The sequence below is a fragment of the Metabacillus sp. 22489 genome, from assembly GCF_052044855.1.
Taxonomy (GTDB): Bacteria; Bacillota; Bacilli; order Bacillales; family Bacillaceae; genus Metabacillus; species Metabacillus niabensis.
On sequence record NZ_JBQENT010000044.1, the window covers coordinates 1 to 46,200 of the forward strand.

Below are 46,200 nucleotides of genomic sequence, written 5' to 3' on the forward strand. Positions count from 1 at the left end.
GGCGGAAGTTATAGATTATCAAACGCTTTATCACGTGCAAGATAAATTAAAACGATTGGGTGGCAAAACTCTGCAAAATTTCTTGCGCAACTATGCACTTTTTTCTTGCAAAATACAATAGTCTTCTGAAAAACTTTCAAAGTCACTTAAAAGATTTTCTTTACATTCATTTAAATACTCCATCATTTTATCTACTTTTGGGAGGTCTATTATAATTTGTTCCCAATCTGCTGAGAGTGAAATTAAACCACCTGCTTCTCTATTCCTCTCCATTTCTTCATACTCAAACTCTTCATATAACTCTCTCTCTCTTTCATGTTCTAACTCCTCTAACACACCTGCATGTTCGATTTCATCTCTAAAATCATCTAATAAAGTCTTAGTAAAATGTATTCTATAATTAAATTGATTAGTAAGCTCAGCTAAATCTAGACTTTCCTTTATATCCGAATGCAGTTCAGAGTTTTGTTGTTGCTCAGAGAAGTCTTTTGGGTTTCTAGCGATAAAAAATATTTGATCATCTTGAGTAAAATTAATACTATCATTTTCTTTAATATTTATTAATGTTTCTATTATTACTGCATCTGCAATAGAATCTTTTTTAGTATCGTTATAATGAAATGGTCTTTTCTTATGTAATTTTCTTATATTCGCTCTATGTAGTATGTTTGGTGTTTCTTCAAGAATTATTACATTCTCATGCTCAAATAGTTTATTAAAAAGTGCATGTGCATCAGAAATATATTGATTTTTCTTTTCTTCAAACAATGAATGTAAGTCTTTAATACCAGTTTTTACAGCTGGTATTAATGCTGTAAATGCTCTCATCTCCTCAACATTATTTATCCAATAAAGTCCCTCAACCCTTTTCTTGATATCTTTCAGTTCATTAAATATTTTTTCAATTTCTGTATCTAAATGTCGTTTTACCTCAGTTATAATAATAGATGGTACAAGTAATCTAATTTCTCCAAAATCTAATAATTTCTGCATTTGATTATAGGATTCAGACTTATGACCTTTATTCCTTGATACAACCATATCTAAATAAATATTAGTATCTAATGCTAAGTACTTCATATATTATTTTTCTCCTAATTTTTAGTTTTTGAGTTTAACCTTAGTGGCAAAACATATTATATTCAATATTTATAAGTAAAATTTTAACACAATTCGTATATATTTACACAAAGAGCGGAACTTAATTAAACTGCATCTTAATTTCTATAGTCCTTTCCAAGAATATGGAGAGGTGGGCATGAGATAGCCTGTTTTGGCTGAGTCAGAATCGTTTGATAAACATGGCTTTGCTTATAATCAGCAGGGAATTGACAGTAGTTTTGACCTTGTTTGATTTTTGGTATTTGCTAAATAAAAAAACAGGAACCTAAAATATAGGTTCCTGTATCAAAGTAAAAACATTAAATAATTTATGCGTTTTTATTCCACTCCGTTAAGAACTTCTTTTCAGTTTGGTATGCTTTAAATGCATCTTTAAATGTTGGGTATCTCTCTGTTAATGCGTTAATACCTGTAGCGAAAAAAAATAATGGTAGACGATTAAGTTGATGTAAAGAAATCTAGTGATTTTCATTCTTCTAAGAAAGCATGATAGGTGTTGATTTATAAAAAAATTTGTTTTGTTAATAAAGTTTATACAGAGAAATTTTTTAGAGTGATATCAAGTATCATACATTCTTAAAAATACATTTTTTAGTTTTTATTACAATTATTTTAAATAAGCAGTCAAATATATATGTTACAATAGGAAATAAATTACATGACAATATGGGAGGATATTATGGGGAAATATAAATTCATAAAAAAACTCTTATTTTTAATAATACAGGTATTTTTGTCCATCATTATAATCATCTCAATAAGTACTACCCTATTCTCCTAAAGGATATGAAACTTAATTTCATAGAGTATTTTAAAGCTAATCTAAATTTAATAAATAAATTAATTCATTTTGATAACAGTACCTACTGGGTAAATGGCGAATTGTTTCCGCAAATAATAAATAAAAGTTATGAAACTTTTAATGTATTTATTATCACTTTTTTCATATCAATAGTTATTTCAACAATTCTAACCTGCATAATTTTTACATTTTTTCAGAAAAACAGTAGTCTTATAGGGGAAATTTTAGATTATATAGATGCTATTCCAGATTTACTTATCATAAGTCTACTCCAGCTCTTTGTTATCACATTTTTTAAGAAAACAGGAATTTTATTAGCTAAGATAAGTGGCTTCGGGCATGAATCTAGTGTGTTATTACCAATAATTATTTTATCAGTACCTTCAATTACATATTTTACAAAGGTTTCCTTACTAAGTGTTAAAAATGAAGTAATCAAAAATTATATATTATTAGCCAAATCAAAAGGGCTATCTAACACTTTTATTTTTAGTAGACATATTTTTAGAAATATTTTATATGAATTATTTATTAATTCCAAGACTCTTATATGGTCAATGTTATCAACACTTGTAATAATAGAATATTTATTTCAAAATCAGGGGATCTTCCACTTTTTACTTAGTTATAGAGAACCAGAAGTCTTTGTATTAGTTATGTTGCTTATTTATCTTCCCTTTTTTGTTTGCTACAAAATAGCCTTATTATTTATTCCAAATAATTATGAAAAGGATGTTAAATAAATGCTGAAATATTTATATAGAGACAAAAAGTTCTTATTGAGTTCTTTCTTTATAGTTTCTTTATTGCTATTGAGTATAGGCAATTCAATAATTTTTGATGGGGAAATTAAGCAAACAAATATGAAATTCGATAGTAATGGCGATTTTATTTCCAGTCCCCCATTTCCTCCTTCCTTTGAACATCCATTAGGAACCGATATTCATGGTTATGATTTATTGAATATCATTATTGAAGGTTCAAAATATACAATTGGTTCTGCTTTAATAGTAACAATTCTAAGGATAGGCATAGCCTTTTTATTTTCATCGTTGTTATCAACCTATCTTTATAAATGGATTCCTTTATTAAGAACAATCACTGAACCTTTTACAATTATTCCTCAAATTTTAATAGCTTATTTCCTTTTAGTAAATGTCCTTATTATTCCTCCAGATGGAAAAGCAGAACCATTTATAATTAGGGCTTTATTTGAAACAATAGTATTAACTTTTATTGCTATACCTACATTAACATTACATATAACTTCCCTAATGAGAAGTTATTGGAATGAGGATTTTATAGAGACTTCAAAGGTATTAGGCGGTACAAAACTCCATATATTTTCAAGGCATATACTCCCTCGTTTTAGTGAACAAGGAATTCTTTTATTTTTACAGCAATTTATCCAAGTACTAACTATATTTGCTCATTTAGGGGTATTGAAAATATTTTTTGGAGGAACTTTTGTAGACTATAGCCAAGTTGATGCTCCAAAAACTCTTTCGTATGAATGGTCTGGATTAATAGGGAGTTATTATCCGTTATTAAAAACTAAACCTTGGATACCCCTTATTCCGATAATATTTTATACACTTACAGTAATTTCTCTTGTAGTAATAAAAAATTCAATTAGAGATGCTTTGCATAGTAAAGATAAAAATATTAAAGAGATTATTAATAGTTAAAAGGTGATTTTAAGTCATACTATTTATTAGTAATAATTTACTATTATTTAATTATATAAAATAGAATAAATTTACTTAATTTTAAAAAAATGTCAAAAATAGATAATTTTCTGAATAAATTATGTTACCATGAATATGTAATATTACAATAATATATGCGAAGGGAGAGAATTAATAATGGAATTTATCGCTTTAGGTCCATGTTATGAAGGTTGTCCGTGTGGTTATTTCCCTGTATGTGATGGTTCTGGTCCAGGACCAGGAAATTATTGCTATTGTGAACTACTTTCATAGTAGTAATTTTCGAAAGCTCTACAAGCCACTAGTTACTAGTGGCTTGTTTACTAAGAAGGTGTAAATATAATGATGATAAGTTTTGCCTTAAAAATTGCATGGAATCAAGCGAAGTCTTGGATAATAATAACTAGCTTAATACGACTAATTAGTGGAATACTACCTATCTTTACAGTAATAATTACTGAAAAATTAATAAGAGAGATTGTTCAATTCATTAATTTACCTAGTAAAGATATAACACCTATTCTTTATTTATTATTGATACAATTACTCCTTATGATTATTAAACCGACTTGTAATAATATTTTCAATTTAGTGAATATTAGAGCGGAAAAGGAAATTGACCATTATTTAGAAAATAAAATCTCTGAAAAAACCTCCTCCTCTCCAATTTTTTACTTTGATAATCCATCTTTTAATGACCATTTAGAAAGATTAAAATTTAAAAAGGGACAGAGATTATTAAGTCCATTATCTTCTTTATTTATGGTTATACAACATGCAATAACGTTAATTTCACTAATGATTTACTTGTGTAGCGTTCATTGGATTTTAGCATTATTAAGCATTCTCGTAACGGTTCCATATTTAGTATATGAAAAAAAGTTTGGTCTAAGTACGTTTGTTCTTTATAAAAATCAATCTCCTGAAACACGGATGACTAACTATTTAAGTTTGCTAATGTCTAATAAGCAAAGTGCAATGGAGCTTAAATTATTTAATTCCAGAGAATATATTTTAAATAAATGGTCGAAAGTATTTAAAAAATTAGCAAAACAAGAAATAAGTTTAGGACAAAAAAGAGAGCTAATGTATATTGGAATCTCCTCTTTATCTGCTACAGTCTATTTTATTTCATCTTTACTTGTTGTGTGGATATTAAAAACGGGGAAATCTGTTAGTGTAGGTAGCTTTGTGGCTGTCATGCAAGCTTTTCAAGAATCTCAAACAAATCTACAAGGACTTTCAAAAAACATTAGTCAAATATATAATGAGTCCCTTTACATATCAGATTTATATAATTTTTTAAACTTTGAAGACGATAAATATAATTATTCAAGTAAAAGGACTGAAGATTTTCCTCCCCTGATAAATAAGGGGATTGAAATAGAAAATTTAAATTTTACATACCCTTTTAACAATAATCAAATTTTAAAAAATATTAATTTAACTATAAAACCTAATGAGAAGATAGCAATAGTTGGAAGTAATGGTTCTGGCAAAACAACTCTTATTAAATGTCTGTTAGGTTTATATCCCACAAAAGATAATGAAATTAAAATCGAGGGATTATCACTCAATCGTATTAAGTTAGATTCTATATTTCAGGAAGTTACGACTATATTTCAAGATTTTATGAAATATAATCTTACTGTTAAAGAGAATATAGCATTCAGTGAAAATTTAGATAATGTGAATAACGAAAGGTTGACAAAAATTATTGAAGATAATAATTTAAATAAATTCATTGGGCAATTACCTAAAGGATTTAATACCATTTTAGGTAGAATGTTTAATAATGGTGAGGAACTTTCAGGAGGACAATGGCAAAAGATTGCTCTATCAAGAGCTTTATTTAAAGGAGGACAATTGTTTATTCTGGATGAACCGACTTCAGCATTAGATCCAAAGGCGGAAATAGAAATTTTTGAAAAATTCAATGATTTGGTTAACAATCAAACAGCCATTTTTATTTCTCATAGAATGGCTTCTGCAAAAATGGCTGATAAAATAGTGGTGATGAAAAAAGGTGAAATTGTTGAGATTGGTAACCACGAAGAGCTTATCTTAAAAAATGGTGAATATGCTGAAATGTATAACGCACAGGCAAAATGGTATAAAGAAACTAATTTATTGGAGGTAGGAAATTGATTGAAAGTATTTTTTCATTATTAAACATCAGCTTAGTTTTAATCTTCTTAACTTCATTGGTAGAAAAAATAATAAAATATAAGATAAGTTTAGAACATATTTCAGCTTATAAAATAATCCCTATGAGTTTTATAAAAAGCTTTTTTACATTGACTATGATAATTCATTTATTCATTTCTATAAGTTTAATTTTTAATATATATTTTGAAGTTGGAACTATATTAGCAATTTTTATTATAATTATTTATACAATTGCAATTGTAATAAACTTAATTAGGAAAGTAAAAATTGATTGTGGTTGTGTAGGGTTACTTGGTGACCACGAAATCTCTTGGAAACTAGTTTGGAGGAATTTATTTATAGTATTATTGATAGCAGTAAATTATATTGGTGAAAATTATTTAGATTACTCTTTTAATTTCTATAATATATTATTACTTTTAAATTTATATTTCTTGTATTTAATAATTATTCAATTAATTTCAATAAATAAATATAAGGAGGGATTGATTAAATGATACAAAATACACTACTAACTATTATAATAATTCAAACATTGTTACTCGGTTTAATGGTATTTATGCTTAAACAGTTCAGTGAAATTATAAAGAAGAATAAAAGTGCTATTAATCATCAAGGTACACAACAAGCTCCACTTCATACGCCATTAAAACAATTTCCTGAATTAAAATTAAACTCAATTAATTTGAATCAAGAGTTAGTTTCGATTGAAAAGAATGCTTTAGAAAATTACTTAATAATATTTATAAGTCCTGGTTGTTCAGCTTGTAAAGAGTTGATTATTAAATTATTGAATATACTCAAAGTAAATAACAAAAATAAAATTAAACCTATATTGATATCTATGCATAAGGAAAATGTTGAAGAATACATTAATTTAGTTGAAGAATTAAAGATTCCAATTGTTCACTCCGAAGAAATAGTGAGGAAGATTGGAGTTCGTGGCTTTCCAACTGTAATTTTCACTGGAAGTAATCTAGATGTAAAAGATGTATTTTTAGGAGCTAATGTGTTTAGACTTGAGAGTTTATTTAGTAAAGTAGCTTAAAGAAAGGATGGTTGTCATTAAAAGACTAATTAATATTATTGTTACGATTTTTTTACTAATAGGTATCAACTTTATTATTTCCCTTGTCTTTAATGCGGGCTTTTTTGATTATTCATTTTTAGTTGGAATATTAGCAATGGTTGTAATAAAATTTTTCAATTCTTCAGGTGGGTATACATCTAAACAAATTGATATGCAAATCCAAGGAACTACGGGAATAAGAGTTGATCAAAATGAGAACAAAAAATTTTATGCAGGGTCGGCTTTTTATACATCTTTAATCTATACAATTGTATCTATAATTATATTGGTAATAACTTATAAGGATTACTTGGATTTTTAACTAGTTACATTTTGTTATGATATTTACTCACTTTCTTTCAACAAATAAAACCATTTGATTTCTATTTTAAGACATCAAACGGTTTTATTTGTATTCTACGTATCCACCACTATACATTTTATACTAAACCCATATGTTTATATCTGGTTAGTAATAGATTTAAATCGATATCAGTCGATATTTGAAAAGATTTTTGATGATTCAGAAATAATAAAAGTAGTAAGTAGTACCGTCTTGTAAAAGCATTATTTATTTTAATAAAGTCCATATGATGTAATCTATTAATAGTTTTCTCATTTATTTAATAATCACTTTTTAACTACCTTTTACATCTAATCCCCCAATTGTTATATATCCTTCTTTCATAATTAATATTGGTTTATTAGTGTTCTAGAGTTGCGAAGAAAAAAGAAAAAACTCACTAATTTCTTAGTAAGTTTCTGTAACAGTTTTACAAGTTAAGATATTTGCTCTCCTAAATACTCTTCTAGATATTGATTTACCCTTTTTATCAATGCCTTTTCAGAAGAGTTAATGAGTAAACTATTAGAGTGGGAATCATAAAAAGAAGCTTAGAACCTTGGTTTAAAATGGTTCTAAGCGCTTGTTTTTGTATATTACAAACAATAACTTTATTCTTCAAGTCCAATTTCATAACAGTCTCCACTTGAAAGCTTCTTTTCCAATAAAACGCCTTCATATTGTTCTTTAATAAAATAATTTTGAAGATCAAATTCATCTTTAAGATATACGTCTATAATTCTTTGGAATAATGACTTTGCATAACCTTCTGCAAAATTTACTAAGTAAGGTATAAGGTTTTTTGCCACATAGCCATTATGAACAATTTGATTTCTCGACTTATATATATAATCAATTGTTAACTTAACTTCATCTTTTTTATTACGAAGCACCTGTAAAGCCTTTCTATTATCTTTATAAAAATCAAGAGTATCTTCAATAATGTCTCATCATTCCGAACAATTTTTCGGCAAATGAACAAGAAACGATAAAGGCCATTCTTACCCAAAAAGGGAAAAGAGTGGAGGATGCAGACTTTGTTCATTTTGAAATATGGAAACAGGATGGCTCGATTAAATATTCGATGGAAGAAGCGAAAGAACTAGGAAACGGTATTTATAGTATAAGCAAGGATTTTAATCATGACGGCCTCTATTTTGTCAAAGTACACGCAGGTCATAATGGCTCCATTATCATGCCTAAAAAGCAATTTGTCGTAGGAGAACTTTCGGAAAGTGAATTAGACTCCCTACAAAAAGGGACACAAAATGAAAATGAGGGTCATGAGCATCATCATTAAGAATAATAGTATTATCGTCTTGAATTTTAATAATCTAAGAATAGTCTTGCTTCAATGAGGGGCAAGGCTTTTCTTTTTATGCAGGTATTTAATTCATTAACTGTAAGCCCCCATTCAAACAACGCATATAAACACGCAGCACCTCCTGGTACGATACATGTATCAATCAAAGGAGGTGTTAGTATGCAACATAAAAAGTATTCACTGTATAAAAATGGAGTATACTTACATGATTTTGATACTATGACTGAATGCTCCAAATGGTTAGAGAATATTATAGGAGGCTCTTTGTATCAGGGCTTGAGCAGGATTAGAGATGGAAAATGGATACCTGATGAAAGGTCACAGCTTTTTGGATATGAGGTTAAAACTAATGACACTGAGGAGAGCTAATTAGGCTCTCCTTTTTCTGTAATAGGATGCTTTTCTAAAACTGACTCAGCTTATCCCTTAAATGAATAATTACATAGTAAATGTAAAAAATATATTTGTTAAAAATAACTAAGGAGATGATACAAATGGCATTAATACCTTATGATCCATTTAGACAATTAACTAACATTAGGAGAGATTTTGACAGATTATTCAATGATTTCCCTTTTCATTTAGACAATGAAATGAATCAATTGGGGAATATAAGAGTGGATGTTCATGAAACAGATAAAGAGGTAGTAGCAACTTGTGACATTCCAGGCTTACAGAGTAAAGAAGATGTAAACATTGATATTGAAAATAATGTATTGAGAATTAGTGGCTCAATTAACAGAACTAATGAGATTAAAGAAGAGAATATGCATAGGAGAGAAAGATACACAGGTAGCTTTCACAGAGCTATTACACTACCAACTCCTGTTTCTGAGGAAGGTATAAAGGCTTCTTATAAGAATGGTGTACTAGAAGTTATCATGCCTAAACAAACTCAAACAAATAAAAAGAGAATTGATGTGGATTTCCATTAAAAATGAGCAGTTTGCTACCTGTTATGAAAGAGTTTGGCAGGGATTACTTGCAGGAAATTGCTGAGGAACAACCTGACCTAGTTGATTTGCTAATTTTAAGCTGCCATTTACCTCAGGCAAAGAAAAAAATTATTTTAAATGAGCTGACTAATAATATTAAAAATTCCTACCAGCATTACTTCCTTTGAGGTAATGCTTTTCTTTTGTAAGCCCGAACTATAAAAAATAAGCATACCTTAACCGTACGCATCATAAATCACCGTATATCATGATTTTTTTAATCAGATATACGGTGATTTCATTTTATCTGCCACATTCTGCTTGGATCATTTTTGACCAAGGCATATATTGATTTAAAATTTCCGAATGTGGATAGATATCAAGATTCGGAAAATCCGTCAGTAACTTCAAGAGATAACGATAGAAATCCACTCCGTTTGCTTTTGCCGTTTCTGCGATACTTAAACAGATGGCGTTGGCTTTTGCACCAGCTTCACTGACGGAAAAGAGCCAGTTTTTTCTTTTATGTGTTTAAGTCCTAAAAGGAAAAACTGGATTTTTGCAAACACTCCGAAAGGAGCGAAGGCTAGTGCTGTGACTTATAGTATTGTAGAAACAGCCAAAGAAAATGGGCTTAATCCTTATCAATACTTGATGTACATTTTCGAGAAGCTTCCCAATGTAGATGCGAGTAATGAGAACGCCATTGATCGGATTTTTAAAGCCTGATTTTCTACTTCTGTCAAAAATGTCTCGTCATATTCAAATTCCTGTACCTCCGATAAATATCTTATATTTTTTGCTGCTTCAATTCCTCGCCTACGCAAGGCTTTCGATTTTACCAAATCACAATAATAAATGGTATTCGCTGTAGTTGGTACTGAGCCAGCTAATTGAGTAAGATAGGTTACGCCGCCCACATCCTCCAGTATCCCTTTTTGATTTAGTTGTTCGGAAACAGTGACCACATCAATATCTTTATAGCCACCCTTTATACTCTTTAATTCTGGTTTTAATTCTTCCTCTGGAATAAGTAATGATAAGGTTTTGAATAGTTTGTCATCACCTTTGTTGCTTAACTCTGCTGCTAATTTATTTACATACCAATTAGGTGCTCCTGTCGCAATTAATCATATCGGCACATGTTTCAACAGATTTTTCAAAGCGATAAATAAATACAACTTCAATATATCTTTGTCCATCTTTCGAGTGCGGCTTAATGACTTCTAATTTTTGAAATAGGCCCGAGATTTACTGGTGTTCCATACAATTATAAATTGTTATACACAACTTCCAGTAGCTTGATAATATTGTCTTGACGTTGAAACAGTTCGTCCTGACGTTGAAATAGTTTGTCAAGAGTTTTCGTTATACTTTGAATGGCATTACCTGTGCCATAAAGTTTATTCTTGAACTCTACAAGCCCTTGCTTTATCTTTTCAATTTTATTGTCAATTACATCGGCGTATGCGAGCCATAGTATAAATTCGTACATAAAAGGATTAGATTAGTCATTCCTAGGTCCAGTTTAAAAAATTGGGTATTGCTAGGCCTAGTTTCGTATTGCAAAAAATGTGCTATTGCCGTTTATTATTTTCAGGATAGTATTTAACAACAAGAGTCAAATTGAACAGTTGTTTTTCAGTCTTTTTTCATATCGAGAAACATATACTCAGTAAGAATGACTTTAGAATAGGAGGATCTAAATGACAAACAACAACCTGTTAAGCTTTTATGATCCATATGTTTATCAGACATTAACAACCATTGTTGGTAAAATTGTTACTGTTCAAACCATAAGAGGTAGCGTTCGTGGCTCCTTGAAAAATGTATTGCCAGATCACATTGTTGTCGAATCTAACGGAACTCCCTTTTTTATTCGTACCCAGCAAATTATTTGGGTTTTTCCTGGTTAACAAAAAGGAAGTGGAGGGGAAATAATGTTTAAAAGAATAAATAAATTGGCAATTGAACTTCCTATACCCGCACACGGCGATATGAATGCTGCAGCAGCAGTACAAGAACTCTTGGGTGGCAAGTTTGGGGAGATGTCTACCTTAAATAACTATATGTTTCAGTCTTTTAACTTCAGAAATAAAAAAAAGCTAAAACCATTCTATGAGTTAGTGGCAAGCATTACAGCAGAAGAATTTGGTCATGTAGAACTTGTTTCTAATACGATTAATTTGTTATCGGTAGGTAATACTTTTCCAGGGAATCCGGATATCACTCCACTTCAAAATGGGAAGGATGCGAGAAACACCCACCATTTTATTTCTACAGCTCAAACGGCTATACCAGGTGATTCAATGGGAAGACCTTGGACTGGTGATAATGTTTTTAATAGTGGAAATCTGGTTTTAGATTTAACACATAACTTTTTTCTAGAGATTGGTGCACGTACACATAAAATGAGAGTTTATGAGATGACTGATAACCCAGTTGCTAGAACCATGATTGGGTATTTACTTGTTCGTGGAGGAACACATATCCTCGCCTATGCGAAAGCAATCGAAATTGCTACAGGGGTAGACTTGACGAAAATGCTTCCAGTTCCAAATCTTGATAACTCAAAATTTGATTATGCCAGACCGTTCATAGAAAAAGGCTTAAGCAATGTGCTATTCACATGGAGCGAAACAGAATACAGGGATATCGGAATGATTTGGAAAGGAACAAATCCGGAAAATGGGCAACCGCTTGAAGTGAAAATTGGTACTCCTGAAGGCGGACCAATTCCAAACTTAGAGGAGTTACCTGAAGAATTTGCTCCTGGTATTACTAGGGACGATTATGAATTAATCAAAAAACGTCTAATGGAAAATTTATAATAGATTTTTTGTAGGAAAGTTTTTCAACGACCTGGAGGATTTGAAGCAACTATAAGAGGATATTTTTACCAAGCAGCTAGAGAAACAGAAATTAGGTTAGCAAGGAGACTAATTAAAGGAGAACGATTTCATCCATTACTTCCTTTGAGGTAATGCTTTTCTTTTGTAAGCCCGAACTATAAAAAATAAGCATACCTTAACCGTACGCATCATAAATCACCGTATATCATGATTTTTTTAATCAGATATACGGTGATTTCATTTTATCTGCCACATTCTGCTTGGATCATTTTTGACCAAGGCATATATTGATTTAAAATTTCCGAATGTTGATAGATATCAAGATTCGGAAAATCCGTCAGTAACTTCAAGAGATAACGATAGAAATCCACTCCGTTTGCTTTTGCCGTTTCTGCGATACTTAAACAGATGGCGTTGGCTTTTGCACCAGCTTCACTGACGGAAAAGAGCCAGTTTTTTCGACCCATCACATTTGGACGAATGGCATTTTCGGCTGGATTATTATCAATTTCGATACGGCCATCCTTCAAGAATGCTTTTAGTCCATTCGCTCTGTTCAGAGTATATTTAGCTGCTTTTGCAAGCGCATTTTTGCCGTAGAATGGTGATTTTTCAACCCAGTCAAGGAATTTCTTAACGATTGGCAACGCAAACTTTTGACGTTTCTTTCTTCGCTTACTGGGAGACAGATGCTTGAATTTCCTTTCAAGTCGATACAAAGCATCACAATAGCTGACACCGATTTGTCCGTTCTTGCTGTTCGCTTTCATCCAATAACGGCGAACATGCGCCCAACAATTTGCGAAGGTGACGCCTTCTATTTTGTCATAGGCCGAATAACCATCACAGACAATCGTTCCGGAATAATCTTCAATGAAGCTTTCGAGAACAGACCGAGCACGTGATAATGAACTTTGAAACAGGACAATCGTTGGACCTTGACTGGGCACACTTCGATAGACCCAATTGTAGGCGTTAGACTGACCAGATTTGCCATCGGAACGGTTGATAATTTGTGAATACGTTTCATCGACATGTAGAATGGTTTTAGCCATCATCAAAGACTTCATTCGTTCGTAAATAGGCAATAGCCAATCGTGTGAGGCACGAATGACCCAATTGGAAAGGTTCTTATCATTCGTGTTCAGGCCATAACGCTCCCATTCCTTTACCTGACGGTAAAGAGGTAAGTATTGTGAAAATTTATCATACATCACTTTGGCAAGTACGCTAGGACTTGCGATGCTACGTTGAATGGGAGGTTGTGGCGCTTTACCACGTTTAATCTGCCCTTTTTGTAATGAATCGCTTTTGCATTTTTTACATTCATAAGCGTGTTCAATATGTTGAACTTTCATCATTTTCGCAGGAATAAATTTCGCCTCTTCACGCACGATTGTACTGCCCATTTCTATCATTTGATCATGGCAACCGTCACAGATTGTATTTGCTGGATGATGGTGAATAGCTTCTATTTCAATATCTTCACGCAAGGAATCATTTCGTTTTTTTGGTTGAATTTTTCGTACAACAGTATAAGAAATGGTCTGTTGGCTTTGTTCTTCTGTGTGCTCAGGATCAGTAAAAGACGGGTCATCCTCAAATAAGGACACTTGCCCGTCGGGCGTATTGTATTTGGATTTTTCTGTTTTAGAGCCATATAAGAGCTTGGTTAAGTGTTGAAGTTGTTGCGTTAACGATTCAATCTGTTTCAACGATTGATCCAACTTTTTCGATAACTCTTTATTTTGTTGATTCGAATGAGCTAATTGATCTTCAAGCAATCGAATTAATTTCTCAGATTGATTTTCATTCGTAGAAGAAACGTTCGTCACATCATTCACCACTTTCGTTCAGTTTCGTTCAGTTTCGTTCCTCCTATTATAATCAGTTCGAACAGTGAAAATAAAGATAAAAATAACGACTTGAACGAATTTAGAACGCACCTTTTGGCGATGGTTGAATGGCTTTTGGCTGCTGAATGGATAACCCTTCAAGGAGCCAGCGAAGCTCCTGTTGTGAAAGATGGCGTACTTCATTTTCATCTTTTGGCCATTGAAGTTTTCCACTATCCAAACGCTTATACAGCATGGCGAAGCCATCACCATCAAAATACAGACATTTATAGCGGTCTTTACTCCACCCTGAAAATAAGAAAATGGAATCGCCATATGGATCAAGTTCGAAAGAATCTTGAATCAGTGTGGCAAGCCCATCAATTCCTTTTCTCATATCTGTCTTACCGCAAATGATATAAATGTTTTTAACACTTGTATAGTCGTGTTTCACCCATTTTTCAACTCCCTCATGACCGCTTGGATGATATGCTCATCTACACCGTTAAAGAAGGAAATTTCAGCGTTTGCTGTTTTAATCGTGCAAGTAGGATTGGAGGAAAGCACTGTTGGCTTTGTTGCAGAATTATTTTCGTTTTCGGTATGTAATGTAACGGGAACAATGGTTAGTTTTTGTTGTGGCATAGGAAAAGCACCTCCTTTTATTGATACATGTATCGTACCAGGAGGTGCTGCGTGTTTATATGCGTTGTTTGAATGGGGGCTTACCATTAACTCTTTTAAACTATGGAAATATAGTGGAATTTCTAATAAAAGCAATATTTGCGTTTTCTTGTAATTAGAATAGTTTTGAATCTAGAAATCGTTTAAACTGGAAAATAAGCAAAATAAGGATAGGTGGTTAGGTAAATCGATGGAGTTAGATGCATTATATAAAACGTATCAGCCGTTTCTTTTTTCCATCGCGTATCGGATGGTAGGAACTGTTGCCGATGCAGAAGATATTGTACATGATGTATTCCTGAATCTAAAGCTTGATACTGATGAAATTAAGGATTTGAAGGCATATCTTGCGAAAGTTACAACAAATCGCTGTTTAAACTTTTTGACATCTGCCCGAAAAAGAAGAGAAATGTACACAGGACCTTGGCTGCCAGAGCCACGTGTCAACTACACCGAACAGCTTTTAGATAAGATGATAACAGACGAAACGGTTTCATATGCATTTCTCGTTTTGCTTGACCAACTGTCACCGGTTGAAAGGGCGGTATTTGTTCTTAGAGAAGCATTTGCTTATGATTATAAGGATATTGCTGGAATACTAGAAAAGACTGAAGTGAATTGTAGAAAGATTTACAGCCGGGCACAGCGGAAAATAAAGAATGATCAGCCTGTTCGTTTAGAGAATACCGATCAAGTTGAACAAATAGTGAAAACATTCATCAATGCTTCGAGGACAGGGGATTTTGCTGAATTTATGACGATCCTTACTGATGATGTTGTACTTGTTTCCGATGGGGGAGGAAAAGTTCGTTCTGCAATAAATCCAATTGCAAACAAAGAACGGGTATTTGCCTTTCTTAAAGGAATTTCCTCTAAGGGAAGCTTCTTAGGAGAATTGCACCCAGTGATGGTCAATGGTCAGGAAGGAATTTTACAAGTAAGGGATGGCACTCCTATCAAGGTCATATGTTTTGCGTTAGATGCAAGTCAATTATCGATAAAGAGAATCTTTATGATTACAAACCCAGATAAATTAAAGCATATTCAAGTGATAAAATAATGCAGAAAATTTTTATGTTCATGTCACAAATAAATCCTCTATTTTGTCTTATAAGTGAAACAATAAAACAATTTTACGGAGGAGATAGACATGGAACAACGGATTAATTTTATAGGGACAAACAAGGAAGTTTATCAGTTAATGAGTCAATTCGAGAAGTATATGAAAACAACAGAAATTGATCACAAACTAATCGAGTTAATGAAAATTCGTGCTTCGCAAATCAATGGCTGTGCATTTTGCTTAGATATGCATACAAAGGATGCCAGGGCAAATGGTGAGACTGAACAAAGAATTTACTTTTTAAGCGCATGGCGTGAGACACCATTTTATCAAGAGTCTGAAAGGGTAGCATTAGAATTAACGGAAGCAGTCACAACGATTTCAGCAAACGGGGTCCCAGATGATTTGTATGAGCGGGTTCGCCTTCATTTTGATGAAAAGCAATTTATCGATCTCATAACAATCATTAACACAATCAACAGTTGGAACAGATTGGCGATTTCATCCCAAAGCATTCCTGGGACCTACGAGCCGGCACAAGTAAAATAAATTGCTAATAAAAAATCTCATGTGTTTAGAATAAATTGAAGTAATCTAAAGTTTACTTAAGAACAGTTGTAAGGCCTGTGCTTGGTCATGAACGAGGCACAGGCCAATCATTTTTTTTTTGGAGTATCCCTATTATGAAAATAGACTAAATTAAAATTCTTATAGTTTAAGTAGCGTATCCTAATTCATCTAGTTTAGCCTATATATTTAGTTAGGCACCTTAACAACTTCTAGAAATGTAGGTATCATGATTTTTATATAAATATTAAACCGCTTTATCTTTTTTCTTGACTAATCAGTCTAGAATAAATAAAATAAATACCAAGAAAGGTGGTGTTATAAAATGGCAAGAAACAAAGAATTTGATCCAACTATTGTACTGCATAAAGCGATGGAGGTATTTGGTCATTACGGCTATGAAGGCACTTCTCTTCAAAACTTATTAGAAGGTTTGGGAATAGCTCGTCAAAGTTTATATGATACGTATGGTACAAAAAAGGATCTGTTTATTTCTGCAGTAAAGCATTATATGAATGAAAAAACTGCTACAGTAATATCGTATTTGGAAAGTCCTGGGTCGGTGAAAAAATCAATTACTAAAGTTTTCCACGAAGGAGTAAACGTCTTAAAGGATGAAGAGAGACGAAAAGAATGCTTTATCATGGATAGCGCTATCGCTCAAATTCCTCATGATTTGGAAATCGCTGAGTTTTTCAAGCAGGATCTTAAACGGTTGGAGGATGCTTTTTATAAAGCATTAGTTCGTGCTCAAGAACAAGGGGAACTTGGGAAACATAAAAACATTAATGCTCTTGCTAAGTACTTGAATCATTCTCGTTATTCTTTAACACAAGTAGCTAAATTATCATCTGACAACAAAGTATTAGATGAACATGTATCTATTATTCTCACGACACTGGACTAAGGTGAAGCTAACATAAGGCTTCATTCTATTTTGACTATTTTTGACTGTTTAGTCTAGAAAATTTGATTGTTGGATCATTCAATACATTATTTTTTTGTTAATAACAGACTGTTTGGTCTAAAAAGAAAGGATGTTTTTGTATGAAGGAAAAGACATTAAAAAGGCTATCGTTAACTCTTTTGGCTGTTTCTCAGTTAATATTAGCTCTTGACTATACGATTATTTTTGTTGGTTTACCATCTATAGCAGCAGATTTGGGTTTTTCTGCGAACTCGCTACAGTGGGTTGTAAGTGCATTCTCGTTAGTTTATGGGGGATTTTTACTTATTGGTGGTAGATTGTCAGATTTATTGGGGAGAAGGAGAATGTTCATAATTGCAACAGCCCTCTTTGGTTTAGGGTCTTTAATTGGTGGTATAGTGAATTCTGAAATTATGCTTATTTTGGCAAGAGCTATTCAAGGATTAGGTGGAGCTCTATTATCCCCTGCAACCTTATCATTGATTATGTCCAATTTTGCGGAAGGTAAAGAACGAAACCATGCAATGTCTGTATGGGCAGCCATGGGAGGAGTTGGCTTATCCCTTGGCCTGTTACTTGGAGGGGTATTAACAAATTATTTTGGCTGGGAAGCCATTTTCTTAGTAAATGTACCAATTACTATTCTCATTATTTTACTTTCACCAGTTGCTCTTCAAGAGAGTAAAGTAAAGTCAACTACTCGTCATTATGATTTTGCAGGCACAGTTTCAGTGACAGCAGGGATGATTTTAGTTGTTTATTATCTTATTCAATCCCCTCTCGAGGGATGGTTAAATCGGGTAACAGTCATCCCTGGAATTATAGGGCTTTGCTTACTTTTATTATTTATTATTATCGAAAAACGGACAATTGAACCATTAATTCCTTCGAGAATCATTCGTATCCGCAGTCTAGTCAGTGCTACTATTAGTGCAGCTTTGTTTTCTGCATCTTTTGGAACGCTTTACTATTTCTTGACTCTCTACACTCAAGAGGTATTACATTACAATGCTATCCAATCAGGGGTGAGTTTCTTGCCACTGACACTAAGTGCTCTAGTAGGTTCCAAGTTTATTAATCGGATGATTAGCACAGTAGGTATTGCAGGTACATTGGGAAGTGGAATGGGACTGGGTGTGATTGGCTTTATGATCCTTACCCAATTATCTGCAAATAACTCATTTTTGGTCATGATACCGGGTACGATTATTATAGGGCTAGGGCAAGCTTTTGTATTCACAACAATGTTTATTGCCGCTGGTTTAGGTATTGAGCCTAAAGAACAAGGGATTGCATCAGCTATTATAAATACAGGTCAACAAATTGGCTCCGCAATTGGATTAGCAGTTATTATGGCAATAGTTTCTGCTATCTCCAATACAAGTGGATCTTTAGAACAAATGGAAACGGCACTCTTGACCGATGCAGTGCATATGGCACTGTTTATTGAAGCTATAATTGCTGTAATTGGAGTAATAGTGGCATTTAGCTTAAGACAAAAGAAATCTTCTTCATTACTGGCCAACAAATAATGTATTTAGATATAGATGGAAGGCTGCCACATTGGCAGCTTTTATTTCGTATCCATTCTTTTTTCAAGGAAAGTTTCCCTATCTAATTGGGAAATCGAATGCGTATCTACCAAACATCAGCCTGAACAAGCTTTTTATTAATGGTAAAATCCTTGTAGGCGATAAATTTCTTTATAATAGTGTAAGTGGGGGATCATGATGAAAGTAAAAGCGTTAATTGAACAGCTACAGAAACTTGACCAGGAAACAGAGGTCCGTATTTCCCTTAGAAAGGGGTTGCGTCCAATTGGGACAAAACCTATTAAATCTTTGGAACCCGTTATTGACCAGGATACAAATCGACTCGGCTTTTATGCGATCGATGTAAATACTGAGTTTGGAACAGAAGAGGAATCTAAAAGTTCTGCAATCGAAAGTAATAATGAAGATATACCATCATAAATAAAAAAACAGCCAATCAGGACTTTATAAACATCTTGATTGGCTTTTAATCTTTGGAATAGAACTGCTATTCCATCATTTTATGAAACTCTTTGAACGCTTGTTTTTTGCTTCATAAGCTTTGATTTAGTTAAATAGCTGGCAAACAATAGGAACGGTACTCCTAAAATTGTAACGAAAAATAAGGATCCAAATAAATATATTGGTTGATTTGCGCCGAAATGGTCTAGCAATACTCCGCCGATCCACGGTCCAAAAACACTTCCTAATTGTGTGAAGCCCATTGCTCCAAAATATGTTCCCTTTAGCTCGTCTTTGGCAATATTATCAATCAGAATGTCTGTCATAGAAAACATAAGAATTTCTCCGATTGTAAACAGCACGATCATCACAATAAGGAAAGGAAGGTTCGTTATAATGGCAAAGCCGATTAAGCTTATGCTTAAGACGATATTTCCAATAATGATCGACACTAGTGGTGAATATTTTTTCCCGATATTTATTAATGGATATTGTAATAAAATCACGGTAATGGCATTTAAAGAAAGGAGGTATGAAAATAAGTCTACGCCATTTTTAAAGTCAGGTGAAATCGAAAAGTACTGTGGTAATGTTGATGTTAATTGTGAGTAACCAGTAATGCTTAAAATGAGTCCTACTATCGCTAAGAGAAAGATCGAATCTTTCCTAATAATAAAAAAGGCATCCTTAAGCTGTACTTGATTCTTTCCGTTAGAGCTTGTTGATAGTTCACTTTTGGATAGCGTGTAAATTAAAGATATTCCGTAAATAATGTACGTAATCGCTGCTAGCAAAAACGGTGTTGTTGTCGCTGCAGAGCCGAGTTTTAGGCCAATTAATGGTCCAAACGTAACACCAATGTTTATCGCAGTATAGCGAAGGTTAAATATGACTAACCGATTTTTTTCATCTGTTAAATCTGATAGAACAGCTCTCGATGTAGGCTCAAATATTGAACGGCATAAGCCATTTAACGCATTAAGGATAAAGAAGCCGGCAACTGTATCGATAAACGCAAATCCTATAAAAACGAGAGCCCAAGCAAAAATCGATAGGAGGAGGATTATTTTTCTCCCCCACCTATCTGACAAATACCCACCAAAAAAGCTTGAGCCGATCCCAACTAAGGAGCTAATCGCGATAATCGCGCCAGTAGTCCCTGGGGATACATTTTTTACTGATGTTAAATAAATCGCTAAAAACGGAATACTCATCGATGTAGCGATTCTGCCAAACAAAGTTCCGATTAGAATATTCCACGTAATCGGGCTGACATTTGCTAATTTCTCTCTCATACTTTCACCTGCATTCACTCAAATAGAGCAAAAAATGATCCGTTTATCATGTATTTTCCCCTATGATTTTTTTACTAATATTGTAAAGTGTTAGATTTGAATATTGTATTGTATTTTTAAATGATGTACAAGGATTATTTTCCAGATGATAATACCTTAAATTATCAGTATCCTTTAAAAGATTTCCTGTTAGAATACATAATGCGGATTCCTCTTTATCAATTATCTGCTTTGACACCAGATGACGCAGCCCCGCGATTGTCGCTGCTGAAGCAGGTTCACAGCCAATTCCACTCTTATCAACGATCGCCTTCGCATCAAGAATTTCTTCATCTGTGACCGAAATGGTGATTCCATCTGTTTGCTTTAGCGTTTGTAGTGCCTTTTTCCAGCTTGGTGGATTCCCGATATTTAACGCAGAAGCTCGAGTTTTTGGAAAGGGCTCAGGAGTTAGTTCCTTTTTTTCCTCGTTAACCATTTTATGAAATGGGCTTGCTCCCTTTGCTTGAACGATTGCCACTCTTGGTATCTTATTGATTAATCCAAGTGAATATAAATCATATAATCCTTTCCCTAATGCTGTAGCGTTGCTTAAAGCTCCGCCTGGAACAATAATCCACTCAGGTAGTTCCCAGTCTAAATATTGGGCGATTTCATAAATGATGCTTTTTTGTCCCTCGATTCGAAATGGATTGATCGAATTACATACGTATAATCCAAGCTCATTACTATGCTTCTCTAAAAATTGAATACCATCATCATATGTCCCTGAAAAACTAAATACGTTTGCACCATAAGCTAATGTTTGAAGAACTTTATTCATTGAAATATCTTTATCTGGAACAAAAACATAAGAATTTGCATTAGCAATTGAAGCATACATCGCTAAAGACGATGACGTATTTCCTGTCGAAGTACAGGTGAATTTTTCATAGCCTAATGATTTACCGTGAGACACAGCAACAGTCATCCCATTATCCTTAAATGAACCACTTGGGTTCTCACTTTGCGCCTTTACGAAAACCCTCTTTAGCCCAGTAAATTTCTCGATTAATTCTGAAGCATATAACCCTGTATTTCCTTCATATTTTGTAACAATATGCTCGTCAGAAAGCTCAGGGAAAATTAATTCCTTGTATCTCCATACGCCACTTGCATAAGGGGTCATGCGTTCAGAAAGTCGTTTCTTAAATAATCGCTTCAAATATTCAGCATCATATCCTCGGAAGTCATGAATGATATCAAGAAGCCCTCCACATGTACAATGATAGAAAAACTCACTCGATGATAATTCTTTCCCACAATCAATACAGACAAATTTCATCACTATTAGGGATCTAGTCCCATTCACCTCTCAATTCATAAAATAGATTGCGAATTAATGATCGTAATCTTAGAATAAAAGAGACTTTTCAATAAATCTAATATATATTTATTAGCTATTAATAATTATTATTTATGAATTGAGGGGAAACAATGAATCTTCATGCTTTAAGACTCTTTCATATCGTCGCTGAAAAAGGAAATGTAACTCGTGCTGCAGAAGAGCTAAATATAAGCCAGCCTGCAGTAACAGCACAAATCAAAAAAATGGAGGCTGAGATTGGTTTGGTCTTATTAGCTCCAAAGGGGAGAGGGATTTTATTAACTGAAGCGGGTATCCAGCTTGCAAAGCAAACGAGAAGGTTATTTTCTCTAGAAGCGGAAATTGAACACTATATTGAACAATATAAAAAGGGGCATATTGGAAAATTGCGCATCGGTGCAACCTATCTTCCAGCAAATTTTCTATTGCCGAAATGGTTAGCGAAGTACAAACAAAGATACCCAGATGTTGAAATCGAACTAACAACGACTAATTCGAGCAAAGCCATTGATCAATTAATCAATTATGAAGCAGAAATTGCATTTATTGGTGGAAGAAGAGAATTTCATCCATTCATCAACAGGATGGAATTGTTTGAGGACGAAATGTGGTTTGTTGTACATAAAGACCATAAGTTTGCTTCGAAAAAGGTTTCCTTAACAGAAACTGTGCGTGAGCCATTTGTCTTTCGCGAAGAAGGCAGCTCTGCAAGAGAGAAGCTCGTTTCGTTATGTAAAATAAAAAACGTCGAACTGCCTACAGTAGGCTTACAAATTAATGGATTAAATGAAACGATTAGAGCTGTTATGGAGGGATATGGGGTTACGTTTGTTTCCTCACTAGAGGTTAAAGATTATATTTCTCGAGGTGAGGTTGCAAAGGTTCATGTAGATGAGATTGAAATGAAGAACCCGATTTCACTTTGTACTAGAAAAGAAAATGAACTATCAATGCCTGCGTCAAATTTAATTGAAATGGTTATGGATGAGATTCATCATTGACTTCACTTTATTAAGTATTAGTGCAATTCCGCTTTTTGTTTCAACAAAAATGTTTATTGGACTAGGTAAAAAATAAAACAGGAAGGGAGTTTCCCTTCCTTTCAATTCCAATCCTGAAAAGTTATTCTGCTGTTTGTTCCTTTTTATCTTTCGACATGAACCAGCCAATTGCTGCAATAAGAATTAATACGCCGTAGAAGATTAATTTCCATTCCTTAGAATGTGCAAATTCGTAGGATATAATGCCGATATCTGGGTGTCCTAAAGTCAATACTGCAAGCTTAACACCTACCCATCCAACAATAGCAAAAGCAGCTATTTCTAGGCCTGGTCTTGATTGTAGTAATTTTACAAAGAGGTTAGCTGCGAAACGCATAATGATTAATCCAATTAATCCACCGATAAAGATGACGAGGAATTTCCCTCCATCCATTCCTCCTATTTCCGGGAGCGGTGTATTTGGAAGTGTCATTGCTAAGGCTACTGCAGCAAGAATAGAGTCAACTGCAAAAGCGATATCAGCTAGTTCAACTTTTATTACAGTACCCCAGAAACCTGATTTTTTCTTCTCCTTTTCTTCGGTATCATCTTTCTTTTTAAAGACTAGCTTCCTCACGATATGGTTAATTGCGATGAATAGAAGGTATAATGCTCCAATTGCCTGAACTTGCCAAACATCTACAAGGAAAGAAATAATGAATAATGAAGCGAAACGGAAAATAAAAGCTCCGGCTAATCCGTAAAAGAGAGCTCTTTTTCTTTCTTTTTCAGGAAGATGCTTTACCATAATCGCTAAAACGAGTGCATTATCAGCTGCTAGCAATCCTTCAAGTGCAACTAATAGAACCAATACCCATCCATATTCTAATAAAATTGTTAATTCCAATTATAAAACCCCCTTAAATGATAATTTTAGTTTATCCAATATTGACCTGAATTTCGGGTTTTGAACTTATATCCACATCAACTCCATTTACGAAATAGTCTTATCAATAATGAAAGTTCATATATGTCTGAGTGAGGTTTTTGAAATACAAAAAGCCTTTACCAGACAAGGTAAAGGCTCAAATAAACAATAAAAGACCTTCACCAGACAAGGTAAAGGTCTTGCTAACAACAAGTTTGTTGCCAACAAAGCCGGGAAGAAAAAATTCCGAAATGACGACTCTGTTGTAAAAGCTACTCCCCTTTAGGAGAACTATTCAAATATATAGTTTCAATATAACCAAATGCTTATATGTTGTCAATAAATGAAAAATTTAGAGATGGAGATTTTCTCACTTAATATTATAAAATATTGGATAAATTTCCAATGATGCTTACAGGTACTGAAAGAGGGAGTAAGATATTTTTTATTAGTAGCTTAAAGATGTTAAAGAACGAACGATAATTTGCTGAAATCTATTCCTGATTATGCATAAATCCCCTTATTTATTCAAACAATAAATATATTGATGAAAAAATAGAGGTGGACTGACGATGGCATTTTCGATCATTGTATATATAGCTTGGCTAGGTATTTCGATATTTTATGCGATGAAGAAACCATATTCTAAGCTGGAAAATTCCGCACTCCTTTTTTGCTTGTTAATCGTAGATATTAACCGAAGCTGGATAACGAATGAGGAACTTAAAGTGATTACTTATTCAACAGCTCCGCTAAATTATTCAGCATATATTATTCATCGTACCTTTATTACTCCAATGATAATCTTAATTGGCATCAATAGTGTTTCAAGAAATTCAACAGTGGTGAAGAAAGCTGTCGCAATCCTCATATCTTCCTTTGTTTTAATTTTAATAAAGATTGTTTTACTGGAATTTAATGTTGTCTCTTTCCATCAATGGAATTTGTTTTACGATTATCTATACTACGTTCTCTTACACTTGTTTGGCTATTTTGTACTATATTGCTACAGCTCATTCGTGTTAAAAGGAGTGAAAAAATAAATGGTGTGGATTGGCGACTTTAGTCTAAATGAAATATCGTTAATTATTTTTAATCTTATTGGTTACTCCTTAATGTTTTTTTTACCGAAAAAACTCAGCAGAGAAATCGCTTGTATCAGTGTACTGGCAGGTTTAACAACTGGTATGCTGTTTGATTTTACAATTGGTGGAGGCTTCCTAGACTTTTACAAGCAGAATGATACGAATCATTATGAGCTATTTGACGTAATCTATTATGCCTCATTTGCACCATTTGGGTATTTTTTTATGTATTTTTATCACGTGCTGCGGATAAATAAAATAACGTTTATCTATTATATTACTGCCTGGACTATTATCGGTCTTACGGTTCAATGGATATTTACTCTACTTAATATCCTAACGTATCAAAATAATTATAAATTATTGTATTCTTTACCAATCTTTTTGCTTACTCAATCATTGACAGGCCTCTTTTACGTCTACATTACAAATAATAATAGTGAAAAACTTACGTGAGATTTTGAACACCGAATGGGAAGGGTTTAAAAGGATGCATCTAGTAAAGAACACTTCGTTTTGATCGAGATTTTGTAAATGAAGTGTTCTTTATTATTTAGAAATTAAACTAGGAAGACGAACTTAGATTGTTTGTTTATACCAAATAAAGCAAATGAATTTTACAATCTGATTTAGATACCTCTAACTTTTACTTCTATTCTTGTTACATACTCATCAACCTTTATCGTTTCGTGAAAATCAATGATATATGTTGCAAGAAAATCACCTTCACTGGCATATCTGTTTTTTTCGATATACTCCTTTAGTTTCATTAAATACCTTTGTGTTTTCGTATAATTCCCTTTATAACATATCGTTGCATATGTTCCTTTAGGGATGGTTAGCGTCTGTGAGATTGATTTTTCAATAAAATAAAATACACGGTGCTTTAACGGGAAATTACCATGTGTATCGTTGAAATAGAGAAAGCTTCCGAAAACATTTTGATCTAAGTAAGGTAGTTTACTTTCATATTTTTTATAAAGCTCTTTTAAAGAGACGTCTACATGTGAGCTTTCGATATCTTTTTCAAGGCTTGCAATGACATACCTATCAGGATACTCAACTAATGTTATTTCACCTTCCTTAATTTGATCAGTATGTGCAAACAATTCGATTCTCTCAGAGATTCTATTTTGTTTTTCCTGCAAGTCCTTTAATTCCTTTTCAATAAAGTCATTTTGTGTTTTTAGAAGGTTTATCGTTTTATCTACTGTACGATTTTCTAAATAATCTTTAATTTGTTCTAATGACATATTCAATTTTCTTAAGTCGCGAATAATATTTAATTTTTGTAAATGTTCTTCTGTGTAAATGCGATAGTTATTATTTCCTCGCATAGGCACAACTAAATCAATTTCTTCGTAATAGCGCAATGTATGTGAACTTATATCATATAAATTTGCAACCTCATTTATTTTCCAATTCATTCCGATTCTCTCCATAACTTTATCTTTCTTGTTTGACCTTAGGATGACTAGAAGGTTTATACTTTAACTGTTGAATGAAGTGTTAATGCTTAAAGACTATTATAGTTTAAAAAAATAAAATAGAAAGTGGGATACAGATGATTAGATTTGCTACACAAAAAGATGGGAAGGAGATTGCTACCCTTTTATGGGAAATATTTGAGGATATGGAATTGTCGCTTCTTAAGAAAATTTCAAAGGACAAATTAATTGAAATGGTCGCAGAGGCAGTTTGTGATCCTACCTATCGATATGGGTATAAACGTGGCCTAATATATGAATTAAATGGTGAAATAGCTGGCATTATTTTTGGCTATCCAGCAGCAGATGAGTTGATTATTGATGAACCGTTTAAGAAAGTCCTAATAAAATATGGCTATGATCCGAACGAAAAGCTATTTGTTGATAGAGAGGCATTCCCAAACGAATGGTATATCGATTCAATCGTCGTAAATCAGAAATACCGCGGAATGGGGATTGGTTCCATTTTACTTGAGGAAATGGGCCGAATAGCGATTCAGAAGGGATACCGTACGATTGGGCTGAATGTGGATATTGCCAATCCAAAAGCAAAGAAGTTATATTCTAGATTAGGATATAAAAAAGTCGCTAATATGGTAATAAGCGGACACCAATATGAGCATATGTGTAAATCATAAAAAATAGAAAAGAGGTATATGGGAAATACGATGAACGAGGCGATCGAAGAATATTTACAGAGTATGGGGAAAAAAGCAATTGAATATGCGAATTCCTTTGATGTAGTCTTTACCTATTCAGAAAAGGATGTAAAGGATTTAGAAGCAATACTAAATTATTATTCAAATGATTTAAAAAATACAAAAGATAAGCCTTCAAAAAATCAAATTTATTCAATGTCTTTAATCTGGGGAAGCTATTTAGGTGAGCTCATAATAAAATATATTAATCCTAAGCTTTCCTGGGTTAAAGAGGATGTATTCGGTGATGGTGAAATCATTCATCTTCAAGACGGTGATACGAGAATTTTTCCAATCGATAAAGTATATAAGCGATTAATAAATGGAGAAGTGGATAGTATCATTTCTTTTTATGATGTCATGAAAAATGATTGGTATGTGTCCGATTAATATATTTCCTAAAATGACGGAAGTAAACCAGACACGATTATAAAAGTAAAAGGGGAATTTCGTTTTGAAGAATATTTACTGGTTGTAAATTGTGTGAATGGTGCCTAAATGATCATTCTAAGGAAGTGAAAGCTTGTGGACGCATACAAGTACATATTGAGCTTTTATTATGGAATCAATATGATTGACATAAAAAAGCAGCAAGGTGGTTGGGCAGCTCTTGCCTATGAGGTTTCTGATGGAACTAAAAAATATTTTTTGAAAGTATATGAAAAAAGCAGAGCATCCACACGAAAATGGGCTTCTCTCATTGAGCAGTATGCACCGATTTTAGTTTGGTTAAATGAAAATAGCAGGCTAAGCGGAAAAATCCCTATCCTATATATAACTAAAAACGGAAATTTTAAATGTGAAGACGAGGAAAATATTTATTTACTGTACGATTATATAAATGGAGAGACCATCGGTGATCAAGACTTAACAAAGGAGCAAATTCAACAGCTTACACAAATGATTGTTGAGCTTCACCACTATGGTGAGGAAGTAGTTTTGGATAAGCCATTGTTAAAAGAGGACTTTTCGGTTCCGTTTTTGGAACAGCTACGGTATGTTTTGAACGAAGGGAGAAGCCATTTATCACATGATGTCAAAAAGTTAATCGACAACTATAACGAGCAATTAAAGGAAGCTATCTTTAAAGTTGAACAGTTATCAAAGCTTTTGAAGGCAAGTGACTTAAAAATGGCTTTATGTCATACGGACTTACACTATTGGAATTTAATAAAATCCGAACAATTGATGTTAATTGATTGGGAAGGCCTTAAGCTTGCTCCCGTTGAAGCTGATTTGATGTTCCTTGTGGAGAAGCCATATTTCGAAGAGTTTATGGAAATTTACCAGAAAGCCCACAAGAATTATGCTATCAATGATGATGCACTAAGCTTCTATCAGAAGCGCAGAAGGCTTGAAGATATATGGGAGTTCATTGAACAGCTTCTATATGATGATCAAGAAGGACAAGAGCGAGTAGAAACAATAAATTACTTGAAGAATGAACTAAAAAGGCTTAGAGAGTACTGAAAGTAAGTGGATGTTAAACACTTTTTACGACAGGTTTCACAGGGTTAGGTTTATTAAATATATGAACTATTTGTAGCTTTAAAATAATGGTCGATCTTAGATATCCCTTTTCCCCTAAAAAACAGCAAATAAAAAACCGTTATTTTGAAAAACGTTCGATCAAAATAACGGTTATTTTTTTGATTAAATATCTATTTAGTATAATAAAGTTATGAACATAAGCTACCCGTGTTGTGAAAGTGCAATTATTTACAAAAATAATTTGATGAGTTTTAAATTTAACCAGCTCATAGTTGCAACAATAGAAAACCACGTTTGTTTTGTATGTCTAATTTTCCAACCAATATCATAAATAGTATCAGGGTCTTGAAAATTTCTTTTCCCGCCTAAATGTTTACTAAAAGATAATGGGCTTCAGCGGATAAATTTAGATGTCTGTAAGTTCATTTTTTAACCTTAATTTTTTCTATAATTTCGGCAATATATCCCGTTTCTTCTTCAATTCCTCTAATACAGCAATCTTCGAATGTTTCATCGTAATTAGATGATGCAAACAGAAAAAAGCAATTTACAAAAATAAATTAAATTGGGGTTATTATCCCCAAAAAACTATAATAATTCAAATTGTGTAGAAATCTTCCTACTTAACCAGAACCTGATTCTAATAGATTCTGCTTAACATAAGGGATAAGGAATCCAAAATTAACATTTTGAAACTCTTCGTAACTTTCAACACTTGATAGTATCAGAAATGGTGTTAAAGATACTAATATCTCTTATTATATCAGGTTGATTTATTATTGATGTCTGTTATCATTTTATTATTATTGACTATTATAAGGAGTTGATATTATGTTTTTAGCACCTTTATTTGAAAATGATGTACCAGTAGCACTCTCCTGCTCATAATGGAGAGAGATTTTAAATAGATACTTCTCTCCGTTAGGGCATCACTAGCCTAATTAAAAACGGAGGGTAAAAACATGAAAAATACACTTATTGGTTCATTATTCTTAATACTAGCTTCAAGCATTTGGGGAGGTATGTATGTTGTCGTTAAAATATTAGTGGCAGTCATACCACCATTAGAGCTTGTGTGGATGCGGTATCTAATAGCATTTATTGCGTTAGTCATCATTGGAATTGTGACAAAACAAAATTGGAAAATTAAAAAACAGCACTTTGGCTTAATAATTGCTATTGCAATTATTGGGTATGTGATCTCAATTGTTACTCAGGAAACAGGTACAATGCTTTCTTCTGCACAAATGGGAGCGATTATTACCTCTACAACACCAGCGTTCATGGTTCTTTTCGCCAGTGTAATCCTTAAAGAAAGTCTGACTTTTAAGAAAGCTATTTCAGTTAGTTTAGCAACTATCGGTGTTATTACTATAGTTGGAATTGATAATATAGATATGTCTAGTACACTAGGAGGAATATCGCTTATTATTGCTGCATTAACATGGGCGTTAATGTCTGTACTAATAAAACGCTTGCCTAGTGAATATTCACAAATTGTTGTAACTACCTACGCTACTTTAATTGCGGTTGTTGTTTTAACTCCTTTTGTTATAACGAAATTACCACAAATTGAAATGAATGAATTAGCCAAGCCTACAATTTGGGGAGGATTAATTTATTTAGGCGTCATTTCTACATCCACTGCATTTCTATTATGGAATCGTGGATTACAAATGCTAAATGCCTCGAGTGGTGGAGTTTTCTTTTTCTTTCAACCTGTTTTTGGGACATTATTAGGATGGTTAATACTTGGAGAAACGATTAGTATAACCTTTTGGATCGGTTCTATATTAATTATCTTTGGAGTGTTAATCGTTATTAATGATAGCAAGGAAGAACAAAATCATTCCTTATCCCCACAACCAACAGAGAAATGTTAGGAGGCATTACAATGGCAACATTCGACGATTTTCAAAAACTAGATATGCGTGTTGGAGAAATTATCAGAGCAGAAAAGTTCCCTAAAGCACGAAAACCAGCATATAAACTGTGGGTAGACTTTGGAAATGAAATAGGGATTAAACAAAGTAGTGCACAAATAACAGATTGTTATAGTTTAGATGAGTTAATTGGAAAGCAAGTATTAGGAGTTGTTAACTTTCCTCCTATGAAAGTTGCTGATTTTAGTTCAGAGGTATTAGTTATGGGAGTTTATGCAGAACAAGGTGTTGTTCTAATAGAACCTCAGCAAAAAGTAAAAAAAGGTGACCGTTTAGGATAAATTCCAAGAACACAAATGATACCGATCATTTGTGTTCTTTTTTATGTTTATTCAACTAAACTGTACCTTTAGTGTTGAAAAAAATGTTCACCACTTAAAGCTTTTATGCTGCTATTTTGTCTAAAAACTATTTATTGGAAACTATAGAAAAAACAGACAACTAATGTTGTCTGTAAAAATAGAAATTATGTTACCTACCTTTATGTTTATTTTTAGCTTTTTGAACCTTGGCATTTCTAATATACGCCTTTTTTTCTTCCCCTAGCTGTTTATTTTCAGCTGATTTTTCTTTCTTTCGTTGTTCATATTCAGCCTTGATGGCTTCTTGTGCTTTAGAAGAAACAGAGAATTGCTTTAATTCTTTTGATACTTTTCTTTGCATTCTTTTAGGGTTGAGTTTCTTTTGTGTTTTCTGTTGGATAGTTATCCCTATTTGTTCTTTAGATTCAATCAATCTTATTAAATGTCTGTTAACAAAATCTAATACTTCTTGATCCTTTGGTTCTTTACCGAAAATATAACGGTAGGCTTTAAGTTTATTTTCAGACACAATTTCTATAAGCCCTATATAAAATTGACCATCATAATATATGGTTAGTTTCATTATAGGTCCCTCCTCAATTTAAACTAGAATGATGGACATCCCGAGGAGGGGAAGGTTACTGACATTAAATTTTTTAATGCATTCGGACTACCAACCGAATTGTGTTTTTTCATTCCAAAATACATTATACAATCTTAGAAAGTTATTGATAAATCTTTTTTATAAATAATCGAACTTTGTTTTAAACGCTCAAACTTCATTTCAAATTACACTATTAATATTTTATTGAGTTTCTACTACTAACAAGAGGCGTTTTTTATTATGTTGAAGGATTGTTTGGAGAAATATTGAAATTACAGTAATAATAATCATAAAAAATTGGAGTGGTTCGATGCCTTTAGTTAAGGTTTATATGAAAAGTAGACAGGATATTGATAAGAAAGTTATTGCACATAGATTAAGAGATAAGTTGCAAACGATATTAAAAGTGCCGAAACAAGATGGACCTGTCACTTTTTTAGAAATTGATTCAGCAAATTGGTTTATGCCAGAAGGATGGGAAGAATTTTGTTGAAATTTTAATGTTTCCTGGTCGAAAAATGGAAACGAAAGAAAGATTACTTAATGAATTTGCCGAGATATTATCCCAATCATTATCAATAAGTACAAATTCTATCATTACAACTATTCATGAGCCTACCCTTGATAATTGGGGAATTAGAGGTGGGAAACAAGCATCTAGTATAGGTATTCCCTTTCATTTAGATGTTTAATGCTTATGATTTTAGCTTCCCTAACTGCTATTCAAAGAGAAGAGAATATGCTGTCTGCCTTCATTAGTTTATATTTAGCCTCATTCAGCATTTTTACCGGCATACGTATTTTGCCGGTTTTTTTATAAAGAAACCAAATCCGTATGCATTTCATAAATTATTTCCTGCATGTTACCTCAAGCCTCCTACCACTTACCTGAATTTCAGCGATCTTAAATATACAATCACATACAATTTCAGTAGAAGCAAGGAAAGGAGGCTGTTTTAACTAGCAGACATCTATAATTAGAACGACTATACTTTTAAATGAAAAGAGGTGTCTGAAACTTGAAATTATACTTGAATGTTGATAAAGCAATTAAGGAGACGAAGATTACAATTGAGACTGCTCAGTTAGATGAGAATGTCCAAGGAATCATCAATTTTATAAACGGCATAAAAGCGGAGAAAATTGAATTTTTAGTTGGGAAAAAGGGAGAAATGCAATATATTCTAAAGCCGGATGAAATTCATTATATTCATACTGAAAAAGACCAAGTAATCGCGGTGACTAGTACGAGTTCATATATGTTGAAAGAGAAGCTTTATGAGTTAGAAGCACTGCTACCGTCTAAATTTATCCGATTGTCTAAATCAGTCATTGCCAATCTCCATGAACTGAGTCGTTTTGAAGCATCCTTCAATGGTACGCTCTGTGTTTACTTTAAATCTGGGGATAAGGAATATGTATCGCGCACATATGTCCCTACAATAAAAGAGGCTTTGAAATTAAATAGGAGGAAAACTGAATGAAAAAATTTATTTTACGCAGTTTAATAGGTATTTTGTTTGGAGGCTTTATTGCTGTATTATTTACCAACTTGAATATTCTGTTCGGAAACTTTGAAACAATCGATGGTAACTTATTCTTGAAAAATTCCCTAGGTAGTATTTTTTGTGGCTGGTTCTTTACAGTAGGTCCGTTATATTTTGAGAATCATAAATTCAAGCTTCATCAACAGACGATCCTTCACTTTTTCACGGTTATGATGCTGTACTTCATCTTAGCTTTAGCAATTGGCTGGATTCCATATACGATAAAAAGTATCCTGTTAACGCTCGTAATCTCGATTGTTGTCTATGCTTTGTTCTGGTTTGCTTTCTATCTATACTTCAAAAATCAAGCAAGAAAGTTAAACGATGATTTAACTAAGCTATAGTGTTATGAAAATATAGATAGCAATAATGATTAAAAAGAAAAAGGATAGATAAAACCAGCGTGTTTTCCCTGGTCATCTATCCTTTACCTTCTATAGTGCTTCTTCTTTAATATTAGGGATTAACGGAGTTCTAACTGAATTGATAAAGCTCTTTCCAGATCCCCAGCCAATATCAAATATCCCTTCACCATTTCCTGTCGAGATGCATTTCATCACTGTCTCACCGTCAAAATTATCTATCGTAACAGTTAAAGAAGCAGTACTTGAAGTTCTTAAGAAATATTTCTCGAGGACAAAAATACAAATTTGTTCATCATCTTTTCCTGTTACTTTATAATCGTAAAAGACAATTAAATCTTTTAATTTACTATCCTCCGTTATTTTTAAGGCAGCATCAAATGGTTTTATGTTAAGTTTAAATTCAGCATATTTTTTCAAAATGATTCCCTCTCTTTTTGACAAAACTTCTACTCTTGTTTTCAAATTTAACCGGTTATCTACTTGATATGTAAGTGGAACATGACACTAGCTTCAATAACCCTATAAGCTATATACGAATAAGGAGCTTAAAAGGTTTCTATATAATGAGCAGGGAAGTGCAATTTAACAAAAAAACAGTAAGAAAATAAATGGAGGTATGCTAATATAAAAGTAATTAAATACCAAAATGGAATCGATTCGGAGGAGCCTGTCACTAAGGGGATTATTATGCCTTTTAGTAACAGGCTTTTTTATTAGCATTTAACAATAATATGGGGGATGAAAATGAAAACAAAAAGTAAGCTTGTTCGGATATGGAAAGTACTATCGATGGCTTTTGTTTTATTCCTTAAAATTTATTGGTTTAAGATTCGAAGAAAGCCTAAAAAAGAGTGGGAAAAACTTTGGGGAGAAATAGGAGAACGATTTCGTAAAACACTGTTTGAGCTTGAAGGTTTGCTCATTAAAATTGGACAGATTTTAAGTACTCGTAGTGATTTGCTGCCTGCAGCTTTTATACGTCAAATAGAAGATCTTACTGACCAGGTTCCTCCCTCTGATTGGAAGGAAATATACGAAATTCTTAAGAAGGAATGGGGCGATCCCTATCAACACTTTCTTGTCATTGAAAATACCGCAATTGCCTCTGCGTCCATTGGAGAGGTATATAAAGGAGTTTTAATAGATGGAAGAGAGGTTGCCATTAAAGTAAAGCGTCCAAATATTGATTCGATTATTGAAACAGACTTTCGTATTTTAAAAATCATTATTTGGTTTATGGATTATCTTGTTCCAATTCCAAAAGGGTTTATCAATTTCAAAGTGTTGTTTCAAGAACTAAAACAAGTAATTGAGCAGGAACTTGACTATTCAAAAGAACTTCAAACCATTATGCTATTTAAGGAACGATTTAAGGATATGGATGACGTAAAGATTCCATCAGTTTACCGGGAACTTAGTACAGCAAATGTCCTTGTCATGGAATGGGTAAAAGGGATTCGACTTACTGATATAAACGGATTAGCTCAAATAGATGTGACTAGGGAGGAACTGGCTAAAAAGCTAATAAAAGTCTTTCTTCCCCAATGGCTTGAGCCAGGAATTTTCCATGCAGACCCGCATACAGGAAACATTTTAGTATCAAAGGAAGGAAAAATCATTTTGCTTGATTTTGGAATGATAGGAGAAATTACTAAAAAGGATGCTACTTATTTTCAAAGGTTGATTGAAAGCGTCTTAACTAAAAATTATTCTAAAGCTGTCGACTGCCTGTCACATTTAGGCTTTTTGCTTCCCCACGCAGACTTGAAAACAGTCGAGCAGTTATTTGCTGAATTTATCTCTTATCAACCTGAGCAATTAAAGGAAATGGACCTCATTGCACTAAAATTGGAAATAAACGACTTGATTCAAGCACTTCCTGTTCAGGTTCCAACAAGATTTGTCTTTTTAGGAAGATCTTTCGTAACGATAGAAGGGATTGTCAGTCATTTGGCACCAGATGCAGATCCCATTGAGTTAAGTAAGCCTGTTTTTATCGAATGGGTGAACAAACAAGGGAATAGTAAATGGTCCTATGTTTGGGCTTGGCTTCAATCACACCCGATTTTTAAATTCGTTCATTCTGCTACTGAATTTTTAAATGCTCCAGAAAAATTAGAAAGATTAAAGGAAATTGAACAAAGAAGACAATTTCAATTTAAAATATATGAAACGAATAAAAAGCAATTCTTTCACCTAACTATGCTTGGATTTGTAGGAATTGTAGCGGGTATCTATACCTCTCATGATCTCATTTTGAATTTGTCAGTTGGATTATCTGCTATATCGATAGTCGGGTATCTTTTTATTAGCTATAAACTAAAAAAATGGCTGAAGTACATGCCTGAAAAGCGGAATTGATAAAGGGAATAATGATATTCAACGCAAAAAAGGCTATTTTTCATGTTAGGATAAAATAATTAACGCGATTATGTTTGGAAAATGGTAGGAGGATTACAGTGGATATTGTGTTAGAAACTATGGAGTTTGTAAAGCGAAAACTATTTGGAGAAGAGTCGGGCCATGATTGGTGGCATATTGACCGTGTTTATTCGAATAGCCTTCAAATTATGAATGAAACCAATGAAGTAGTCAATAAAGAAGTAGTAGAACTCGCTTCCCTTCTTCATGATATTGCAGATTGGAAATTCAATAATGGTGATGAGACAGTTGGACCAAGAGTGGCGAGAAAATGGTTAGAATCACAACAGGCTGAAGAGGATGTGATTGATCATGTCTGCCAAATCATTAAAGATCTTTCATTCAAAGGTGCAGGCACAAAATCTCCAATGAAAAGCTTAGAAGGGCAAATCGTACAGGATGCCGATCGATTAGATGCGATTGGTGCTATCGGGATTGCGAGGGCATTTGCTTATGGAGGATATAAGGGACAGGAATTATTTAACCCAGCTATTGAGCCGAAACTGCATGAAACAGCCGAACAATATAAATCACAACGAACAACAACGATTAATCATTTTTTTGAAAAGCTTTTATTACTTAAGGATCGCATGAATACCCCAGCAGCAATAAAGATCGCCAATGAACGCCATCAGTATATGATAAACTTTTTGGACAATTTCTTGAGAGAAAATAATGGTGAGGGGTCTGTACATTTTAAAATACTATCTTCTTATAAAGAAAAGAGCTAATGATTAATTAGTGGAATAACAGCAAAAAAGAACACAAATGAATTGAATCATTTGTGTTCTTTGCAAATTATCTTGATTTACCAACATTTTATACCCATTGCCCAGGTTCTATAAGAATTACATCTTGTTTCTGAACTATAATCAGTAACTTTCATAAGAGGTAAGTAAACTGCTCCTAATACTTGCTTGTCAATTAGTGTATCTAAACTATAGCATTCTGGGGATTAAAACAGATGTATAAGTCGTAAATATCGATGCTCTATAGATTTTAATTTAAGAACACAATCAGATTTATTCATACACTCACCAAAATCCAATTACTTGCGCAACTTAAAACTTATAAAAAAAATTGATGAATTAAAGATGAATATATATTAGTAAGGCATTACAGCGCAATTTACAATAAAGGAAAAGGTGGGAGGTAAAACAAAATGAATGATTTTATAAAAGAGCATTTTAGGGCTGTACTTGCTGAATTAGAACTTCGATTGATCAAAACAATTTCCTCACTAAATGATGAAGACTTGAATTGGAGGCCTAATAATAAAAGTAATAGTATAGCTAATTTAGTTATTCATATATCTGGTCATATTCATCAGAGAATTGAAGTCGGGATCATGCAGGAGAAGGATTGGAGAAATCGAGAGGCTGAGTTTTCACGTGATTTGTTTGTTCGTAAGGAAAGCTTGATTAATACTATACACACATCCTTTTCAAGATTTATGAATGTAGCTGAAGCTTTAACAGAGGAAGAAATGTTGAAGACACAAGTTCTTAGTGGAAACAGAACTCAAACAAATGTAGAAATCATGTTAAGATGTTTAGAACATTACTCTGAACATCTAGGTCAGATTATTTATATTTCAAAAATGAGATAGCTTAAGTTTTCTAATTCACTAAATTATCATTTTTAATTTAGTGTTTTTTTACAATTTTTATTGTTGTTTAACTACCCTATTTGTGATTTATATAAAGTAAATAAAATTGATAACATCAAAGGGGATAACGATGAATCTACATGCATTGCGTATATTTGCTGAAGTGGCAAAATGCGGGAGTGTCACTCGCTCAGCAGAAAATCTTTTAATAAGTCAACCTGCTGTAACTGCTCAAATTCGTAATCTTGAAAAGGAAATTGATTTGAAATTAATTACTGCAAATGGACGATCAATTCAATTAACTGAAGCAGGGGAAATACTTGCCGTCTATTCAAAGCAGCTATTTACACTTGAAACGAAAATTGAAGAAGAAATGCAGAATATAAGAAATGGTGTCAAAGGTAAACTGCAAATATGTGCAACGGATTTACCTGGGAGCACTGTACTTCCGAAATGGCTAGTTAAATTTAAGAAAGCATATCCCATAGTAGATGTTCAGCTTTCTAAAGGAAGCTCGCAAACAGCTTATCAACGCCTGCAAGACCATGCTGTTCAATTGGCGTTTATTTGTGGTGAGGCGAAGGAAGAAGAGGGGATTGAATATTTTACACTTCTAGAAGATGAGCTTATCTTCATTGTACCTCACAATCATCATTATAATGGGAAAGAAATTTCTTTAGAAAAGATGATGAAAGAGCCGTTCATACTCCGTGAACAAGGGAGCTATACGAGAAAAAAATTATTTTCGTTATGTAACGCAAACGGAATTGATATGCCTCTCTCTCAAATCGGAATTGAGGGGATGAAAGAATCAATTGAAGCAGTAAAAGCAGGATATGGTGCTGCGCTAGTTCCTGCACTTGCGGTAGAAAATGAGCTAATTAAGGGAGAACTGGGGAAGGTTTATATCAAAGATCTTTTTATTAAACATCCGATCAAGCTTTGTAAGCGAAAGCAAGATGAGCCATTGTCCACAGCGACAAACTTTATTTCATTTATTAAAGCCGAGCTTAATTTATAAAAAAATCCTTCTGCCCTAATTATATAATTAATTTATTCAATTTAAATGGAAAATGCGAGAGTTCTTTGCTGGAAGGAGTATAGGTGAGGTAAAAGTTATCATAAAACTTTAGTGTTTTTAAATAATCTAAAGGGAAAAGGAAATATTTGGCGAAATGATTAAGTAAAAACTTAGGAGGTTTTTTATGTTTATAACAATAGACCATTTTTTAAAATCTTGGGAATTTGAATCAGGGGTCACTCATAAATTACTCAAAAGTTTAACGGATGACTCGCTTAAACAGGAAATCACCTCACAGAATTGGACGTTAGGACGTATAGCTTGGCACATAGTTGCTTCTATTCGCATCATTGCATCTAATACAAATTTAACTTTTGAAGCTCCCAAAGAGGATTGGCCTGTACCAGAGTCTGCTCAGTTTATAGCAGACAGTTACCTGCAAGCTAGCCATTCATTTATACAGTCAATAAAACTTAGGTGGAGCAATAAAGATTTAGAAGAATGTATAGACTTTTTAGGTCAAAAAATTCCAAATGGATCACTATTGTTATTTTTGATTCAGCATCAAAGCCACCATCGCGGACAAATGACCGTTCTAATGCGACAAGCAGGATTAACAGTTCCAGGTATCTATGGCCCTTCTAAAGAAGAATGGGCAAATTATGGTATGGAAGCTCCAAAAATGTAATAAGTCAATAGTAAAGAGCGTGTGATGTTAGTAGGTTTTGTTTACAGACATCTACCTAAGAACTAAAAAAATAGCAGTATTCATGGTTATTGAATAATCATGAATACTGCCATTTATTTTTTGGATTTATAAAAATGTAACTAGAAGTATCTTCTCTCTTTTTAAATGGATGGTTGCTCTGCGTATTTTTTGAAATTATCTAGAATTGCCTGCCATCCTTGTTGTTGAAACTCAATTGGATTGGAAGTTTCAGCGTCAAAGGTTTCAATTACTTCCGTTCCGTTTTCTAGACCTTTAAAAGTAATTTTAACTTTTCTTCCATCACCAAGTGTATAAGCAATAACCTCATGTAAAATCACTTCATCGTAGATTCCACTAAAATCGAACCCAAAACTGCCATCTTTCGCTTCCATTCTTGAAAGAAATTTTCCTCCTGCTCTCAAATCATTCTCAGCTACTGGTGTGTGCCACTCATCTGAAGCATTGTTCCATTTTTTTATATGTGCTGGCTCTGTCCAATATTCCCATACCTTTTCTACTGGGATGTGAACTGTTGTTTCTACAGTAATCTTTTTAGCCGTTTCCATTTTAAATCATACCGCCTCTCTTAATAGAAAATTTTTTGGTATGTTGTATACATTAGGTGTCTGATTTCATTGTAGAGGATTTTGAAAATTCACGCTACTGTATTAAAGGTTCCTTTTACTATCATGGTCACCTTTTTCTTCTCTTTCATCATTAAGGGGGAATAATGGTAAAACTTTCTTGCAGTAATGAAGAAGTCATAAGTTCACTTCACTACCTGAAAGAATGGAAATAATTAAGTTATCCTTCATGGAACGCTAGGGTGCTAGTATTTTTGTTCCATGTTCATATAATAGAAATTCAGAATTGAAAATGGTTGTTAAAATAGGTCATTGATTCATGCAAATAACTAACTATATTTTCAGGTTATACTTCTTTTTTTAAAAAGTTATCTTATAAAAGTAGCTCATTAATAGTTTGACGTCTATTGCTAGCATATTGTCGTTTAATGCTAGTTACAGAACTGTATTATATAAGTAAAATGAAATAACTATCTCGTTAACAAAACTAGCTGTTAATGTGTTGATGATAAGAGGGGTGTAATAAATGACTTCACATAGTCGTATTAGAATACCGGATGGATTTTGGGCGGGACTGTATCAACTTGGAATTATGGCTCAAGATGTGGTTAGGAAAGCAAAAATGCCGCTTACTGTAATCACTGAATCAGTTGTTACTACTGAGCAATATTTCGCAATTTGGCAAGCATATTCCGATATTATCGGTGACATGGACGATGGGATCATTAAGCTTCCAATAGTATTTGAAACAGCTCAATATCCACCGTCAGTACTGGCAGCTTACCATGCTCGTGATTATAGGGATGCTCTAAAGAGAATGTCTCGTTACAAAGAAATATGTCCTCCTGAAAATATTCGAATGGTGGAGGAAGGAGAAATTTGTACAATCGAAGTGGAATGGCTTGATACTGATCAACCTGGTCCACCATTGCTTGTTGGAACTACACTTGCATTTTTACTAGAGCTAGGGCGACGAGGTACTGGTATTCCTTTAAAAGCGAGATTAGTAGAATTTAAACATTCAATGAATCAAGTAAAAGGAATTGAAGATTACTTTGGCTGTCCTATCCAAATGGGTGCTAAGTGTAACAGATTGACATTGCATAGAAGAGATTTAGATCGTCCATTTGCTTCTTACAATGCTGAATTACTGGACATATTAACGCCTGTCCTAGACCAAACATTGGAAGAACAGCGACAAAGTCACTCTATAACAGAGATAGTTAAGTGGATATTGAAACGCAATTTAACAGGAGAACGACTAGAAATACACCATGTAGCAAGTGAGTTGGGAATGAGCGAACGTACCTTACAGCGCCGGCTAACTGACGAACAAACTACCTTCAAACAGCTTTTGAGAGAAGCCCGCCATGAACAGGCAAGGGAGTATTTAGCAAATCCATCTTTAGATATTAAAGAAGTGGCTTTTCTTGTAGGGTATAAAGATCAGAGCTCGTTCTATCGGGCCTTCCGAGGTTGGGAAGGAAATACCCCTTTGAATTGGAGAAATGAATATGCAACTATAAATTCGATAAGGTGAAAACGTCTTAAATGAAAAGGAAAGCAAAGGAGAAGTATATGATGGAAATGGGATTAAACAATAAAACAGCCTTAGTTACAGGTTCCTCAAAAGGAATAGGGAAAGCAATAGCTATAGAACTGGCTAAAGAAGGAGTTAACGTTCTTATAAATGGACGTAGTTATGAAGAGGTAGAAAAAACTGTAAAGGAAATTAAATCAGCTTTTCCAGCTACTTCTCCTCAAAATGCTACAGCTGATATTGTTGATGCCGAACAACGAGAAGCATTAGTAAAAAAATTTCCCAATGTTGATATTTTAGTTAATAACATGGGAATATATGAAATTATGCAATATGAAGATGTTACCGATGAAATATGGGAAAAATACTTCCGTACTAACGTTTTAGCTGCAAATGGATTATCCAAATATTATTTAACTAAAATGTTGGGAAATAATGATGGCCGCATTATCTTTATTGCAAGTGAAGAAGCAGTAATGCCTTCTGGACAAATGCCTCAATATTGTATGACAAAATCGATGCTTTTATCATTGGCAAAAAGCTTATCAAAATTAACAAAAGGAACCGATGTTACAGTCAATACGATTATGCCTGGACCAACGCTTTCTGAAAATGTGCAACAAATTATTGAGGGTATTTACAATCATGATCATATGCCTTTTTCAGAAAAAGAAAGACAGTTTATGATAAATAATCTACCTCAATCTGAAATACAGCGATTTATTAAACCGCTGGAAATAGGGAGACTAGCTACATTTTTATGTAGTCCATATGCGTCTGCATTCAAGGGAGCTCCAATCCGTATGGATGGAGGAATGGTTCCAACCATTTTTTGATATGTAATTTTAGCTGCCATTTGGTAGCATTTATTTAATATTACAGAATCATGCTTATGTTTCTACAGGGCTAGTCAAATATTTCGACTAGCCTTTTTCCATTTACTTATTTCGCTCACGTGCAGCTTCAGGTCCTTCTAAAGTAGTTGCACCTGGGTAATTTAATGATTGGTCACGATCTGACTCAACACGTTTGCTTTCGCGTAGTTTTTTCTCTTGGCGATCTTTGCCCATTTATTGAACCTCCTTCAATCGTTTTCTATTTATTTTTTGTTAAATTCGTTAGAAATATTATGACAATTTTTAGGGCTTTTTTTGCTCATAGCTTTCCGTTGCTTTTTTAGAAACTATGTGAATAATTTATTGTATTATTCTGAAAATTGTGATATATTTATAGGTAATTTCTGGTATGTATAACTGGCGTAACGTGGATAACCACGAGGGAATACATATTTATAATGTCGTACGCCTGGGCAAAGCATTTGAATGTTCAAATGCTTTTTTATTATTTTTAGGGAGATGATTAGATGAGTAATGAGAAAGCTTCCAGGAATGTTGCGATTTTGATTTTTGAAAATGTCGAAATTCTCGATTTTACAGGTCCATATGAAGTATTTATAACTGCGAGCAATAGAGGAAAGGATTTCAATGTTTATACAGTTGCTGAAAAACAACAGCCTATCATTGCCTTAGGGAATCTTAGTATAAATCCTGCGTTTTCCTTTGAGAATTGTCCGACTCTAGACATCGTTATCATACCTGGAGGATGGGGTACAAGAAAAGAAATGAAGAATGAATCAATCCTCAATTGGATAAAGCAAGTCTCAATTGATGCAGAACTTGTCTTGTCTGTTTGTACAGGAGCATTGATCCTGGCAAAAACGAATTTAATTGACGGCTTAAAGCTGACAACAAATCGTTTGGCCCTTAATGAACTAAAAGAGGTCGCACCTAAGTCTGCAGAGCTATTGGATGCTCGCTATGTTGATAATGGGAAATTTGTATTTTCTGCTGGGGTTTCAGCTGGTATTGATATGTCCTTATATGTTGTTGAAAGGTTATTAGGGGAAGAAAGAGCGATACAGACAGCCAATCTGATGGAGTATGATTGGAAGAGGTAGTGGTCAATTTTCGTCTACAGAAAAAATGGGGGTGGAGTATGAATATCCGTCTTTTGGTAAGCGAGGACCAGGATGAAGTTAAAAAACTGATGGAAGACCATCCTCTTCAGTTTCCATCGTTTATTATAGATAAATATCCTCCACGTTGGAGTAACTTTTTGAAGCTGAAATCTAATCGTAAATCAAACGGTTTTTATGTTGCCTATACAGAAGCAAATCAAATCATTGGTCATGCAGGGTATCGATATGATGAAGTAACAGGCCTATTTGAAATCGTTGGGGTTGTTGTAAAAAGGGATTTTAAGCGACAGGGTATCGGTAAGGCATTAATAGAGACAATTTGTATGCAGGTTGAAAAATTGGGTGAAAGGAAAGTTATTCTATATACATTGGGTCATCCTGAAAATGAAGCTACGATAATCTTTTATAAGCATATAGGGTTTCAGTTAGTTAAATACGAAAAGGATTTTTTTATTCCTGGTTTTCATCGTGTAACTTTTGTAAGGACAATGAATTAGGAAGTAAGGAAGAGATAGATGTAAAAGGTTTTCCTGCATAGATAGAATGTTAACAGATTTTAACGATAGCAAATGATCGATAAAAGATTTCCCTTCGATCTCCAGCATGCGATTCTTCAATAAGAAGGTCGTTTTTTTAGTACTATAGCGGATAGGAATAGCCTTATGTATTTTGACTTTTTTGTATAGAGAATCTATAATAAAATATGTATTTACATTTTTAAGGAGGATTATTAAAAAATGACACATTCTATGAGACTACGATTCCCAGCTTTGAACCAGTAATTGAATATTGTCAAAGGCTCTGTTTGGATAAACAGAGTAAACGGGAGTAGTCTGTCCTTTTTTAATAATCTTCATACAAATAAGAGATACATGTCATTTTCTTGATTTAGCAAGAAATAGGATATTATTTCTTTTTACTATCGCTATAGTGATAGGTACTATTAGGAATGATTTAGAAAGGTGGATTGGGTCTGCCTTTCTTTTTTTATGCAGGCAGCATACTGATATTTATGGAATGAAAGGAAGGTTACTTGGTGGCTTAATTTTACTAGCTCTTGCCAAGTAAGGACGGACTTATATCCCTTTACTCTGAAATCACAGGCAGATCACCTGTGATTTTTTTGTGTAATGAAAATAAAGGAGGAGGGAATGATTATGCAATTTTTACTATTCTTTTGATACGAGCATGAAGCATGAAATGATGCTCGTATCGATATTCGCTATCGGTACGAAATGAATTTAATTATTTCGGGAGGTAGCAAATAATGGAACAATTATGTTTTGAATTAGAAAATATTGAAATCACTTATTTAGATAAAGAAATTTTAAAAATTGAACGATTAGCTGTCCATCAATTTGACCGAATTGGTATTGTTGGGAAAAATGGTGCTGGGAAAAGCACGTTATTAAAGCTAATGGCTGGTATCGTGAAACCAACAAATGGAAAGGTTAATCGCCACGTAGAGTATGGCTACTTTGAGCAGCTTGAAGCTCCTAGAGACTATGAAGCAGATCCAGCATTACTAGGAAAATTAGGTGTGCCAATGGATTCTAATCAGTTAAGCGGTGGAGAACAAACAAGGATGAAGCTTGCTCAATTGTTTACACAATACAACGAAGCGTTACTAATAGATGAGCCGACAACACACTTAGATCAAGACGGTATTTCGTTTTTACTTGATGAACTAAAATATTATTATGGAGCGCTTATTTTAATTAGCCATGATCGTGCTGTATTAGATAAGCTCGTAACAACAATTTGGGAGGTTCATGATGGAAAGGTGCGTGTATATTCAGGAAATTATAGCAATTACTTGGTTCAAAAGAAGCTAGAACGGGAGCAACAGAGCCAAGCGCATGAACAGTTTATGAAGGAAAAGGGCCGGCTCGAAAAGGCAGCACAAGAAAAAATGAAAAAAGCCGAAAAAGTAGCGCAGGCAGGAAAAATGTCAAAAAGAGAGGCAAATGCCAAACCAAATAAGTCATTTATGACAAAATCAAAAGGAACGAGTCAAAAAGCGATTCAGCGTGCAGCGAAGGCTATTGAGCAACGAATGGAAAAGCTTCAGGAAGTTGAAGCTGTAAAAGAGGAGCGACCGATTATCTTCCATCAATCAAAAAGGCTGGAATTGCATAATAAGTTTCCAATTATGGCAGACCGATTTACCCTTCAAGTTGAGAACAAAGTATTATTAGATGAAGTAAGCTTTCAGCTGCCACTCGGTGAAAAAATAGCGATAATGGGCAGAAATGGGAGTGGGAAAAGTACGTTACTTTGCCAGATTGCAAATAAGTTATCAGGTTTAATCATTTCACCAAAAGCAAAAATTGGCTATTTTCGTCAAATGAGCTACCAATTTACGAGCAACGAGACAGTTCTTCAATTCGTGAAAAATCGCTCGGATTATGATGAAGGATTTTTACGAAGTGTCTTGCATTCGATGCAGTTTGTCGGAACTGATATACAAAAAAGTGTGAAATCATTAAGTGGTGGTGAAGCGATTCGTTTACAATTATGTCAGCTGTTTTTAGGAGAATATAATATTTTATTATTAGACGAACCGACAAATTTTTTGGATATCCATGCGATTGAAGCATTGCAAAGATTTATAAAGGGATATGAAGGTACGATTATTTTCGTCTCACATGATCGCAGATTTACCTGGGAGGTGGCAGACAGGAAATATATTATTGACGAGCAGCAATTAAAATTAATGGACTAATTAGTGAAAAGAGGCTGGGACATAACTAGCTCTAAATAGTGAGAAAGGTGAATTTGAGGGTACTCAAATTCACCTTTCTCTATTTTTTTGTGTGAAATACTCCATTACACTACTTGTTTGGCAGTG

The 46,200-nt window shown here is 33.5% G+C and carries 54 protein-coding genes, 3 pseudogenes and 1 riboswitch; of the genes and pseudogenes, 41 read left to right on the forward strand and 16 right to left on the reverse strand.

The features are described 5' to 3' along the window. Positions 1–90 precede the first annotated feature (90 nt). On the reverse strand, positions 91–1,080 hold the full coding sequence (locus tag ACTJJ9_RS20550) for a PIN domain-containing protein (protein ID WP_145585277.1): 990 nt from the start codon (positions 1,078–1,080) through the stop codon (positions 91–93). A gap of 828 nt (positions 1,081–1,908) precedes the next feature. Here ACTJJ9_RS20550 and ACTJJ9_RS20555 point away from each other — a divergent pair. The 5 genes from ACTJJ9_RS20555 (at position 1,909) to ACTJJ9_RS20575 (ending at position 6,850) form a co-directional block, all read left to right on the forward strand. Beyond that, complete coding sequence (locus tag ACTJJ9_RS20555) at positions 1,909–2,667, forward strand: ABC transporter permease subunit (RefSeq protein ID WP_440768849.1); 759 nt, start codon at positions 1,909–1,911, stop codon at positions 2,665–2,667. Beyond that, positions 2,668–3,612, forward strand: a complete 945-nt coding sequence (locus ACTJJ9_RS20560) for an ABC transporter permease (RefSeq protein ID WP_440768850.1) — start codon at positions 2,668–2,670, stop codon at positions 3,610–3,612. Between the two features lie 363 nt (positions 3,613–3,975). Continuing rightward, entirely contained in the window at positions 3,976–5,781 is a 1,806-nt protein-coding gene (locus tag ACTJJ9_RS20565) for an ABC transporter ATP-binding protein (protein WP_145585283.1), read from the forward strand. After that, positions 5,778–6,299, forward strand: coding sequence for a MauE/DoxX family redox-associated membrane protein (locus ACTJJ9_RS20570; protein ID WP_440768851.1), 522 nt, complete (start codon positions 5,778–5,780; stop codon positions 6,297–6,299). The genes ACTJJ9_RS20565 and ACTJJ9_RS20570 overlap by 4 nt, the downstream gene beginning before the upstream one ends. Next, positions 6,296–6,850, forward strand: a complete 555-nt coding sequence (locus tag ACTJJ9_RS20575; RefSeq protein WP_145583517.1) for a thioredoxin fold domain-containing protein — start codon at positions 6,296–6,298, stop codon at positions 6,848–6,850. Before ACTJJ9_RS20570 ends, ACTJJ9_RS20575 begins: the two co-directional genes overlap by 4 nt. Before the next feature lie 975 nt (positions 6,851–7,825). Here the strand turns inward: ACTJJ9_RS20575 and ACTJJ9_RS20580 are convergent. Continuing rightward, entirely contained in the window at positions 7,826–8,107 is a 282-nt protein-coding gene (locus ACTJJ9_RS20580) for a hypothetical protein (protein ID WP_255451972.1), read from the reverse strand. Positions 8,108–8,166: 59 nt separating this feature from the next. Between ACTJJ9_RS20580 and ACTJJ9_RS20585 the strand changes: the two genes are divergently transcribed. The 4 genes from ACTJJ9_RS20585 (at position 8,167) to ACTJJ9_RS20600 (ending at position 9,661) form a co-directional block, all read left to right on the forward strand. Next, positions 8,167–8,514: a FixH family protein gene (locus tag ACTJJ9_RS20585; RefSeq protein WP_255451974.1), complete on the forward strand. Its 348-nt coding sequence runs from the start codon at positions 8,167–8,169 to the stop codon at positions 8,512–8,514. A gap of 183 nt (positions 8,515–8,697) precedes the next feature. Further along, positions 8,698–8,907, forward strand: a complete 210-nt coding sequence (locus tag ACTJJ9_RS20590) for a hypothetical protein (RefSeq protein WP_025910116.1) — start codon at positions 8,698–8,700, stop codon at positions 8,905–8,907. A gap of 125 nt (positions 8,908–9,032) precedes the next feature. Continuing rightward, positions 9,033–9,473: an Hsp20/alpha crystallin family protein gene (locus ACTJJ9_RS20595; protein ID WP_039238847.1), complete on the forward strand. Its 441-nt coding sequence runs from the start codon at positions 9,033–9,035 to the stop codon at positions 9,471–9,473. Between the two features lie 2 nt (positions 9,474–9,475). Continuing rightward, on the forward strand, positions 9,476–9,661 hold the full coding sequence (locus ACTJJ9_RS20600; protein WP_058005451.1) for a hypothetical protein: 186 nt from the start codon (positions 9,476–9,478) through the stop codon (positions 9,659–9,661). Positions 9,662–9,776: 115 nt separating this feature from the next. On the opposite strand, the pseudogene ACTJJ9_RS20605 reads toward ACTJJ9_RS20600, so the two are convergent. Continuing rightward, positions 9,777–9,995: pseudogene (locus ACTJJ9_RS20605) on the reverse strand (IS66 family transposase); the annotation flags it as partial. 21 nt (positions 9,996–10,016) lie between these two features. Between ACTJJ9_RS20605 and ACTJJ9_RS20610 the strand changes: the two are divergent. Next, positions 10,017–10,202: pseudogene (locus tag ACTJJ9_RS20610) on the forward strand (transposase domain-containing protein); the annotation flags it as partial. On the opposite strand, the gene ACTJJ9_RS20615 reads toward ACTJJ9_RS20610, so the two are convergent. Then, positions 10,118–10,441 (reverse strand): DnaB-like helicase N-terminal domain-containing protein, encoded by a 324-nt coding sequence (locus tag ACTJJ9_RS20615; protein ID WP_076315514.1) that lies wholly within the window; start codon positions 10,439–10,441, stop codon positions 10,118–10,120. The pseudogene ACTJJ9_RS20610 and the gene ACTJJ9_RS20615 sit on opposite strands and share 85 nt — an antisense overlap. A 738-nt stretch (positions 10,442–11,179) precedes the next feature. Here ACTJJ9_RS20615 and ACTJJ9_RS20620 point away from each other — a divergent pair. The 3 genes and pseudogenes from ACTJJ9_RS20620 to ACTJJ9_RS20630 form a co-directional block, all read left to right on the forward strand. Next, entirely contained in the window at positions 11,180–11,389 is a 210-nt protein-coding gene (locus tag ACTJJ9_RS20620) for a YuzF family protein (RefSeq protein ID WP_031538343.1), read from the forward strand. Between the two features lie 24 nt (positions 11,390–11,413). Continuing rightward, entirely contained in the window at positions 11,414–12,304 is an 891-nt protein-coding gene (locus ACTJJ9_RS20625; RefSeq protein ID WP_031538344.1) for a manganese catalase family protein, read from the forward strand. A gap of 18 nt (positions 12,305–12,322) precedes the next feature. Continuing rightward, positions 12,323–12,439 (forward strand): annotated as a pseudogene (locus ACTJJ9_RS20630) (cell wall hydrolase); the annotation flags it as partial. 128 nt (positions 12,440–12,567) lie between these two features. On the opposite strand, the gene tnpC reads toward ACTJJ9_RS20630, so the two are convergent. The 3 genes from tnpC to ACTJJ9_RS20645 form a co-directional block, all read right to left on the reverse strand. Beyond that, positions 12,568–14,160, reverse strand: a complete 1,593-nt coding sequence (gene tnpC / locus ACTJJ9_RS20635; RefSeq protein ID WP_145583521.1) for an IS66 family transposase — start codon at positions 14,158–14,160, stop codon at positions 12,568–12,570. A gap of 100 nt (positions 14,161–14,260) precedes the next feature. Next, the gene (gene tnpB / locus ACTJJ9_RS20640) at positions 14,261–14,614 is read right to left on the reverse strand and encodes an IS66 family insertion sequence element accessory protein TnpB (RefSeq protein ID WP_140384346.1); all 354 of its coding nucleotides are present in this window, start codon (positions 14,612–14,614) and stop codon (positions 14,261–14,263) included. After that, complete coding sequence (locus ACTJJ9_RS20645) at positions 14,611–14,805, reverse strand: hypothetical protein (protein ID WP_039238838.1); 195 nt, start codon at positions 14,803–14,805, stop codon at positions 14,611–14,613. The genes tnpB and ACTJJ9_RS20645 overlap by 4 nt, the downstream gene beginning before the upstream one ends. 229 nt (positions 14,806–15,034) lie before the next feature. Here ACTJJ9_RS20645 and ACTJJ9_RS20650 point away from each other — a divergent pair, with 229 nt between their 5' ends. The 5 genes from ACTJJ9_RS20650 to ACTJJ9_RS20670 all read left to right on the forward strand — a co-directional run bounded on the left by ACTJJ9_RS20650 (position 15,035) and on the right by ACTJJ9_RS20670 (position 19,375). Next, on the forward strand, positions 15,035–15,904 hold the full coding sequence (locus ACTJJ9_RS20650; RefSeq protein ID WP_145583523.1) for an RNA polymerase sigma-70 factor: 870 nt from the start codon (positions 15,035–15,037) through the stop codon (positions 15,902–15,904). Between the two features lie 90 nt (positions 15,905–15,994). Next, positions 15,995–16,456: a carboxymuconolactone decarboxylase family protein gene (locus ACTJJ9_RS20655; RefSeq protein WP_145583525.1), complete on the forward strand. Its 462-nt coding sequence runs from the start codon at positions 15,995–15,997 to the stop codon at positions 16,454–16,456. Positions 16,457–16,799: 343 nt separating this feature from the next. Next, on the forward strand, positions 16,800–17,381 hold the full coding sequence (locus ACTJJ9_RS20660; RefSeq protein ID WP_095301869.1) for a TetR/AcrR family transcriptional regulator: 582 nt from the start codon (positions 16,800–16,802) through the stop codon (positions 17,379–17,381). 140 nt (positions 17,382–17,521) lie between these two features. Beyond that, positions 17,522–18,934, forward strand: a complete 1,413-nt coding sequence (locus ACTJJ9_RS20665; RefSeq protein ID WP_145583528.1) for an MFS transporter — start codon at positions 17,522–17,524, stop codon at positions 18,932–18,934. Between the two features lie 195 nt (positions 18,935–19,129). Then, positions 19,130–19,375, forward strand: a complete 246-nt coding sequence (locus ACTJJ9_RS20670; RefSeq protein ID WP_440768852.1) for a hypothetical protein — start codon at positions 19,130–19,132, stop codon at positions 19,373–19,375. Positions 19,376–19,455: 80 nt separating this feature from the next. Here ACTJJ9_RS20670 and ACTJJ9_RS20675 read toward each other — a convergent pair whose 3' ends face one another. Both ACTJJ9_RS20675 and thrC read right to left on the reverse strand, forming a co-directional pair. Then, a complete protein-coding gene (locus tag ACTJJ9_RS20675; RefSeq protein ID WP_145583531.1) occupies positions 19,456–20,691 on the reverse strand; it encodes an MDR family MFS transporter in 1,236 nt (411 codons plus the stop codon). A 46-nt stretch (positions 20,692–20,737) separates the two neighbouring features. Then, positions 20,738–22,015: a threonine synthase gene (gene thrC, locus ACTJJ9_RS20680; RefSeq protein WP_145583582.1), complete on the reverse strand. Its 1,278-nt coding sequence runs from the start codon at positions 22,013–22,015 to the stop codon at positions 20,738–20,740. Positions 22,016–22,167: 152 nt separating this feature from the next. On the opposite strand from thrC, the gene ACTJJ9_RS20685 reads away from it, so the two are divergent. Beyond that, positions 22,168–23,058, forward strand: coding sequence for a LysR family transcriptional regulator (locus ACTJJ9_RS20685; RefSeq protein ID WP_145583533.1), 891 nt, complete (start codon positions 22,168–22,170; stop codon positions 23,056–23,058). 121 nt (positions 23,059–23,179) lie between these two features. Here the strand turns inward: ACTJJ9_RS20685 and ACTJJ9_RS20690 are convergent, their stop codons facing one another. Beyond that, complete coding sequence (locus ACTJJ9_RS20690; RefSeq protein ID WP_145583535.1) at positions 23,180–23,944, reverse strand: TerC family protein; 765 nt, start codon at positions 23,942–23,944, stop codon at positions 23,180–23,182. Between the two features lie 593 nt (positions 23,945–24,537). On the opposite strand from ACTJJ9_RS20690, the gene ACTJJ9_RS20695 reads away from it, so the two are divergent. Both ACTJJ9_RS20695 and ACTJJ9_RS20700 read left to right on the forward strand, forming a co-directional pair. Continuing rightward, positions 24,538–25,008, forward strand: coding sequence for a hypothetical protein (locus tag ACTJJ9_RS20695; protein WP_145583537.1), 471 nt, complete (start codon positions 24,538–24,540; stop codon positions 25,006–25,008). Beyond that, entirely contained in the window at positions 25,009–25,506 is a 498-nt protein-coding gene (locus tag ACTJJ9_RS20700) for a hypothetical protein (RefSeq protein ID WP_255451973.1), read from the forward strand. A gap of 173 nt (positions 25,507–25,679) precedes the next feature. On the opposite strand, the gene ACTJJ9_RS20705 is transcribed toward ACTJJ9_RS20700, so the two are convergent. Next, positions 25,680–26,477 (reverse strand): MerR family transcriptional regulator, encoded by a 798-nt coding sequence (locus ACTJJ9_RS20705; RefSeq protein ID WP_186324264.1) that lies wholly within the window; start codon positions 26,475–26,477, stop codon positions 25,680–25,682. Between the two features lie 137 nt (positions 26,478–26,614). Between ACTJJ9_RS20705 and ACTJJ9_RS20710 the strand changes: the two genes are divergently transcribed. The 3 genes from ACTJJ9_RS20710 (at position 26,615) to ACTJJ9_RS20720 (ending at position 28,705) form a co-directional block, all read left to right on the forward strand. Beyond that, positions 26,615–27,175: a GNAT family N-acetyltransferase gene (locus ACTJJ9_RS20710; protein ID WP_145583541.1), complete on the forward strand. Its 561-nt coding sequence runs from the start codon at positions 26,615–26,617 to the stop codon at positions 27,173–27,175. 18 nt (positions 27,176–27,193) lie between these two features. Continuing rightward, positions 27,194–27,625 (forward strand): hypothetical protein, encoded by a 432-nt coding sequence (locus ACTJJ9_RS20715; RefSeq protein ID WP_440768853.1) that lies wholly within the window; start codon positions 27,194–27,196, stop codon positions 27,623–27,625. Positions 27,626–27,760: 135 nt separating this feature from the next. After that, the gene (locus ACTJJ9_RS20720) at positions 27,761–28,705 is read left to right on the forward strand and encodes an aminoglycoside phosphotransferase family protein (protein ID WP_145583546.1); all 945 of its coding nucleotides are present in this window, start codon (positions 27,761–27,763) and stop codon (positions 28,703–28,705) included. Positions 28,706–29,148: 443 nt separating this feature from the next. Here ACTJJ9_RS20720 and ACTJJ9_RS20725 read toward each other — a convergent pair whose 3' ends face one another. Beyond that, positions 29,149–29,283: an NUDIX domain-containing protein gene (locus ACTJJ9_RS20725; protein ID WP_370877253.1), complete on the reverse strand. Its 135-nt coding sequence runs from the start codon at positions 29,281–29,283 to the stop codon at positions 29,149–29,151. Between the two features lie 405 nt (positions 29,284–29,688). Between ACTJJ9_RS20725 and ACTJJ9_RS20730 the strand changes: the two genes are divergently transcribed. Further along, positions 29,689–30,609 carry an EamA family transporter gene (locus ACTJJ9_RS20730; RefSeq protein WP_145583548.1) on the forward strand — a complete coding sequence of 307 codons (921 nt, stop codon included), beginning with the start codon at positions 29,689–29,691 and terminating at the stop codon, positions 30,607–30,609. Positions 30,610–30,620: 11 nt separating this feature from the next. Next, entirely contained in the window at positions 30,621–30,950 is a 330-nt protein-coding gene (locus ACTJJ9_RS20735; RefSeq protein ID WP_095301857.1) for a tRNA-binding protein, read from the forward strand. Positions 30,951–31,140: 190 nt separating this feature from the next. On the opposite strand, the gene ACTJJ9_RS20740 is transcribed toward ACTJJ9_RS20735, so the two are convergent. Continuing rightward, positions 31,141–31,554, reverse strand: a complete 414-nt coding sequence (locus ACTJJ9_RS20740) for a YjdF family protein (protein ID WP_186324265.1) — start codon at positions 31,552–31,554, stop codon at positions 31,141–31,143. A 331-nt stretch (positions 31,555–31,885) separates the two neighbouring features. Here ACTJJ9_RS20740 and ACTJJ9_RS20745 point away from each other — a divergent pair, with 331 nt between their 5' ends. The 4 genes from ACTJJ9_RS20745 (at position 31,886) to ACTJJ9_RS20760 (ending at position 33,466) form a co-directional block, all read left to right on the forward strand. After that, on the forward strand, positions 31,886–32,068 hold the full coding sequence (locus ACTJJ9_RS20745) for a hypothetical protein (protein WP_145583550.1): 183 nt from the start codon (positions 31,886–31,888) through the stop codon (positions 32,066–32,068). A gap of 25 nt (positions 32,069–32,093) precedes the next feature. After that, the gene (locus tag ACTJJ9_RS20750) at positions 32,094–32,267 is read left to right on the forward strand and encodes a 4-oxalocrotonate tautomerase (RefSeq protein WP_186324266.1); all 174 of its coding nucleotides are present in this window, start codon (positions 32,094–32,096) and stop codon (positions 32,265–32,267) included. A 327-nt stretch (positions 32,268–32,594) separates the two neighbouring features. After that, entirely contained in the window at positions 32,595–33,059 is a 465-nt protein-coding gene (locus ACTJJ9_RS20755; RefSeq protein ID WP_145583553.1) for a LytTR family DNA-binding domain-containing protein, read from the forward strand. Then, positions 33,056–33,466, forward strand: a complete 411-nt coding sequence (locus ACTJJ9_RS20760) for a DUF3021 domain-containing protein (protein ID WP_145583555.1) — start codon at positions 33,056–33,058, stop codon at positions 33,464–33,466. The genes ACTJJ9_RS20755 and ACTJJ9_RS20760 overlap by 4 nt, the downstream gene beginning before the upstream one ends. Before the next feature lie 90 nt (positions 33,467–33,556). Here ACTJJ9_RS20760 and ACTJJ9_RS20765 read toward each other — a convergent pair whose 3' ends face one another. Beyond that, positions 33,557–33,928, reverse strand: coding sequence for a DUF6054 family protein (locus tag ACTJJ9_RS20765; protein ID WP_095301853.1), 372 nt, complete (start codon positions 33,926–33,928; stop codon positions 33,557–33,559). A 303-nt stretch (positions 33,929–34,231) separates the two neighbouring features. On the opposite strand from ACTJJ9_RS20765, the gene ACTJJ9_RS20770 reads away from it, so the two are divergent. From ACTJJ9_RS20770 to ACTJJ9_RS20790, 5 genes are all read left to right on the forward strand, one after another. Beyond that, positions 34,232–35,848: an AarF/UbiB family protein gene (locus tag ACTJJ9_RS20770; protein ID WP_145583558.1), complete on the forward strand. Its 1,617-nt coding sequence runs from the start codon at positions 34,232–34,234 to the stop codon at positions 35,846–35,848. 98 nt (positions 35,849–35,946) lie between these two features. After that, positions 35,947–36,639, forward strand: a complete 693-nt coding sequence (locus ACTJJ9_RS20775; RefSeq protein ID WP_145583560.1) for an HD domain-containing protein — start codon at positions 35,947–35,949, stop codon at positions 36,637–36,639. 431 nt (positions 36,640–37,070) lie between these two features. Then, a complete protein-coding gene (locus ACTJJ9_RS20780; protein WP_145583562.1) occupies positions 37,071–37,517 on the forward strand; it encodes a DUF1572 family protein in 447 nt (148 codons plus the stop codon). 130 nt (positions 37,518–37,647) lie between these two features. After that, positions 37,648–38,538: a LysR family transcriptional regulator gene (locus tag ACTJJ9_RS20785; RefSeq protein ID WP_145583565.1), complete on the forward strand. Its 891-nt coding sequence runs from the start codon at positions 37,648–37,650 to the stop codon at positions 38,536–38,538. Between the two features lie 184 nt (positions 38,539–38,722). Continuing rightward, a complete protein-coding gene (locus ACTJJ9_RS20790) occupies positions 38,723–39,226 on the forward strand; it encodes a DinB family protein (RefSeq protein ID WP_145583567.1) in 504 nt (167 codons plus the stop codon). A gap of 161 nt (positions 39,227–39,387) precedes the next feature. Here the strand turns inward: ACTJJ9_RS20790 and ACTJJ9_RS20795 are convergent, their stop codons facing one another. Then, a complete protein-coding gene (locus tag ACTJJ9_RS20795) occupies positions 39,388–39,813 on the reverse strand; it encodes an SRPBCC family protein (RefSeq protein ID WP_145583570.1) in 426 nt (141 codons plus the stop codon). A gap of 544 nt (positions 39,814–40,357) precedes the next feature. Here ACTJJ9_RS20795 and ACTJJ9_RS20800 point away from each other — a divergent pair. Continuing rightward, positions 40,358–41,371: a helix-turn-helix domain-containing protein gene (locus ACTJJ9_RS20800; protein WP_440768854.1), complete on the forward strand. Its 1,014-nt coding sequence runs from the start codon at positions 40,358–40,360 to the stop codon at positions 41,369–41,371. Between the two features lie 41 nt (positions 41,372–41,412). Then, positions 41,413–42,207, forward strand: coding sequence for an SDR family oxidoreductase (locus tag ACTJJ9_RS20805; RefSeq protein WP_145583574.1), 795 nt, complete (start codon positions 41,413–41,415; stop codon positions 42,205–42,207). A 102-nt stretch (positions 42,208–42,309) separates the two neighbouring features. Here the strand turns inward: ACTJJ9_RS20805 and ACTJJ9_RS20810 are convergent, their stop codons facing one another. After that, positions 42,310–42,441, reverse strand: a complete 132-nt coding sequence (locus tag ACTJJ9_RS20810; RefSeq protein ID WP_095301844.1) for a YpzI family protein — start codon at positions 42,439–42,441, stop codon at positions 42,310–42,312. A gap of 169 nt (positions 42,442–42,610) precedes the next feature. After that, positions 42,611–42,689: riboswitch (ZMP/ZTP riboswitch) on the forward strand. 45 nt (positions 42,690–42,734) lie between these two features. Between ACTJJ9_RS20810 and ACTJJ9_RS20815 the strand changes: the two genes are divergently transcribed. The 4 genes from ACTJJ9_RS20815 (at position 42,735) to ACTJJ9_RS20830 (ending at position 46,074) form a co-directional block, all read left to right on the forward strand. Beyond that, positions 42,735–43,328 carry a DJ-1/PfpI family protein gene (locus tag ACTJJ9_RS20815; protein ID WP_145583576.1) on the forward strand — a complete coding sequence of 198 codons (594 nt, stop codon included), beginning with the start codon at positions 42,735–42,737 and terminating at the stop codon, positions 43,326–43,328. Positions 43,329–43,366: 38 nt separating this feature from the next. Continuing rightward, positions 43,367–43,846, forward strand: coding sequence for a GNAT family N-acetyltransferase (locus ACTJJ9_RS20820; protein WP_145583578.1), 480 nt, complete (start codon positions 43,367–43,369; stop codon positions 43,844–43,846). Positions 43,847–44,086: 240 nt separating this feature from the next. After that, positions 44,087–44,131, forward strand: a complete 45-nt coding sequence (locus ACTJJ9_RS20825) for an erythromycin resistance leader peptide (protein WP_121128006.1) — start codon at positions 44,087–44,089, stop codon at positions 44,129–44,131. Between the two features lie 485 nt (positions 44,132–44,616). Beyond that, positions 44,617–46,074 (forward strand): Msr family ABC-F type ribosomal protection protein, encoded by a 1,458-nt coding sequence (locus ACTJJ9_RS20830; protein ID WP_145583580.1) that lies wholly within the window; start codon positions 44,617–44,619, stop codon positions 46,072–46,074. Positions 46,075–46,200: the final 126 nt, after the last annotated feature.

Coding starts and splice junctions, on each gene's coding strand:
- ACTJJ9_RS20670 (WP_440768852.1), top strand. CDS start 19,130: ATGATGAAAGTAAAAGCGTTAATTGAACAGCTACAGAAACTTGACCAG.
- ACTJJ9_RS20660 (WP_095301869.1), top strand. CDS start 16,800: ATGGCAAGAAACAAAGAATTTGATCCAACTATTGTACTGCATAAAGCG.
- ACTJJ9_RS20735 (WP_095301857.1), top strand. CDS start 30,621: ATGGCAACATTCGACGATTTTCAAAAACTAGATATGCGTGTTGGAGAA.
- ACTJJ9_RS20750 (WP_186324266.1), top strand. CDS start 32,094: ATGGAAACGAAAGAAAGATTACTTAATGAATTTGCCGAGATATTATCC.
- ACTJJ9_RS20655 (WP_145583525.1), top strand. CDS start 15,995: ATGGAACAACGGATTAATTTTATAGGGACAAACAAGGAAGTTTATCAG.
- ACTJJ9_RS20650 (WP_145583523.1), top strand. CDS start 15,035: ATGGAGTTAGATGCATTATATAAAACGTATCAGCCGTTTCTTTTTTCC.
- ACTJJ9_RS20760 (WP_145583555.1), top strand. CDS start 33,056: ATGAAAAAATTTATTTTACGCAGTTTAATAGGTATTTTGTTTGGAGGC.
- ACTJJ9_RS20595 (WP_039238847.1), top strand. CDS start 9,033: ATGGCATTAATACCTTATGATCCATTTAGACAATTAACTAACATTAGG.
- ACTJJ9_RS20695 (WP_145583537.1), top strand. CDS start 24,538: ATGGCATTTTCGATCATTGTATATATAGCTTGGCTAGGTATTTCGATA.
- ACTJJ9_RS20560 (WP_440768850.1), top strand. CDS start 2,668: ATGCTGAAATATTTATATAGAGACAAAAAGTTCTTATTGAGTTCTTTC.
- ACTJJ9_RS20685 (WP_145583533.1), top strand. CDS start 22,168: ATGAATCTTCATGCTTTAAGACTCTTTCATATCGTCGCTGAAAAAGGA.
- ACTJJ9_RS20675 (WP_145583531.1), bottom strand. CDS start 20,691: ATGAGAGAGAAATTAGCAAATGTCAGCCCGATTACGTGGAATATTCTA.
- ACTJJ9_RS20830 (WP_145583580.1), top strand. CDS start 44,617: ATGGAACAATTATGTTTTGAATTAGAAAATATTGAAATCACTTATTTA.
- ACTJJ9_RS20565 (WP_145585283.1), top strand. CDS start 3,976: ATGATGATAAGTTTTGCCTTAAAAATTGCATGGAATCAAGCGAAGTCT.
- ACTJJ9_RS20780 (WP_145583562.1), top strand. CDS start 37,071: ATGAATGATTTTATAAAAGAGCATTTTAGGGCTGTACTTGCTGAATTA.
- ACTJJ9_RS20620 (WP_031538343.1), top strand. CDS start 11,180: ATGACAAACAACAACCTGTTAAGCTTTTATGATCCATATGTTTATCAG.
- ACTJJ9_RS20625 (WP_031538344.1), top strand. CDS start 11,414: ATGTTTAAAAGAATAAATAAATTGGCAATTGAACTTCCTATACCCGCA.
- ACTJJ9_RS20745 (WP_145583550.1), top strand. CDS start 31,886: ATGCCTTTAGTTAAGGTTTATATGAAAAGTAGACAGGATATTGATAAG.
- ACTJJ9_RS20550 (WP_145585277.1), bottom strand. CDS start 1,080: ATGAAGTACTTAGCATTAGATACTAATATTTATTTAGATATGGTTGTA.
- ACTJJ9_RS20700 (WP_255451973.1), top strand. CDS start 25,009: ATGGTGTGGATTGGCGACTTTAGTCTAAATGAAATATCGTTAATTATT.
- ACTJJ9_RS20645 (WP_039238838.1), bottom strand. CDS start 14,805: ATGCCACAACAAAAACTAACCATTGTTCCCGTTACATTACATACCGAA.
- ACTJJ9_RS20810 (WP_095301844.1), bottom strand. CDS start 42,441: ATGGGCAAAGATCGCCAAGAGAAAAAACTACGCGAAAGCAAACGTGTT.
- ACTJJ9_RS20710 (WP_145583541.1), top strand. CDS start 26,615: ATGATTAGATTTGCTACACAAAAAGATGGGAAGGAGATTGCTACCCTT.
- ACTJJ9_RS20730 (WP_145583548.1), top strand. CDS start 29,689: ATGAAAAATACACTTATTGGTTCATTATTCTTAATACTAGCTTCAAGC.
- ACTJJ9_RS20795 (WP_145583570.1), bottom strand. CDS start 39,813: ATGGAAACGGCTAAAAAGATTACTGTAGAAACAACAGTTCACATCCCA.
- ACTJJ9_RS20805 (WP_145583574.1), top strand. CDS start 41,413: ATGGAAATGGGATTAAACAATAAAACAGCCTTAGTTACAGGTTCCTCA.
- ACTJJ9_RS20790 (WP_145583567.1), top strand. CDS start 38,723: ATGTTTATAACAATAGACCATTTTTTAAAATCTTGGGAATTTGAATCA.
- ACTJJ9_RS20600 (WP_058005451.1), top strand. CDS start 9,476: ATGAGCAGTTTGCTACCTGTTATGAAAGAGTTTGGCAGGGATTACTTG.
- ACTJJ9_RS20785 (WP_145583565.1), top strand. CDS start 37,648: ATGAATCTACATGCATTGCGTATATTTGCTGAAGTGGCAAAATGCGGG.
- ACTJJ9_RS20555 (WP_440768849.1), top strand. CDS start 1,909: ATGAAACTTAATTTCATAGAGTATTTTAAAGCTAATCTAAATTTAATA.
- ACTJJ9_RS20575 (WP_145583517.1), top strand. CDS start 6,296: ATGATACAAAATACACTACTAACTATTATAATAATTCAAACATTGTTA.
- ACTJJ9_RS20705 (WP_186324264.1), bottom strand. CDS start 26,477: ATGAATTGGAAAATAAATGAGGTTGCAAATTTATATGATATAAGTTCA.
- ACTJJ9_RS20800 (WP_440768854.1), top strand. CDS start 40,358: ATGACTTCACATAGTCGTATTAGAATACCGGATGGATTTTGGGCGGGA.
- ACTJJ9_RS20665 (WP_145583528.1), top strand. CDS start 17,522: ATGAAGGAAAAGACATTAAAAAGGCTATCGTTAACTCTTTTGGCTGTT.
- ACTJJ9_RS20815 (WP_145583576.1), top strand. CDS start 42,735: ATGAGTAATGAGAAAGCTTCCAGGAATGTTGCGATTTTGATTTTTGAA.
- ACTJJ9_RS20715 (WP_440768853.1), top strand. CDS start 27,194: ATGGGAAATACGATGAACGAGGCGATCGAAGAATATTTACAGAGTATG.
- ACTJJ9_RS20740 (WP_186324265.1), bottom strand. CDS start 31,554: ATGAAACTAACCATATATTATGATGGTCAATTTTATATAGGGCTTATA.
- ACTJJ9_RS20820 (WP_145583578.1), top strand. CDS start 43,367: ATGAATATCCGTCTTTTGGTAAGCGAGGACCAGGATGAAGTTAAAAAA.
- thrC (WP_145583582.1), bottom strand. CDS start 22,015: ATGAAATTTGTCTGTATTGATTGTGGGAAAGAATTATCATCGAGTGAG.
- ACTJJ9_RS20770 (WP_145583558.1), top strand. CDS start 34,232: ATGAAAACAAAAAGTAAGCTTGTTCGGATATGGAAAGTACTATCGATG.
- ACTJJ9_RS20590 (WP_025910116.1), top strand. CDS start 8,698: ATGCAACATAAAAAGTATTCACTGTATAAAAATGGAGTATACTTACAT.